The 57,671-nt window shown below is 36.9% G+C and carries 44 protein-coding genes (2 of these 44 cut by a window edge); 41 read left to right on the top strand and 3 right to left on the bottom strand.

Annotation, left to right across the window (positions count from 1 at the left end):
* The 9 genes from FD46_RS07380 to FD46_RS07340 form a co-directional block, all read left to right on the top strand.
* On the top strand, nt 1-1,376 hold the 3' portion of the coding sequence (locus tag FD46_RS07380) for an ABC transporter substrate-binding protein (RefSeq protein ID WP_057896865.1). It extends 241 nt beyond the left edge of the window; only the last 1,376 of its 1,617 coding nucleotides appear in the window; its start codon lies off the left edge, out of view; its stop codon occupies nt 1,374-1,376.
* A 52-nt stretch (nt 1,377-1,428) separates the two neighbouring features.
* Nucleotides 1,429-2,487 carry an ABC transporter ATP-binding protein gene (locus FD46_RS07375; protein ID WP_057896513.1) on the top strand — a complete coding sequence of 353 codons (1,059 nt, stop codon included), beginning with the start codon at nt 1,429-1,431 and terminating at the stop codon, nt 2,485-2,487.
* 33 nt (nt 2,488-2,520) lie between these two features.
* Complete coding sequence (locus FD46_RS07370) at nt 2,521-3,477, top strand: ABC transporter ATP-binding protein (RefSeq protein ID WP_057896512.1); 957 nt, start codon at nt 2,521-2,523, stop codon at nt 3,475-3,477.
* 224 nt (nt 3,478-3,701) lie between these two features.
* Nucleotides 3,702-4,958: a M20/M25/M40 family metallo-hydrolase gene (locus FD46_RS07365; RefSeq protein WP_057896511.1), complete on the top strand. Its 1,257-nt coding sequence runs from the start codon at nt 3,702-3,704 to the stop codon at nt 4,956-4,958.
* Nucleotides 4,959-4,997: 39 nt separating this feature from the next.
* A complete protein-coding gene (locus FD46_RS07360) occupies nt 4,998-6,158 on the top strand; it encodes an amidohydrolase (protein ID WP_057896510.1) in 1,161 nt (386 codons plus the stop codon).
* An 83-nt stretch (nt 6,159-6,241) separates the two neighbouring features.
* Complete coding sequence (locus tag FD46_RS07355; RefSeq protein ID WP_057896509.1) at nt 6,242-7,588, top strand: M20/M25/M40 family metallo-hydrolase; 1,347 nt, start codon at nt 6,242-6,244, stop codon at nt 7,586-7,588.
* 219 nt (nt 7,589-7,807) lie between these two features.
* Nucleotides 7,808-9,805 (top strand): S9 family peptidase, encoded by a 1,998-nt coding sequence (locus FD46_RS07350; protein ID WP_057896508.1) that lies wholly within the window; start codon nt 7,808-7,810, stop codon nt 9,803-9,805.
* 52 nt (nt 9,806-9,857) lie between these two features.
* Nucleotides 9,858-11,015: an ArgE/DapE family deacylase gene (locus FD46_RS07345; RefSeq protein WP_057896507.1), complete on the top strand. Its 1,158-nt coding sequence runs from the start codon at nt 9,858-9,860 to the stop codon at nt 11,013-11,015.
* A gap of 446 nt (nt 11,016-11,461) precedes the next feature.
* Entirely contained in the window at nt 11,462-12,376 is a 915-nt protein-coding gene (locus FD46_RS07340) for an NAD(P)-dependent oxidoreductase (protein ID WP_057896506.1), read from the top strand.
* Between the two features lie 138 nt (nt 12,377-12,514).
* Here FD46_RS07340 and FD46_RS07335 read toward each other — a convergent pair whose 3' ends face one another.
* On the bottom strand, nt 12,515-13,063 hold the full coding sequence (locus FD46_RS07335; protein WP_057896505.1) for a sigma-70 family RNA polymerase sigma factor: 549 nt from the start codon (nt 13,061-13,063) through the stop codon (nt 12,515-12,517).
* A 206-nt stretch (nt 13,064-13,269) separates the two neighbouring features.
* On the opposite strand from FD46_RS07335, the gene FD46_RS07330 reads away from it, so the two are divergent.
* The 20 genes from FD46_RS07330 (at nt 13,270) to FD46_RS07235 (ending at nt 37,737) form a co-directional block, all read left to right on the top strand.
* On the top strand, nt 13,270-14,040 hold the full coding sequence (locus FD46_RS07330; RefSeq protein ID WP_057896504.1) for a hypothetical protein: 771 nt from the start codon (nt 13,270-13,272) through the stop codon (nt 14,038-14,040).
* A gap of 739 nt (nt 14,041-14,779) precedes the next feature.
* Nucleotides 14,780-15,736: an LCP family glycopolymer transferase gene (locus FD46_RS07325; protein ID WP_057896503.1), complete on the top strand. Its 957-nt coding sequence runs from the start codon at nt 14,780-14,782 to the stop codon at nt 15,734-15,736.
* Nucleotides 15,737-16,044: 308 nt separating this feature from the next.
* Nucleotides 16,045-16,713, top strand: coding sequence for a sugar transferase (locus FD46_RS07320; protein ID WP_057896502.1), 669 nt, complete (start codon nt 16,045-16,047; stop codon nt 16,711-16,713).
* Between the two features lie 206 nt (nt 16,714-16,919).
* On the top strand, nt 16,920-17,684 hold the full coding sequence (locus FD46_RS07315) for a YveK family protein (RefSeq protein WP_057896501.1): 765 nt from the start codon (nt 16,920-16,922) through the stop codon (nt 17,682-17,684).
* 14 nt (nt 17,685-17,698) lie between these two features.
* Nucleotides 17,699-18,454, top strand: coding sequence for a CpsD/CapB family tyrosine-protein kinase (locus tag FD46_RS07310; protein WP_057896500.1), 756 nt, complete (start codon nt 17,699-17,701; stop codon nt 18,452-18,454).
* Nucleotides 18,455-18,928: 474 nt separating this feature from the next.
* On the top strand, nt 18,929-20,098 hold the full coding sequence (gene cps2T / locus FD46_RS07305) for a beta 1-4 rhamnosyltransferase Cps2T (protein ID WP_083479394.1): 1,170 nt from the start codon (nt 18,929-18,931) through the stop codon (nt 20,096-20,098).
* Complete coding sequence (locus FD46_RS07300) at nt 20,095-21,279, top strand: glycosyltransferase family 4 protein (protein ID WP_057896498.1); 1,185 nt, start codon at nt 20,095-20,097, stop codon at nt 21,277-21,279. Before cps2T ends, FD46_RS07300 begins: the two co-directional genes overlap by 4 nt.
* Complete coding sequence (locus tag FD46_RS07295; protein ID WP_057896497.1) at nt 21,272-21,916, top strand: acyltransferase; 645 nt, start codon at nt 21,272-21,274, stop codon at nt 21,914-21,916. Before FD46_RS07300 ends, FD46_RS07295 begins: the two co-directional genes overlap by 8 nt.
* Before the next feature lie 55 nt (nt 21,917-21,971).
* Nucleotides 21,972-22,853: a glycosyltransferase family 2 protein gene (locus FD46_RS07290; RefSeq protein WP_057896496.1), complete on the top strand. Its 882-nt coding sequence runs from the start codon at nt 21,972-21,974 to the stop codon at nt 22,851-22,853.
* Nucleotides 22,854-22,863: 10 nt separating this feature from the next.
* Entirely contained in the window at nt 22,864-23,817 is a 954-nt protein-coding gene (locus FD46_RS07285) for a glycosyltransferase family A protein (RefSeq protein ID WP_057896495.1), read from the top strand.
* Nucleotides 23,818-23,928: 111 nt separating this feature from the next.
* The gene (locus FD46_RS07280) at nt 23,929-25,158 is read left to right on the top strand and encodes a hypothetical protein (RefSeq protein ID WP_235805600.1); all 1,230 of its coding nucleotides are present in this window, start codon (nt 23,929-23,931) and stop codon (nt 25,156-25,158) included.
* A gap of 702 nt (nt 25,159-25,860) precedes the next feature.
* A complete protein-coding gene (locus FD46_RS07275; protein ID WP_057896493.1) occupies nt 25,861-27,288 on the top strand; it encodes a flippase in 1,428 nt (475 codons plus the stop codon).
* Between the two features lie 49 nt (nt 27,289-27,337).
* A complete protein-coding gene (locus FD46_RS07270) occupies nt 27,338-28,438 on the top strand; it encodes a glycosyltransferase family 4 protein (protein WP_057896492.1) in 1,101 nt (366 codons plus the stop codon).
* Between the two features lie 104 nt (nt 28,439-28,542).
* The gene (rfbA, locus tag FD46_RS07265; protein WP_057896491.1) at nt 28,543-29,412 is read left to right on the top strand and encodes a glucose-1-phosphate thymidylyltransferase RfbA; all 870 of its coding nucleotides are present in this window, start codon (nt 28,543-28,545) and stop codon (nt 29,410-29,412) included.
* A gap of 16 nt (nt 29,413-29,428) precedes the next feature.
* On the top strand, nt 29,429-29,998 hold the full coding sequence (gene rfbC / locus FD46_RS07260) for a dTDP-4-dehydrorhamnose 3,5-epimerase (RefSeq protein WP_057896490.1): 570 nt from the start codon (nt 29,429-29,431) through the stop codon (nt 29,996-29,998).
* Nucleotide 29,999: 1 nt separating this feature from the next.
* The gene (gene rfbB / locus FD46_RS07255; protein WP_057896489.1) at nt 30,000-30,983 is read left to right on the top strand and encodes a dTDP-glucose 4,6-dehydratase; all 984 of its coding nucleotides are present in this window, start codon (nt 30,000-30,002) and stop codon (nt 30,981-30,983) included.
* 25 nt (nt 30,984-31,008) lie between these two features.
* Nucleotides 31,009-31,851 (top strand): dTDP-4-dehydrorhamnose reductase, encoded by an 843-nt coding sequence (gene rfbD / locus FD46_RS07250; protein WP_057896488.1) that lies wholly within the window; start codon nt 31,009-31,011, stop codon nt 31,849-31,851.
* A gap of 403 nt (nt 31,852-32,254) precedes the next feature.
* Complete coding sequence (locus FD46_RS07245; protein ID WP_057896864.1) at nt 32,255-33,055, top strand: tyrosine-protein phosphatase; 801 nt, start codon at nt 32,255-32,257, stop codon at nt 33,053-33,055.
* Between the two features lie 411 nt (nt 33,056-33,466).
* On the top strand, nt 33,467-34,600 hold the full coding sequence (locus tag FD46_RS07240) for an exonuclease SbcCD subunit D (RefSeq protein WP_057896487.1): 1,134 nt from the start codon (nt 33,467-33,469) through the stop codon (nt 34,598-34,600).
* Nucleotides 34,600-37,737, top strand: coding sequence for an AAA family ATPase (locus FD46_RS07235; RefSeq protein WP_057896486.1), 3,138 nt, complete (start codon nt 34,600-34,602; stop codon nt 37,735-37,737). Before FD46_RS07240 ends, FD46_RS07235 begins: the two co-directional genes overlap by 1 nt.
* Before the next feature lie 636 nt (nt 37,738-38,373).
* On the opposite strand, the gene FD46_RS07230 is transcribed toward FD46_RS07235, so the two are convergent.
* Nucleotides 38,374-39,549 (bottom strand): hypothetical protein, encoded by a 1,176-nt coding sequence (locus FD46_RS07230; protein ID WP_057896485.1) that lies wholly within the window; start codon nt 39,547-39,549, stop codon nt 38,374-38,376.
* Nucleotides 39,550-39,752: 203 nt separating this feature from the next.
* Between FD46_RS07230 and FD46_RS07225 the strand changes: the two genes are divergently transcribed.
* From FD46_RS07225 to FD46_RS07210, 4 genes are all read left to right on the top strand, one after another.
* Complete coding sequence (locus FD46_RS07225) at nt 39,753-40,952, top strand: metal-dependent hydrolase family protein (protein WP_057896484.1); 1,200 nt, start codon at nt 39,753-39,755, stop codon at nt 40,950-40,952.
* 61 nt (nt 40,953-41,013) lie between these two features.
* Nucleotides 41,014-42,213 carry a metal-dependent hydrolase family protein gene (locus FD46_RS07220; protein WP_057896483.1) on the top strand — a complete coding sequence of 400 codons (1,200 nt, stop codon included), beginning with the start codon at nt 41,014-41,016 and terminating at the stop codon, nt 42,211-42,213.
* A gap of 404 nt (nt 42,214-42,617) precedes the next feature.
* Nucleotides 42,618-44,153 (top strand): multicopper oxidase family protein, encoded by a 1,536-nt coding sequence (locus FD46_RS07215; RefSeq protein WP_057896482.1) that lies wholly within the window; start codon nt 42,618-42,620, stop codon nt 44,151-44,153.
* A gap of 868 nt (nt 44,154-45,021) precedes the next feature.
* Complete coding sequence (locus FD46_RS07210) at nt 45,022-45,621, top strand: cadmium resistance transporter (RefSeq protein ID WP_057896481.1); 600 nt, start codon at nt 45,022-45,024, stop codon at nt 45,619-45,621.
* Nucleotides 45,622-46,010: 389 nt separating this feature from the next.
* On the opposite strand, the gene rarD is transcribed toward FD46_RS07210, so the two are convergent.
* Nucleotides 46,011-46,913 carry an EamA family transporter RarD gene (gene rarD, locus FD46_RS07205; protein ID WP_057896480.1) on the bottom strand — a complete coding sequence of 301 codons (903 nt, stop codon included), beginning with the start codon at nt 46,911-46,913 and terminating at the stop codon, nt 46,011-46,013.
* 336 nt (nt 46,914-47,249) lie between these two features.
* On the opposite strand from rarD, the gene yidA reads away from it, so the two are divergent.
* The 8 genes from yidA to pelG form a co-directional block, all read left to right on the top strand.
* Nucleotides 47,250-48,068: a sugar-phosphatase gene (yidA, locus tag FD46_RS07200; RefSeq protein WP_157047110.1), complete on the top strand. Its 819-nt coding sequence runs from the start codon at nt 47,250-47,252 to the stop codon at nt 48,066-48,068.
* A 206-nt stretch (nt 48,069-48,274) separates the two neighbouring features.
* A complete protein-coding gene (locus FD46_RS07195) occupies nt 48,275-49,234 on the top strand; it encodes a GH25 family lysozyme (protein ID WP_057896478.1) in 960 nt (319 codons plus the stop codon).
* A gap of 272 nt (nt 49,235-49,506) precedes the next feature.
* Nucleotides 49,507-50,340, top strand: coding sequence for an NAD-dependent epimerase/dehydratase family protein (locus FD46_RS07190; RefSeq protein ID WP_057896477.1), 834 nt, complete (start codon nt 49,507-49,509; stop codon nt 50,338-50,340).
* A 112-nt stretch (nt 50,341-50,452) separates the two neighbouring features.
* Nucleotides 50,453-52,552: a DUF4118 domain-containing protein gene (locus tag FD46_RS07185; RefSeq protein WP_057896476.1), complete on the top strand. Its 2,100-nt coding sequence runs from the start codon at nt 50,453-50,455 to the stop codon at nt 52,550-52,552.
* Nucleotides 52,540-53,454, top strand: coding sequence for a tetratricopeptide repeat protein (locus FD46_RS07180; protein WP_057896475.1), 915 nt, complete (start codon nt 52,540-52,542; stop codon nt 53,452-53,454). The genes FD46_RS07185 and FD46_RS07180 overlap by 13 nt, the downstream gene beginning before the upstream one ends.
* Nucleotides 53,447-55,282 carry a DUF2194 domain-containing protein gene (locus FD46_RS07175; protein ID WP_057896474.1) on the top strand — a complete coding sequence of 612 codons (1,836 nt, stop codon included), beginning with the start codon at nt 53,447-53,449 and terminating at the stop codon, nt 55,280-55,282. The genes FD46_RS07180 and FD46_RS07175 overlap by 8 nt, the downstream gene beginning before the upstream one ends.
* Before the next feature lie 4 nt (nt 55,283-55,286).
* The gene (gene pelF, locus FD46_RS07170; RefSeq protein WP_057896473.1) at nt 55,287-56,732 is read left to right on the top strand and encodes a GT4 family glycosyltransferase PelF; all 1,446 of its coding nucleotides are present in this window, start codon (nt 55,287-55,289) and stop codon (nt 56,730-56,732) included.
* On the top strand, nt 56,695-57,671 hold the 5' portion of the coding sequence (gene pelG / locus FD46_RS07165; protein WP_057896472.1) for an exopolysaccharide Pel transporter PelG. 469 nt of this gene lie beyond the right edge of the window; only the first 977 of its 1,446 coding nucleotides appear in the window; it begins with the start codon at nt 56,695-56,697; its stop codon lies off the right edge, out of view. The genes pelF and pelG overlap by 38 nt, the downstream gene beginning before the upstream one ends.

The raw sequence follows: 57,671 nt of genomic DNA, 5'->3' as shown, positions 1-57,671 counted from the left end.
TTCATTTTCAGGGGAATTTAGCAAAATCATTTACTACTACTGATAACCAGCATTATACGATTACGTTACGAAATGCCAAGTGGTCAGATGGTAAGGCAATCACTGCTGATGATGTTGCTTACACATTGAACCTGATCGGAAACCCGGACGTTGAAACTTCTTATGGTGCTAATATTGCACGGCTTGAAGGGGTCGATGACAGTGGTAAGACAAGCAGCAGTTCAACACCGATCAGCGGGGTTAAAGTCGTTAATAGTAAAACCTTGACTTTAACTACTAAAGCACCGATAGATCCGAACTATGTTAAGGAAATGATTGGTTTTGACCTTGTCATTGTACCAAAGCATGTAGCTGAACAATATAGTCCAAAGGATCTGGCAAATTCTAAATTTACCTCACATCCAACAGTTTCAGGCAGTGCTTACAAGTTTGTTAAATATAACCAGAACTCTTATGTAAGGTTAAAAGCAAATCCAACTTACTATAAAGGTAAAGCTAAAATTAACAATGTTTATATTAAAATCTTAACATCTAACACCTTAGTTACTCAATTAAAGTCAGGCAGCATTGATATGACAGCCGGTGGCGGTATTAGTACAATTCCAGTTGCAGATGTTGAAAGATCACTTAAGACAGATAAAAGTCTGACAGTAAAGGGTGCTCCATACTTACAAACCCAGTATATGTATATTAATAACGATAAGTTTACTAATAAAAATATGCGTTTGGCAATGACCTATGCGATTGACCGCCAGGCAATTGTTAAGAAGCTTTTCAGAGGTGAAGCTGATGTTTTGCCGACATCATATACAAAAGCAACAAAATACTACGACAGCAATTTAAAAGCTTTGCCTTACAATGTGGCAAAAGCTAAAGCATTATTGAAAAAATCAGGTTACGATGGTCACACAATTCAATTGATTGTTCCAACAGGAAATATTGCCCGTCAGCAATCTGCTAGTTTGATTCAGCAAAACTTGGAAAAAGCTGGCTTTAAGGTTAAACAAGTTTCATACGACTTCCCAACGGCTTTGGCTAAGATGAAGAGCGGCGACTACGAATTAGGTTTGTTAGGACTTTCCTTGAACTCCGATCCTGATCAAACATATTTGTATACCAAGGCTGGATCAATGAACTTTGGTAAGGTCAACGATGCAAAACTTACACAAATGTTCAGTGATGGTTTGTCAGAAACAAGTACAGCTAAGAGAAAACAGACGTATGACGATATTCAGAAGTATATGAGGGATCAAGCATTTACCGTTGGATTATATTCTGATTACCCATTTGTCATTCAAAACAAGAACTTGCAAGGCGGGAACAATTCTTTCTGGGTAGGCAGTTTGTATGACATGCAAGACTGGACCAAGAAATAAAAACAGTGTTTATTAAAATCTTCAATGTAGAAAATAATGGAGAGTGTTTATTATGGTTTCTAAAGTAGTTCTGTCGCTTAACAATCTTCATGTAAAATTTAAGACTTTATCTGGCACTGTCAATGCTGTTAGAGGAATCAGTTATGATCTTTATGAAGGCGAAACATTGGCGCTGGTGGGTGAATCCGGTTCTGGCAAGAGTGTTTCTACTAAAGCGATAACTAAAGTACTGCCCCCCAATGCCGCAATTAGCGGAGATAGTATTACGTATAAGGGGGAGAATCTGCTTAAAAAAAGCGATTCAAAAATGAACAAAATCCGGGGTAGTGAAATTGCGATGATTTTTCAAGACCCTATGACATCTTTGAATCCAATATTACCAGTTGGGTTTCAAATTGCAGAACCGATAATTGAACATCAGCATTTAAGCAAAGAAAAAGCAAAAGAAAAAGCAATTAAACTTATGGAAAGAGTGGGAATTGTTAAGGCTGAAGAGCGTTACAGCCAATATCCGCACCAGTTTTCCGGGGGGATGAGACAGCGGGTTATGATCGCTTTGGCTGTTGCCTGCCATCCGCATATTATGATTGCAGATGAACCGACAACAGCTCTGGATGTAACGATTCAAGCCCAGATTATAGAATTGCTTAAAGAACTCAACAAGGAATTCAACATGTCAACGATTTTTATTACTCATGATATGGGCGTGGTTGCAAATATTGCTGATAGGATAGCAGTTATGTATGCTGGAAAGATTGTCGAGTTTGGAACTGCAAATGAAATCTTTTTCAATCCTAAGCATCCGTATACGTGGGGGTTGTTAATGGCGGTTCCTGATGTAAATATCAAGGACCAGGACCTTTACACAATTCCTGGAATGCCGCCGAACCTGCTTCATGTTCCAAAGGGCGATCCGTTTGCCTTCAGAAATAAATATGCTTTAAATATTGATCTTGAAGAAGAGCCGCCAATGTTTAAAGTCTCGGATACACACTATGCTGCTACTTGGTTACTCGATGAAAAAGCTCCCAAAGTAGAACCTCCAAAAGAAATTCTTGACCGTTGGAAGTACTTTGAAGATCATATCGAGAATAAGCAAAAAGAAGGTTAAAAATTTAGAATTTGCTCATTAGTTGAAGGAGGCATGAGTGTGGGAACCCCGATTATTCAAGTTAAGAATTTACAAAAATTCTATAATGCCGGCAAACCCTCAGAAGTTAGAGCTGTTGATGATGTGTCATTTGATGTTTTTCAAGGTGAGACTTTTGGAATTGCTGGTGAATCAGGCAGCGGTAAAACAACCACTGGGAAGCTGATTATGAAATTGGAGGATATTACTGGAGGATCGATTGAATTTTTAGGTAAGAATATCCATGAAATTAAGGGCCGCAAAGAGACACTGCAATTTAGAAAAAACATTCAGATGATTTTTCAAGATCCTTTCGCTTCTTTAAATCCGCGCTTGACTATTAAGGAGATTATTGGTGGACCGCTTGAGCTTCACCACATGGTTTCCTCAAAAAAAGAACGTGATAAAAGAGTCGGAGAATTGCTGGAAGAAGTAGGATTAAGTGCCAACTTTGCAGAACGTTATCCAACAGAATTTTCTGGGGGGCAATGTCAGCGAATTGATATTGCTAGAGCAATTGCTCTTAAGCCCAAAATTATTATTGCTGATGAAGCAATTTCAGCTTTGGATGTTTCAATTCAAGCGCAAATTGTTAATTTGATGAGAAAGTTGAAAAGAGAAGTTGGCTTAACGTACATCTTTATCGCACATGATCTCTCAATGGTTAAATATATTAGTGATCGGATAGCTGTTATGAACCGGGGAAAGATTTTGGAATTAGGAGACTCCGAGACTTTGTATCGTCATCCGCTGCATCCTTATACTAAATCTCTGCTTTCAGCAGTGCCGGTAGCAAATCCGATTACTGAAAAAAATCGCAAAAGAATTATTTATAATCCTGACCAGCACCAATATAAAGATAGTGACGAATGCGGTTTGTTTGAAATAGGCGATAAACATTATGTTTACTGCAGCAAACAAGAGGTCGAGGGTTATAAACAGCAATTGAATAATGAATTAACAAAATCCTAGATAGCTTTAATTTTATTTTGTGGTTCAGGATTTGGGATTCTTAGTTGATTCTCAATATAGCAGCTGCATTTAGAATAAGAAGTAAAAGTGGATTACACAATCAGCCAATTAGACTAACTTTTACAGTCAATTGGCTGTAATTATTTATAGCAGACTGAGTAAATCCAGATAATGTTGTTGAAAGCAGATACTAGCATTATTCATTAGAAGGTAGGAAAGCTGACATGGTAGAAATTGATAGTGAAAAATTGTTATCAGATTTGATTAATATTAATACGGTCAACGGAAATGAAAAAGAAATTGCTGATTATTTAGAGAAAATATTTCAAGATAACAATATTAAAACTAAAAGATTGAAATACGCTGACAAGCGCGAGACTTTAGTAGCTGAAGTGGGCACGGGTGAAAAACCGGTACTAGCTTTTGATGGACACGAAGATACGGTTGCTTTTGGGAATCTTAAAGCTTGGGAACAATCTCCGCTGGAAGCAAAACGCGATGGTGATGTAATTTATGGGCGCGGTGCATCTGATATGAAATCTGGTTTGGCTGCAGAAGTACTGGCTTTATTAGCACTCAAGAAAAAAGAAAGTGAACTTAAAGGGACTGTTAGACTGTTTGCTACCGTCGGTGAAGAAGTTGGTGAATTAGGTGCTGAGCAGATCATGCAGCAGCAGCTGGCTGCCGACGTTGATGCATTGGTTGTGGGTGAACCTACTGGAACTCAGACAGAGTTGCTCAAAAAAAGTAATTTTTATATGAGCCGTAACCTGAGCCAACAGCAGATAGCTGATATGATCAGTGCAAATCAGCTTGGGGAACAGTATTTCGTTGTTATAGGGCATAAAGGGGTACTGCAGTACAAAGTTGTTGCACACGGTAAATCTGCCCATAGTTCAATGCCGGAGTTGGGACATAATGCGATAGAGGATCTCTTTAAGTTTGTTCAAGCTCAAACTGAGTATTTTTCGACGCTGACAGCTGAAAATGATTTGTTGGGAGCAGTGACCCCGGTAATGACCTTATTAGGTGGCGGTGAACAAGTCAATACTGTTCCTGATAAAGCTGAGATAGCGGTAAACATCAGAACCTTGCCTGAAAAAGACGGTGACAGCCTTGAAAAAGATATCAAGGGATTGATTAAAGAACTGAATGAACAAGGCGCTGACCTAGAGTTCAAAGTGTTAGAAAAAGTTGATCCTGTATACTCAAAAGAAGAGCTTACTTTAGCTAACCTGGCAAAGGAAATTGCAGCGTCCTTGCTTGAACAGCAGCTCACTTTTGCCGGCATGTCAGGTGGTACAGACGCCTCTTTCCTTACCAAGAATAATCCAGACATGGAAATGATTGTCTTCGGTCCGGGCAACATTTCAGAATCGCATAAAGAAAATGAATTTGTTAACGTAAAAGCTTATAAGCAATTCATTAAGATTTATACCGAAATAGCAGTGAAGTTTCTTGAACGCCATGCTAATGATTAAGCTGTAGGTTGTTGACTTTAAAAGTAGGAGGCGTTTGTAATGAATGATACAGTGGATGTCACGCACACTGATACTGAATTATCAAAAAAAATAATTAATATCTTTACGGAACTTCACCGCCATCCCGAGGTATCAAATAAAGAGGAATGGACAACTGCTTTTGTTAAGGATAAATTAAGTGCTGCCGGTATCAAAGTTTTGAATACTGGAATAAAAACGGGTGTGATTGCTGAAATAACCGGTGAGGTGCAAAGCAAACGAACAATTGCCTTAAGAGCCGATATTGATGCACTTCCAGTTCTTGAAAAGACCGGCTTAAAATATTGTTCGCTCAATGATGGAATCTCACATGCGTGCGGACATGATTTTCACACAGCTGCTTTATTGGTGGCGGCTGAAATTCTTAATAAAAAGAAAGATCAATTAGAAGGCAGCATTAGGCTGATTTTTGAACCAGGAGAAGAAAATCACACTGGTGCGAAATTGATGATCGCTGCCGGAGCACTTACAGGGGTCTCAGCTATCTTCGGCATGCATAATATGCCAACTATTCCGTGTGGGATGGTGGCCTTAAAAAGCGGGGCGCTGATGGCCTCTAATGATAATTTCCAAGTAGCTGTCCATGGAATTAGTGCTCATGCTGCTATGCCGCATACAGGAAAGGACCCTATTGTAACTGCCGCAACAATAATTACAACATTGCAGTCGATTATCAGCCGAAATACTTCTCCTTTTGATTCAGCGATTGTGACGATCGGCAGTATCAGCGGCGGAAAAGTAAATAATGTTATTCCTGATGAAGTGATTTTTAAAGGCACGATTAGAACCTTCTCTGAAGAAGAACGTAATTATATCAAAGAAAGATTTACTCAGATAGTTACCAACGTTGGGACAGCTTATGGACAGCAGACAGCAATTGACTGGGATAAGGGACCTTCTCCGGTTAATAATGACCTAGAGATAACAGCGACGGTAAACCGCGTGGCTGAAAAATTCATGAAAGTGGTGACGGCGCAGCCTTCGTGTGCTGACGACGATTTTGCCACTTATGAAGAACGGGTACCGGGCTGTTACGCTTTTATCGGGAGCCAGGGTTCTTCAAATCTGCATCATTCTGATTTAGTCGTTAATCCCAAAGCTTTGATCTATGCAGTTAAACTGCATGTCGATACAGCTCTTGCTTTGTTGAATATTAAGTAAGAAAGGACTTAACAACCGCCAAGTGTTTTTAGGAGTTAGTTTTTCAGATGAAAAAATAATTATGACGTAAGGAAAGTGATTTGATGAAAGATGATGAAAAGAAGATAGTTGAAGCTTTTGTTGAGGAAAAGCTGCCAAGTTTGTTTGATTATTTGAGAATTCCCAGTATTTCAGCTCAAAACAAGGGAATTGATAAAACTGTCGCTTGGATAGTAGACAAGTTTAAAACTCTCGGAGCAGCAAAAGTAGAGAAATGGAATGAGCATGGCGGCAACCCGGTTATTTTTGCTGAGTTCAACGGCAAGTCTGATCAAACAGTCCTTTTTTATAACCACTATGATGTTCAGCCTCCAGATCCATTAGACGAATGGCTGACAGAACCCTTTGAACCGACTATTAAAGATGGAAAAGTATTTGCACGCGGTGTTTGTGACGATAAGGGCGAACTGCTGTCACGGCTGTCATTGATCGACTATTTCAACCAAAATGGTGGATTACCGGTCAACGTCAAGTTCTTGATTGAAGGTGAAGAAGAAATCGGCAGTCCGCGGGTAGAAAAATATGTTCGCGGCCATGCAGAACAATTAAGTGCAGATTATTGTATTTGGGAAGGCGGCGGCAAAGACGAACACTGTAATTTCCAGATTACTTGCGGTTTAAAGGGTATAGTTTCCTTTGAAATGAAAGTTGTCACGGCTAAAAAAGACCTTCATTCATCTCTAGCAACCTTTGCGGATAATGCTGCCTGGCGTTTGGTTGAAGCTCTTAACTCTTTAAGAGATAAGAACGGCCAAGTCTTAGTTGACGGTTTTTATGATGATATCGTTCCGCTTGATGAGAACACTAAGCAAGCGATTTCTGAGCTTGATTTTGATAAGGATAAATTAGAAAAGAACTATGGTTTGCTGCGGCCAATTTCAGACAGGGGTTCAGCTGATTCATTAGTCAACGGAAATACAATCACAATCAATGGGTTGACTTCAGGATATGAGGGTGACGGCAGTAAAACCATCATTCCAAGCAGAGCAGCAGCAAAGCTTGACTGTCGCTTAGTTCCAAATCAGGATCCTCAAAAAATTGCTCAGCTGATCCAAAAACAACTGGTCGCAAATGGATTCAGTGATGTCAAAGTGGATTTAGGCCATGGGGAATATGCTTTCCGGACACCGCTTGATGATGATTTTGTTGAGTTATGCAAAAAAATCGGCGATGAGGTATACGGCGCAGATAACTGCTTGATTCTTCCTAATATGCCCGGCAGCGGCCCGGCACAGCAATTCAACAGTGAATTAAAGGTACCGATCGTTATGGTGGGTATTCACTATGCCGGCAGTGGACCACACTCACCTAATGAAAATATTCGGCTTGAAGATTATAAAGAAGGCAGTTTCTATCTTTATAAGGTTCTCCAAACTCTTGGTAATAAATAATACTTATGGGAAAGTGTGCTAATAGGCGGTAGACTTTGAACATTAACCACGAATTACTCATAGCAAATTACGCGCTATGTTCGTAATTTCTTGTTAGTATTCAAATTTTACCGACTTACGTCACACTCCCCTCGTTTTATTAAAGCAGCCTGCGATGTTTCAGAAAGAATTTCGTTTGTTGTTTGTGCTTAAAAATAATTTTTTAAAAGGGGCAAGTTTATGAATAAAACTGTTCAAATTAAAGACCTGTATCATTTTGATTCACTTGCAAGTCCGCAATATAATTCTAAGGGAAACAAAGTGTTATATGTTCAAACCAAAGTAACTAAGGCCAGCGATAACTATCTTTCTGAAATTCGTCTTTACGATCTTATTACTAATGAAGATCATGGTATTTTAAAAGCCGATTCTTTAAATATTGAACCGCTCTGGGCGACTGCAGACACTGGTTTTTATTTTATTTCGAATAAGGACGGAGCTCGTCAGATTTATTACTATGATTTCGATGCGAAGACAGTCAAACAACTGACAAGCGAAGCCGCAGGTATAAAAGATTTTATGCTCCACCCAGACGGTGCTCACATACTGTATCTGACGCAAGCAAAAAAAGTTGAGCCTGGTCCGGCCTTTACGACTACCAGAGCCTGTTATAAGTTCAACGGTCATGGTTTGCTTGAAGACGATGATCATTTAAGAAAGTTGTGGCTTCAAGGAATTGATAGCAGTAAAAAAGTTTATTTAGCGGCGGTGAACTTTGGGTTCAGCTCGCGCAAGGCGTTTACGATCTCACCTGATGGGCTCAAGATTGTCTTTGAAAAAAAGTTAGCTGAAGATGATGATTTTAATTTTGATGAAGGCTTGTGGCAGCTTACTTTAAATGAAGAATTGACTGAAGTAGTTAAGAATGAGAATATTTTGAAAAATTTTGCACAGCAGTCATCATTCAGCAACCCGTGTTTTTCACAAAACGGCCGTTACTTAGGCTTTTTGGGAAATGAGGGTACATACAACAATGCAAAGGAAAATAAATTTTTTGTTTACGACACGAAAGAAGAACAGCTGTTAACTTTTTCAACTGCAGAAGAACTGCATGCGGCTGATTCATGCGTAACTGATTTTCACCAGAATAATACTAATCCACTGCTGCAGTGGAATGAAGCCAAGCACTGTTTTGTTTTTATTGTCAGTCAAAAAGGTAAAGTTTGTCTTTATACAGCTGATCCGGCAAAAGGAATGGTTGCTAAACTGACTGATCGCAAAGAACATATTCAAGATTTTGCCGTTGATCCAGTTTCAGGGAACATAGCATTAGTGGTCAGCCGCCCGGAACTGCCAGCGGGATTATTTGTTGAAGAGTTCGGAAAAGCAGAAGCTGAAGAGTTGAAGACAAAGGTTTTGGAACAGCAGCGCGATTATACTTTTGCTGAGTATCAAACCTTTGAATTTACGCACAGTGATGGGGGAAAAATCCCATGTTTCTTTGCCTTGCCGCCTTTATTCTCCGGCAAAGAAAAAATTCCTTTAGTACTGGATATTCACGGGGGACCGCATGCTATGCACGGGTATACTTTTCATCATGAAGTACAAGTTCTTGCCGCAAAAGGGATGGCTGTCTTATTAGTCAATCCGCGCGGAAGCTTCGGCTATGGTCAAAAGCATGCTGACGGCGTTGTTGGAAACTATGGCAAGGGTGATTATGAAGACTTGATGATTGCTGTGGATCAGATCATCAAGAAGTTTCCAGAGATTGATCAGGATAGCTTGTTTGTTACTGGCGGCAGTTATGGCGGTTTTATGACGAACTGGGTGGTTGCACATACGGATAGGTTTAAACGTGCAGCGACACAGCGCTCGATCTCAAACTTTGTAAGTATGTCAGGAACGAGTGATATCGGTTACTGGTTCAATACTTCCGAAGCCGGCGGTGTTAATATTTTAAAGCCGCAAAAATTATGGGAAGAATCGCCGCTTGCCTATATTAATAATGTGAAGACGCCCACTCTGATTCTGCATAGCGATCAAGATCTCAGGTGCCCGCTGGAACAAGGCGAGCAATGGTTTGTTGCTTTGAAGACTCTAGGTGTTGAGACTAAATTTATCCGCTTTTTTGGAGAAAGCCATGAATTATCAAGATCGGGAAAACCAAGCAACCGGATCAAACGCTTGAGTGAAATAGTCGCTTGCTTTACTGATGAAGATTATTTCGCCAAGAAGTAATGAACTATGAGTCGGTGAAGCGGAAGTCATTAAATTATTGAGGATGGTCAGAATGGACGAACAAAAAAGAGACTCTTTCCTAGCAACTTTAATACATGCAAACACCGTTGGCGGCCATGAAAAATCTTTGGCCAAAATCTTAGAAAATAAATTTGAAGAACACCATATTAATTGTAAATTAGTTTCTGTAGAAGATGACCGCTGTGATTTTTATGCTGAAATGGGAAATAGCGCTGGACCTGTACTTGCTCTTTCAGGACACGAGGATGTGGTAAAACTGGGAAATCTTGCGGCATGGAAGTTTCCGCCTTTGAGCGCTCGGGTCAGCAAAGGGAAGATGTATGGGCGCGGAGCATCAGACATGAAGTCTGGACTTGCGGTTATGGCTTTAGCGATGATGGAATTAGCGGACGAAGGAATCAATATTAATGGAAAACTAAAGCTTTTATGTACTGTAGGCGAAGAAACCAGCATGGTCAACCATATGCAGGGTGCTAAAAGATTTGTGATAGATGGTTACCTTGATGATGTGAACCATTTGCTGGTTGCAGAACCAACGGGGTATCGGGTTGTGTTTGCTCACAAAGGCTCCATAACCTATGAAATTGCATCAAAGGGCAAGGCAGCACACAGCTCGACTCCTGAGCAGGGTTATAATGCAATCACTCCGCTAATACGATTCTATGAAAAACAAGAAGAGTATTTTTCGACGCTGAGAAGTGAAAATAAATATTTAGGCAAAGTAGTTCCGGTTGTTACTAAGATAAAAGGCGGGGATCAGCTGAATTCAGTTCCTTCCGCTGCTAGTCTGTTTGTTAAAATGAGAACTATTCCTGAAATACCAAATGACCAGATTATTTCAGAAGTCAAAAAATTAGTTGCAGATATCAATAATCACTTCGATTCTCAACTGGAATTCAAACTGCTGGGGAACAAAATTCCCGTTATTACAGATCCGGATGATGAATTTGTCTCCTTAATAAAAGAGACGGCAGAACGTAAACTGAATTTTGACTTTCCGCTGCACAGCTTCTCGGGTGGAACAGATGCTTCAGAACTGGTAAAGGCCAATCCGCAAATGAAAGTGGTTGTCTTCGGACCGGGTTCTGATACCTCTCATCAGGAAAATGAATATGTTGAGTTAAGCCAGTTTAATTATTTTGTTGATATATACAAGAATATAATAAAAAGATTTTTTAAGGTTCAGTAGTGTAAATGAAATCAAGAAGAACAAGCGGGAGCTGGGTCAAAAGTGAAATTTTAACCTAGCTCCTCTACTTATTCCGCATTAACGTGTTTCAATAGTCAGCTCTTTCCGCTTAACCTCGAATTACTCATAGTCAAGTTCGGACTGTGTTCGTAATTTGCAGTTAATGCTCAAGGTCTAGCGACTATTGGCACACTTTTTCTTTTTAACCTAATAGTATGCGCATTAACGTGTTTCAATAGTCAGCTCTTTCCGCTTAACCACAAATTACTCATAGTCAAGTCCAGACTATGTTCGTAATTCGCAGTTAATGCTCAAGGCCTAGCGACTATTGGCACACTTCCTTGGCTGAGCCGTAACAAACATTTGCTTTCCAGCACCTTTACTTGTATCATTTGAGTAATTTATTTAGGTGTTACTGTAATTCTGATGAGAAAGAAGGGCTGCTTTTGAAAACCATTTATGTAGTTGACAATGTTAATCGTGCTGGGCTGGATATCCTCGAAAAGAACGGCTTTCGGGTATACGAAAAGAACCCGTCACTTTCGTTCAGCGAAAGCCGGCAGGAGACAAATCTAGAAGATGTATTTGCGATAATCATTAGGGCCAACAGGTTAACGAAGAGCGATTTAAAGCTGTTTCCGAATTTAAAGTTAATTGTCCGGCACGGTGTCGGTGTGGATAACCTGCCGCTGCAGGCGTTGAAAGCAGCCGGGATCGGCTTAACTTATACACCCGGAATAAATTCTTCATCAGTTGCGGAGTTAACACTGGGTTTTATGCTGCTGCTATCCCGGCATCTGCAGCTACTCGGCACACCGAAAATAGAAGAAGATGGAACACTGATAAAACAAAAAACGGTTGGTTTGATCGGTTATGGAGAAATAGCTCGAAGAGTTGCTGCTCTTTTACAACCCTTTCAGGTGAAGCTGTTGGTCTATAATCATAGGCCAAAAAAGTTATTGTATGGAGAGCTGGTTTCTCTTGATACGTTGCTGAAGAAGTCTGATATCATCAGCCTGCATATTCCAGCGACTGCCGAAACAAAAAACATTATTGACGATAAAGCAATTAGAAAGATGAAAAAGAATGCATATCTAATAAACACCGCCCGAGGTTCATTAGTAAATACGACTGCCTTGTATAATGCACTGGCAAGTAAACAAATTGCCGGTGCAGCAGTAGATACTTTAGATGATTCTGATAGTTTTACTGTTGAGAAGCTTACTAAGCTGACCAACTTTGTTGCGACTCCCCATATCGGAGCAAATACCAGTGAAAATTTAATAAGTTCATCCAAAAGATGTGCTGAAGAGATATTGCGGTTTAAAAATGGGCAAGAACCGATCTGTTCTTACTTCTAAGCCTAAAGGAAAAAATCGTGATTAGGTTATAGAAAATTAACTATAGAAGCATGTACAGGGGGACTGAGTCAAAATATAACTTTTGACCCAGTCCCCCCTGTTTTAAGCTGTAATATGTGCATTAACGTGTTTCAATGATTATTCCAAAATCTTATTTGCCTTATCCATCACACTCTTACGCCACTTGTAGACCGTCTGACGTGAGACACCGTATTCGCGGGAAAAAGCCGCTAAGTTTTGACCATGCAGGCGGCTTTGAAGATAGCAGCGTTCTTTTGGCGTACACTGTTTCCAAAGTTCCTGGAAAAAAGAAACAGCAGCGATATCCTCGGCAAGGAAAAGTGTACTGGGATCAGCCGGGTCTAAGGTGTTAAAGTCTGAGCTGCTGTTTTCAAGCTGCAGGCAGGGCAGTTCATGGAGTTTTTGCTGCCGCAATAAGTCCAGCAGCCGCCACCGGATCCTGCGAAAGGCAAATTTGCCGAACTCAGCGCTAGAAGAATTAGGCTGCAGCTGGTAAAAGCGACGGTAAGCGTCTGCAAAAATAAGACAGCCTTCTTGCAGCAGATCTTCATAATCATTACGTGCAGGCGAAATATGCAGCGACTTGAGGACACCGTGTATTAAGCGCATATTGTCATCAGCAAGCATTAGGGCAAAGGCATCTTCGTTTATTCTATTGAGGTTCATTGAATCACTCCAGTTGGTTGAATTGATTCAAGGCCTTGAACACTCATAGCATAAGTTAGCTAATTTATTTGTAAAAGCTAGAGCGGAACTTTAATTAATATAGAACTAAAAAAATAGTATAATTAATAAAAGTAAAATGATACAATCAAATTGTGACACAGATAGTGTTGCAGAGGGCTGCCCTCTGGGGTAGAGGAGGAGTGTAAATGGAAACGGTTTTTAAAAACTTTTTTAAAATACATGGGAAGGAATATAAAAAATTAATGCAGGATGCAGTCTTTGACGAAGAAGCCAGAATTAATCCGCAAACAACTTTAATGCTGCTGCACTGCCAAAATTTTCCCGAACTGGGCTGCAAGACGCTTTTGCTGGATCAGTATCGAGGTATTATCAAGACAAACAAAGAAACGAGAAAGTTAATTAATATTTTTGTTGCTGAACACCCATTATCTTTTTGGGGAATGCGGATTTTTAATATTTGCAAGGACCGCCGCAAGGGAGCTCTACCTTACGTGTTCGGAAATACGATCTTGGTTCCATTGGGCGGGACAACCCAGCATTCCACACACTGGGTAATGTTTAACCGGGTGCTGAACAGTTCTTTTGATGAACAAAGCCGCTCGCTGCATCTTTGGTTTAAGATGATGGGTGATCAGCATGTGAAAATCGAGTTAAAAGTTAAAAGGGCAGTCGTAAGACAGCATATTGAACATGCTTTGTATGCGCACATTGTGGAGATGCACTTTTTGGAAGAATTGACCCGAGAGCTTAATTCATCTGAAGTAGAAGGACAGCTGCACCACTTAGTCAAGAAGAAGGCTGCGCAGGTAGAATACATACCATTGAAGAAATATTCTGTAGCTTTGAAGCAGGAAGTTGTGGCCGCAACACTTAAAGAGGTCTATGACGAGGAACCTTCACCTGAGCTGCTTAAAGAACACCTTAAAGTGCTGCATAAGAAGTGGGAGAAGTTGTGATTCATGGGTTTAAAGAAGGCTTGGCAGCTAGAACACGATTGCACAAGTATTGAAAATATATAGAAGTAGTTTGAGAAATAACACTATATTATGAAATTGAAAAAGTTTGTAATCAAATGATTTAAAAAGGTTATGAAAAAATAAGCTGTCTGTTAAAAATAGTTTGCTTCAGACAGTTTATTAACCAAATAAAAGAATAGATGCTGTTTGAATAAATCTTAAATGCTTCGAGATGACTGGCTGCAGTTGCCCATAATCTTGAAGCATTTTGTATGTTTTAAAATATTTATAGATATGAATAAACGCAAAATATCATTTTAACAATTTTAACTTTGAAAAAATTATTAAACTATCCATTTTTATAAAAGCTAAGTAAAAAGACATCTAAAATTACAAGTTTAAATTTGTAATTTTTTATTTATTTAAACGTAATGCTGTGTATAATAGATGTGACTGGATTTTAAAATTTTTTTAAGTAAGCTTAGGCAAATACGGTAAAAGTTTTTTAAATTATAGGGGGATATAATAAAATTTTTTGTGAGGGATAGTTGACAAATTAAAAACAGAGAAGTGCTTTATTTTCTTGTCAAAGTGGCGCAGCATAATTTGCTTTCTGGTTTGTCATTTCAGATTAGTAACTGTATTTTAATTCAGCTTGAAATAAATTTATTTTAATTAAGAATAGTCAAGTCTATAGATATGAATATTTTATAATTTAACTAGATTTGGAGTGACATTTTTGGCAAAAGATGAAATTAGAAGACATCATCAGCATCATGGAAAGAAAAAACGTAAGGTTTGGAAATACATCATAGCTTTTCTACTTATCTTCTTTGCGATTGACGCAGTGGTTCTATTTAAGATGTACGATGATGCAAAACAAGCAGTTAATACTACTTATAAAAGTGTAAAGCATGATAGTGGACGTGACAATGCTAAAAATATTAAAGAAGGCAAGCCGTTTTCAATTTTGCTTTTAGGAACTGATACTGGGGAATATGGTCGTACATATAAGGGCCGTTCGGATACTATTATGGTAGCAGTTGTTAACCCTAGGACTGAAACAACAACACTTGCAAGTATTCCGCGAGATACTAAAGTCGCAATTCCAGGCCATGGCTTTAATAACAAGTTAAATGCTGCTTATGCGTATGATGGTGTTAGCGGTGCAATGAATACAATTCAGAGTTATTTGAATGTCCCAATTGATCATTATATTGAAATGAACATGGGCGGTTTGGTGCAGCTTTCATCTGCATTGGGAGATATTAAAGTTAATAATGATTTGGACTTCACCAATTTAGGTGTACATTTTCCTAAGGGAGAAGTTACAATCGACAAAGATAATATTCTCGCCTTTACTCGAATGCGCTATGAAGATCCCCGTGGAGATTATGGACGACAGAAAAGACAACGTGAGGTCCTTGCTGGTCTTGTGAAGAAAATTACTACCGTTAATGGAGTTATGAAGTATCAGGATATACTTTCAGCACTTTCAAGTAATATGAAGACTGATATTACATTTGATCAAATGAAAACAATTGCGGAGAAATATCGTCAAGCTGATAAAGTTAAGCAACTTCAATTGCAAGGTGATGGTCAGATGATTGACGGTGTCTCTTATGAAGTCGTGCCGCAAGCTAACCTCGATAAAGTTTCGCAGCAATTGCGATCGGCATTAGACTTAACGAATTAAGAGCAGTAGTTAATTTTGACTAAAGCAGAATAAATTTTTTGAAAAAAGTGTTGCTTTAATAGTAACATTTTTTATATATAAGTATTAATAACATTTATGAATGGCTATTATTTACTGGGGTAAATTATATGGTCTAATATATTAATTTTCTTAAAATAAAAAAGTTGCTCAATATAAAAATTAACTTTTTGGTAATAAGCGTATAAATTTTTATTAAGAGAGCTATTTAAATAGAAAGATTGAGCGTGTATAATTAATATTGTATTGTTGTTTAATGTATAATAATTAAACTTTGGGGGACAACGCTTATGCAGAGAGGTCAAGTTAGTGAGGTTCAGACTATTTATTTAGACCGCAATCGAATTAATCACAGATATGTGTATAGGTTGCTAAAACGTATAGGGGATTTTTTTTTCAGTTTTAGCGGTTTGGTTCTACTTTTACCCTTTTTTTTGGTAGTAGCATTGCTGATTACACTTGAAGATGGTGGCACCATTTTTTATAAGCAAAAAAGATTAGGACGTGGTGGTAAAATTTTTTATATGTACAAATTCCGTTCAATGTGTATGGATGCCGAAGAAAAACAAGCTGAGCTGAAAAAATATAATGAGATTGAAGGGGCAATGTTCAAGATGAAACATGATCCTAGAGTCACGAAGGTAGGGCATTTTATTAGAAAAACCAGTATTGATGAATTACCTCAACTTTTTAATGTCTTACTGGGACATATGAGTCTAGTAGGCCCTCGTCCACCATTACCGAATGAAGTGGCACAATATAGTGAGTACGACAAGCAACGTCTTTATGTTATTCCGGGTTGTACGGGTCTGTGGCAGGTCAACGGACGCAGTGAAGTAGGATTCAGCGAGATGGTTATGTTGGATCTTAAGTATATTCAGAAAAGTTCTATCTTGTTTGATTTAGCAATCATTTTAAGAACCATTAAGATTATGGTTCGACCAAATGGTGCATATTAGGTTGAAAGTTAGTTACTTAAGTCTTGTGATAGCTTACCATAAAGGATCCGTGGGTATAGTGTAATAAATGGAGATTTGTTAGATTATTAATGTCGCTGTTCATTATATATATTCTTAATATTTTCTGTTGTACGAAGAGTCTTAGCCAGTAAATAACATTAAGAAAATATGATTTTAATATTTTAAATAATTGAAGGAGTAAACTGATGATTGAGAAAGCAAATGACGAAAAGAATATTGACATTCGACAACTATGGGGTTTACTACGCAAAAATATTGTTAGCTTAGTATTGTGGATGTTATGTGGAGGAGTTTTGGCTTTTCTAATATCTTTTATTTTTTTGACACCTAAATATAGTGCAACAACAGATATCTTGGTCAATCAAAAAGTTGATAATGCGCAGATACAGTACAATATTCAACAAGCTGATTTGCAGGCAATTAATACATATAAAGATGTTTTAAAAAAAGATGTGATCTTATCGCCTGTATTAAAACAGATTAGGCAACAAGATAATTACAAGGGCAATTTAGATAGGTTACAGGATGCAATTTCAATTGAAAATCAGACCAACTCACAGGTATTAAGTGTCACAGTTACTGACAAAAATGCTTATACTGCTGCAGATATTGCCAATACGATAAGTGAGGTTTTTAGTAAAAAAATAAAAAAAATGATGAAGGTGAATAATGTTACGGTTGTGACTAAAGCTAGCGCTAATACGAATCCCGTATTTCCTAATAAGAAGCTCAATCTTTTAATTGGGTTAGTATTAGGTTTGCTTATTGGTGGTACTATCGTTGTTATACACAGTTTACTCGATACAACAGTTAAGGATGAAAAATTCTTAACTGATGAGTTGGAATTGATTAGTTTAGGCGCTGTTAGCCACATGAGTAAGAAAACAAATAGACACGCTGTCAGTGTTTTGACGAATAATCAGAGTGTTGCCTTGCGGCGACGTGTCTAGAAGGAGAATGTCTGATGATATTTTTTAACAAAAAAAAGAAGAATATGTTGTCGAATGACTCCATGGAGAATGGAGTTCATATGATTACTGCAGCTGCACCTAATTCCGTTATCTCGGAGCAATTTAAAACAATTCGTACGAATATTCAATTTTCTAATGCCGACACAGTTTACAAATCTTTGATGCTGACTTCTGCATTGGTTTCGGAGGGAAAATCAACCGTGGCTGCAAATTTGGCGGTGACCTTTGCTAAACAAGGATTAAAAACACTCTTGGTCGATGCTGATATGCGCCGACCAACCATCAATGCAACCTTTGATATCGTTAATCCTAAAGGGTTGACTAACTATTTGACAGATCGTGATTTTGATGTAAATAAAGCGATTTATGAGACTTCTATGGATAACTTATATGTGATGCCAAGCGGTCCGATTCCTCCAAACCCAGCAGAATTACTGAATTCTAAAAGGATGAATGCACTGGTTGATTCATTAGAGAAACAGTTAGATCTGGTAATTTATGATGCTCCACCCGTTCTTTCAGTAACGGATGCTCAGATCCTGTCCACTAAGGTTGATGGCACGATTTTGGTAGTACGGCAAAACGTGGCTGAAAAAGAGGCTGTGCGGCATTCTGTTGAGTTACTTAAACACGTTAAGGCTAATATTATAGGAACGTTATTAAATGACATAGAAGCAACCGATGGTGGTTATTATGGTTACTATGGGTATGGATACTATGGAAAAACAGGCAAAAGTAATAAGGGTTAGCAGATGTTTATAAGGTTTAAGAAATTAGTGTATATATTTTTAATTAAGAATGTTAAAAGAAGTTGAAAATCCTTGAACTTACGTTTGTTAAAGCTGGTTATTGTGATTTTAGTATTATGTTATTAGAGTTACAACAGTTAGTGTTACTACTCCAGAAAAGTTTTAAATAACTAGTGGATACAGATCATATATTGTTGAGTATGATCTGAAGCTTCTACTGAATGAGGTTCATTTGCTAACAGCAATTACGGAAGTGAAGAAGGGTTACAATGAGAATATTATCCTTGTAAAGGAGTTAGTTTGGCTAGCCATAGGGGGTACATTATTTGATGGTTAATTACAAGAAGGCACAAAGAAAAGTTGATAATCTATTACAAAGGTTACTGAAGTATAACCAAGTTACCTACTAATGGCCTAATGGCTATTTGGCACTTCTTTTTGAATAATTGGGTGAAATGAATGGGGAGTTTTATTGTGAAAAATGTATTTATAATTGGTTCAAAAGGAATACCAGCAAATTATGGTGGCTTTGAAACCTTTGTTGATAATTTAGTGACACGTCGAATTAATAAAAACATTAAATACCATATTGCTTGTATGACATTTGATAAAGAGGTTAAACACTATGACTATAATGGTGCTAATTGTCAAGAAATTTCTATTCCTAATATTGGTGGAGCTAAGGCAATCCTTTACGATTTAAAGTCTCTAAAATGGGCTTTGAAAACTATTAAGAAAAATAAATTGAGTAACGGTATTATTTATATTTTAGCTTGTCGCGTAGGCCCCTTTTTACATCAATATATAACTAGGTTTCATAGGTACGGTTTCAAAGTGTGGGTTAATCCAGATGGTCATGAGTGGAAAAGAGCAAAATGGTCAAAGCCGGTAAGAAAATATTGGAAATTTTCGGAAAGACTAATGGTTAAAAATGCGGACTTTTTAATATGTGATAGTAAAACAATTGAAAAATACATAGCAAAAGAGTACAGAAAATACAAGCCTGAAACAACTTTTATTGCATACGGGGCGGATATTACTGCTTCAGGTTTATTGAAGAATGATGACAAAGTTAGAAATTGGTATGAAAATTTTAATATTACACTAGATGAGTATTTTTTGATTGTTGGTCGTTTTGTACCCGAAAACAACTTCGAAACTATGATACGAGAGTTTATGAGCAGTAATGTTAGAAACGACCTTGTAATCGTGACAAACATAGAAAAAAATAAATTTTATGAGGAGTTAAGACAAAAAACTCGCTTTGACACGGATCCAAGAATAAAATTTGTTGGAACTGTCTATGATCAACAATTACTTAAGTTTATACGAGAACATGCTTTAGCATATATTCATGGACATTCTGTTGGTGGGACAAATCCATCGCTATTAGAAGCTCTGGCTAGTACAAAGATAAATTTACTATATAATATTGGCTTTAATCGTGAAGTGGCTCAAAATTCATCTTTTTATTGGGATAAGGCCAAGGGTTCACTATCAAAGACTATTACTAGAACTACATCACTAGCTAAAAATGATAAAAAAAGATATGACCAATTATCTGAAAATCAAGTTATGAAGTATTATTCATGGGAGAAAATTGTTGGTGATTATGAAATGATTATAACAGGTGAAAATATATGAAAAACATACTTTATTTGCACGCTGGGGCAGAGATGTACGGAGCAGATAAAATCTTACTAGATATAGTTTCCGGTTTAGATAAAAAAGAATTTAGACCAATAGTGATTCTTCCAAATGATGGAGTGTTGATAGATAAATTGAGGAGGGTTGGAATTGAAACATATGTAGTAGGATATCCTATTTTACGTAGAAAATACTTTAATTTATTTGGTATTATAAGATATTTAATATATTACTTTAAATATTCAAAAAAAATATCACGTCTTCTTAGTAAAAAAAATATTAAAATTGACCTTATCCATGTAAACACAGCAGCAGTTCTTGAAGGAATTTACCTTAAGAAAAAATTGCATACTAAATTGATTTGGCACATTCATGAGATAATTTTAAAGCCTAAAATAATTTTTAAGTTTATTTCTTATTTAATTGGACATTACTCAGACAAGTGTGTCGCTGTATCTCAAGCTGTAAAAAAACACCTTATGGATTCAGGGTTTTTAACTCAAAATCAAGTAGAGGTCATTTATAATGGCATTGATTCAAGAAAATTCAATCCCAGTATTAATTATGATTACTTGTTTAAAGAATTTAAAATTCCTCGTGAATCCATAAGAGTAGGGATGATAGGTCGTGTTAATTCTTGGAAGGGGCAAAATGATTTTCTTGATGCAATTGAGCCGTTACTAGAAAAACGAGATAATTTGTATGCTTTTATTATAGGTAGTGCATTTTCAGGCGAAGAATGGAGAGTAGAGAAGTTAAAAAAAAGAATTTTAAAACAAAAAAGAAATGCTCAGATAATTTACTTTCCTTTTAGAACTGATAATGCTGCTGTCCATAATTTTTTTGACATTTTGGTTCTTCCTAGTACTAATCCAGACCCACTTCCAACAGTTGTTTTGGAAGCTATGGCTAGTGGCAAGCCAATAGTTGGATATAATCATGGGGGCATTGTTGAAATGGTTGTCAATGGATACAATGGAGTATTGTGCGAACCATGTGATACAAAACAATTAGAAAAATCTATAGCTATATTAGCCACTAACGATTCATTAAGAATAAAAATGGGTAATAATTCGCTTAAAAGAGAGGCAGATAGATTTTCTCTAGCTAAATTGATAAATAATTTTTCAAAGCTTTATTTAGAAATAATAATGGCAGGTGGAAAGTTAAATGAATAATTCATTATTTTTTCGAACTAAGATTCAAATAACAATTAAAACTTTAATAAAAATTATTAGAGGGTTTTGGCTGAAGATTTTTTTGAAAACTTCCTCTGGATTACTATTTGTTGGAAAAAGTGTAAATGTGGAAAATAGTGATTTTATCGAGGTAGGTAAGAATGTGAAATTTGAAGAAAATTCGGAAATTCAAGGATTAAGCCAGAATGGAATTAAATTTGGTAATTCAGTGACAATCGGACGTGGAACAATGATTAGACCTTCAAGTTATTATGGTGTTGGTAACATAGGCAAGGGGCTTGAAATACATGATAACTCTTCAATAGGTCCTATGAGTTATGTTGGATGTGCTGGTAAAATAATAATTGGAGAGAATGTAATGATTGGTCCTCGAGTAGGTTTTTTTGCGGAAAATCATATTTTTGATTCAAAAAAAAAAGCAATAAAGGCTCAAGGTGTTAAAAATGAAGGTATTATAATTGAAGACAACTGTTGGATTGGTAGTGGCGTTATAATATTGGATGGTGTGAAATTAGGAAACGGCACAGTTGTTGGAGCGGGAGCTGTTGTAACAAAATCCTTTAGCAGTAATTCTGTTATAGTTGGATCACCTGCAAGGCTTATAAAAAAGAGATAGTGTCAAAATTTTAAATAACTTATGTAGATTAACTATTAATTTGATGGAGATCTTAATGAAAATCGCGATAATATTATTAAATTATAATAATTCAGGTGATACTGTTACCTGCATTCATCAATTAGAAAAGTTTGTGCCCTTTGCAGACATATTTTTAGTTGATAATAATTCTACTGATGGATCAAAAGAATTATTCACAAAAAAATATGCTGATGTGGAAAGAATTCACTTAATCATTAATAAATTTAACTCTGGTTATGCTGGTGGAAACAATGTTGGAATAAGAGCAGCAATGAAGAGTGGAAGTGACTATATTTGTATATTAAATAATGATGTTGTGATTAAAAATGACTTTTTGTCTTGCCTAATTGATATTTTGATGAATAATACCAAAGTTGGTTTGATTGGACCCTGTATATCTGATACGGATGGAATAATAACGACTTCAGGTAATAATTTTAACTTTTACAGTACATCTTTTGGTCAACCAATAAATAAAGGTAAGGCTGTTGATAAAATTAAGAAGGAGCTGCTTTACTGTGATTATCTTTTGGGAGCGTGTTTGGTGTTTAGAGGAAAAGATATTAAAAAGGTTGGATTCATACCAGAGATGTATTTTTTGAATTTTGAAGAAACTGAATGGTGTTTTAATTTTATTAGAAATGATTATTTAGTGGCATGTAATACAGACAGTGTTTTGTACCATAAGGGTTCAAAAAGTATAAAAAAAATTAGTGGAATGCAATTGTATTTTTTAAGAAGAAACAGAGTCATTTTTGAGTCAAGAAATGCTTCACTAATTCAAAAAATTATATTCTACAGTAAACTGTTACCGTTAGCAGTTATACAAACTTTTCGTCACTCAAATTTTGAAGCTGTTAAAGCTTATTGTGATGGAATAACTGGGCGTAATAAATTTGATTTTTTAAAAAAATGAGGTTTTAAATATGGAGACTAACAATTTAGTTACTATTATTATTCCAGTGTATAATTGTGAAAAATATTTGAAAAGGTGTCTTGATTCTGTTGAAAAACAAACTTATAAGAATTTGCAAATTATTATCATTGATGATGGATCAACAGATAATTCAATGCAGATTTGTAGAAAATGGAAGAGTGAAAGTAATAGAAATATATCTATAATAAAGCAATTTAATTCTGGGGTTTCTATTGCTAGAAATACTGGATTACAAGCTGCAACAGGCACATTTGTTACGTTTATTGATGGGGATGATTATATTGAATCAAATTACATTAAATTTCTGGTAAAACAGTTCAATGCGCAGGAGCACTGTGATTTATCTATTTGTGGATTAACATATGAAGATGAAAGGGGAGATGTAATATTAGAAAGTAATAACGAAAGAATTATTTATGATGACTCTCAGGATATAATTAGAGACTCTTTTAAGATAAATTTATTTCAAGGCTTTGTTATAGCAAAAATGTTTCGCTTAGATATAATTAAAAGAAATGATGTTTTTTTTAATAAGAATATATCAGTGTATGAAGATCATCTATTTTGCTATCAATATATGAAGAACATAAGTTTTGCAACTTATGACGGAACGTCTTTGTATCATTATGTAAATCATAAAAATTCAAGTATTAAAAAAAAGCCAAGTTTGAGCGATGCTGCGGCCTATGAAATCATGTTGGATTTTGAAAGAAACCAAGCGCTTGAGTTCCCTATAATTTGTGCGATTACGCGTATTTTTATAAGATCTTATCCATCAATAAAAAAAATTTACTTTAAGAAAAATGTACAAAAAAAATTGAAACAAAACACATTGATTTTTTTAAAAAATAAAGTTTATGGTAACAAACTAAAGTTAGCACTTTTATTGGAGATTTTTATTCCGGTGAAAATTTTCAATTTTTTATTTAAAGTAGTATCTTAATTAGGAGTTATTATGATAAGGAAAAAATTCACTACTGCATTAATTTTTTTTATTTTGCTTTTGCAAACTAATTTTTTTTCACTCGTTAGATTGTCAGACTTTGCATTGTTAATGAATTCATATTCTTCTAAATATTTTATTTTTTCAATTTCTATTGTGATGTTTGTGTTCTCTTTTTTCTTAGGAAAAGAGAGAAATGAGGTAGGGATAAAAAATAATGCTAGTCTGAACTTTAAAGCTCCAATAGTACTTACGGTAATAGTTACTACAGTCATGATGATATGGAGTTCTTATACATATGAACAATCATTGTTTTCGTCTTTCACAGCTAGTTACTATTATTTTATTTTACTATTTTATTTCTTTATAGATAAAGCAAGTGATTCAAGAATAATAAATAAAATTATTGTTTTTAGTCGCTCTATGGGATTCATATATTCAGTACTTTTGATTGCTCAATCTTTACTTTATACTAAAGGAATTAAATTCATGGTATTACAAGATGCTGGTACTAATAATATTATGGCTTCTAATACTATTCATGGCGGATTAAATGTTGATAGCGCAGCTATTATTTTCAACATGGTACGTATCAAGGAACCTGCAGATTTTATCTCATTTACTCTACTAATTATTTTGATTGATGTAATTGCGCAAAACAAGTTAGTATTTAATAATTTTTTACCAATTTGCGTTGAATTTTTTTATTTAATTTTTGTGTCCCAAACAAGAGTTTACATTATAGTTGATACAATTTTATTTGCTGTTACACTACTGATTCTACTTTATAAGTATAGTAAGGTAGAATTCATTATACTATTAACATTTATGATTATAATTTTTATAGTAGGTACATTTGCATTAATAATATGGTTTACAGAGGGTAGTAGGCAAGTCAGTTATTCAGTTAGAATGGATGCGATACGTTACTATCTGGGTGAGGTTCCCAAGGGTAGTATTTTTGGAATTGGTTTTCCTAACACTCAGTGGTCTACAGACGTGTTACACGGAAATTTATTAAACTTTTTGGGATATGAATATTATCTTGATGACGTAGGGATAATTGGTTTTTATACAGTTTTTGGTATCTCCGGAATATTAATAATTATATTGTTCATTGCTAAGTTTATCACGGTCGTATATAAAGGATATAACAAGGACGTAACTGTTATTCTGTTGTTATTTGTTTGCCTTACCTCTATATCGCTTTTTATGTTTAACGTTCAGAGAATAGTATATCTACCTTTCATTTTTGTACTGGTTAATTATTTTGCAAGTAATAATAGTGATAACTTGAGAAATTGTGAAGTAAATTTTAGTACTAAAGGGAGTTTATTGTAAAAATAATATTGATTGGATAGTCGAGTATAATAATATATCTCACTGCTAAGGTAATTTCTAAAGAGGCGATCCTAGTTTATGAAATATTTAATGATCTATTATTACTATGTCAATAAATTAAACTTTTTCTATGCAGTTTTAGATAAACTAATTTGCCAATTATTGTAGTAGTAGGCATACTAATTAATATTTACGGTTGCTTGTTCTATGCGTCCAAATTTTATTTTAAAGATAGTTTACGTTGTAAAGTTGAAATAATGTTATTAATCTAAATATTATCATAAGTGTTATCTTTCAATTAGTTATTAATTGATTACTTGTATATCGTTATTTATATTCCTGTTTGAAAAGATTGGCTTTGTATTATCTCCATCAGTAGTAATAGACACTTTTTGATATTTTAGATGCTTTCAAAATAGTAATTAATAAATGTGTTTTTCGTACGAAATGCTCTTACCAACTACAGCAATAATTCTATTCATTGTTGTTGGTGTTGGTTAAGACGTCGTATGTTTTATTTGTAGACTTCATTGTGTGATTTTGCTCCAATGTCTCGGTAATTAATTATATAAATTTATTTAAGCATGTTTTTGGTATAAAAGAATCTTTTAACACTATTATGTCTGAATATATACCATAAAAAGGGTCTATGTTATTACAGGAGCTCAGAATAATGATAAAGTAGATAGGTAGATTTATTAAATGAAAAATTCAATTAGAATTAACTATGTATATAATGTAATGTATCAATTTTTAGCTGTAGCAGTACCGGTGATAACTACTCCTTATATCTCAAGAGTTCTCGGTCCTTCAGGAGTGGGATATTATAACTATGTTTTAGGTATAGTATCATACTTTGGAATTTTTGCTATTACTGGAACTAGTGCATTTGGACAAAGAGAGATTGCAAAAAGACAAGGATCTATAGAAGCTAGAAGTGTGGTATTCTGGAGAGTTTTTCTTTTTAGAATAATTTGCACCTTGATTGTTAGTTTTTTTTACCTTGTTTTTATCGTTATGGTGTTACCACAATACAAAATTTTATTTTTAGTTAATTTATTTACTTTGCTATCTTGGGTAGTTGACATGAGCTGGTATTTTCAAGGAATGGAAAATTTTAAGGTTACATCTTTGAGAAATAGTTTAATTAAAATTTCAGCTACAATTTTAATTTTTATACTTGTAAAGAAGCCGAGTGATCTTTGGTTGTATGTCTTAATATATGCGTTATCAAATTTGTTTGGTAACTTAAGTGCTTTACCATATTTATATAAAGAAGTTATATTTGTAAAACTAGATTTAAAAGATATTTTTTTGAGCTTTAGACCTATTATGGCTTTATTTATTCCAGTTATAGCCATCCAGTTGTATACAGTATTAAATAAAATAATGTTAGGTACTTTTAGTACTAGTGAACAAGTAGGATATTTTTCTCAAGCAAATCAGATAGTTAGTTTATTAGTAACAGTTATTAGTGCGTATTCAGGAGTACTTGCTCCTAGAATAGCTGCGCTTTATAGTAAAAAACTATTTAATTCTATGAAATTATTGGTAGACAAAGCACTAGCAAATTTATTTTTTCTTAGTTTCCCAATGATTTGTGGTTTAATTCTACTTGCTAAATCTGGAGTTCCATTTTTTTTTGGTACAGGATTTAAACCGGTAGTTAATATTCTTTATATACTTAGTTTTTTATTTGTTATTTTGGGGATGGGACAAATGCTAGGCGCTTTTCTAATTGCAATAGATCGTCAAAGGCCTTATACGGTTGCTGTTTCTATAGCTGCTGTCGTTAATCTTATTTTAAATGGAATAGCTTTATATTTACATTTAGGGGCTCGAGGAGTCGCTGTGGCATCTGTCATTTCGGAAATATTTGCAACGGTTATTCAAATTTATAACTTTAAGGACTTTCTTAGCTTCAAAAGGATAAAAAATAAATTTATTAGTTATCTAATTGCTAGTAGTATTATGACATTTTATATTTTGTTATTATCAATAATTGTTATTTCTAGATTTTATTTTATATGTCTAGCGATGCTTACGGGACCTATAATTTATATTGTAGTGTTGGTATTACTAAAAGATGAAGTTTGTTGTACAGTTTTAAAAAGAATTATGCGTTTTTAATTGCACTGTTTAATTAATGCTAGTAACGTCACTAATTTGGGAGTGGAGTATGAAAATAGGTTTTATAACTAGAAAAGACATAACACGTGAAAATGCCTGGAGCGGTACTACTAATTTTTTATACAAAGTGTTAAAGGAAAAGTATGATGTAGAACAAATTATAATAAAAAAGACTGTAACTCACAAAGTTATGGCTTCTATAATTAGGATATTAACTTGGAACAGAATTAAAAAAAGTTACGTTGATGTTTTTTTTAATAATTTAGAAATAAAGAAGTATTTACAAAAAAAAGATTATGATTTGTTTTTTTTCCCTGCTGCAAGTGAGCTACTAGGCTCAACACAGTTTAATACGAAAAAAAAGGTGGTATATTTAAGTGATGCGACATATAAGTTACTGACAAATTACTACTTATTTAATGTTCCAAAGATTGAGAAGAAAATTGAAGACATATATGAAGAAAAGTCTTTAAAAAAAGCCTCTACAATCATACATGCTAGCACTTGGGCGAAGAAAAGTGCTATTGAAGATTACGGTATTTCAGAGAAAAAAATTATGGTTTTACCTTTTGGCGCAAATTTATCAGATAAATTTGCGAAGAAAAGCAAAGCCTTGATAAGGCATAAAGTTAGATTATTGTTGGTGGGCGTTGATTGGAAACGAAAGGGAGTAGATATAGCTATAAAATGTACAGAATTACTAAATAGTAAAAATCTGCCCTGGAAATTTGAACTTACTATAGTCGGAATTGATAAGCCTTTAAAAAAATATGATAAAAATATTAAATTTATAGGAAAACTAAGAAAAGATGTAAAAAGTGAAGAGAAAGAGTTAATAAATTATTATCAAAATAGTGATTTGTTTATTCTTCCTACCCAAGCTGAGTGTGCGGGAATTGTTTTTTGTGAAGCAAGTATGTATGGTCTACCTACAATAGCATATAACACTGGTGGAGTATCAAGCTATGTTCAAAATAATGTGACCGGTTATTTATTAAAAAAAGATTCAAGTGCTAAAGATTTTGCAGACAAAATACAATTTCTTTTACAAAAGAACTTATTACAAAGTTTTTCAATGAATGCACGTCAAAAGTATGAAAATGAATTAAATTGGGATACTTGGTTAAAGAACTTTAATACAATTATATGATTATATTTAGCTATTTTTTTACTATAGATGTAATTTAAGAAAATGGTGTTAAAATATTAATGTATTTAAATAATGTCTTTAAATTTTAGGAGGATAGATTCATAATGAAAGGAATTATTCTGGCTGGCGGTAGTGGTACCCGTCTATATCCAATTACACGCGGTATCTCAAAACAACTGATTCCGGTTTATGATAAACCGATGATTTATTATCCATTATCCACTTTGATGTTGGCTGGAATCCGTGATATTTTGCTGATTGCAACGCCGCGTGATCTATCGTGTTTTCAAAATATTCTAGGTAACGGTTCAGATTTCGGAATAAACCTAAGTTATGCTGTGCAAACACAGCCTAATGGTTTAGCAGAAGCCTTTATCGTTGGACGAGAGTTTATTGGAAATGATTCAGTGTGCCTAATTTTAGGTGATAATATTTATTACGGCAGTGGCATGTCTCAGCTCCTGCAAGATTCTGTACAGCAGATTAAAGGGGCGACGGTTTTCGGGTACCATGTTAATGATCCAGAACGTTTTGGTGTGGTGGAATTTGATAAAAACATGCATGCTGTTTCTCTTGAAGAAAAACCAGCTAAGCCCAAAAGTAATTATGCGGTTACCGGCTTATACTTCTACGATAATCGGGTTGTTGATTATGCTGCTGATCTCAAACCATCAGCACGTGGTGAATTGGAGATTACCGACATCAACAAGATCTATTTGGCAAACAATGAGCTTAATGTTAAGTTGATGGGCCGTGGCTATGCATGGCTCGACACAGGAACCCATGATTCAATGTTAGAAGCTTCAAGTTTTATTGCAACAATTCAAAAACGGCAAAACTTAAAAGTTGCTTGTTTGGAAGAAATTGCTTACCGAATGGGGTATATTGGTAAAGAAAGATTGCTTGAACTGGCACAGCCAATGAAGAAAAATGATTACGGGCAGTACCTGATTCGGTTAGTGGAACAAAATTAAGTTAGAGGTGGAAGTCTTGAAAGTTATTACTACAAAGCTGCAGGATGTTAAAATTGTTGAAACAGATGTCTTTGGGGATCATCGCGGTTTCTTTACAGAGACTTATACGCAAAGCAAGTTTCAAAAAGCCGGTATTGATATTGACTTCGTGCAAGACAATCAGTCGTTATCTGTGGAACCGGGAGTTTTACGCGGCATGCATTACCAGCTAGCTCCGTATGCTCAAACAAAATTACTGCGAGCGGTAACCGGTGTAATCTATGATGTCTTGGTCGATATTAGAAAAGGTTCTCCTACTTATGGAAAATGGGAAGGGTACATTTTAAGCGAATATAATCACCGTCAGTTGCTAGTGCCGAAGGGGTTTGCCCACGGATTTGTGACTTTGACACCAAATGTTAACGTTGCTTATAAAGTTGATGGTTATTACGCACCTGAAGCTGATGGCGGGATTGCTTTTGATGACCCGGATATTGGAATTGAATGGCCGATGCCGCTTGATCATCTGATCTTGTCTGATAAGGATAAGAAGCATCCGCAGCTTAAAGATGCGAATTTGAATTTTGTTTATGAGGAGGATAAGTAGAATGAACTTATTAGTGACAGGCGGAGCCGGCTTTATCGGCAGTAATTTCATTCATTACATACTTAAAAAATATCCAGATTACAAAATTGTAAATTTGGATCTGCTGACTTATGCGGGGAACATTCATAACTTGGATGACATCAAAGATAATTCAAATTATACTTTTGTTCACGGGAATATTACTAATCGTGAACTGGTGGAACACTTGGTAAAGGAATACCAATTAGATACAATCGTCAACTTTGCAGCCGAAAGCCATGTTGATCGTTCGATTTTGCATCCTGAGATTTTTGTGGAGACAAACGTGCAGGGAACATTGGCTCTTTTAGACGTTGCTAAAAAGCTTAACTTGAAGAAATATTTACAAGTTTCAACGGATGAAGTATATGGTACTCTTGGCGCAGAAGGGTATTTTAAAGAAACCACACCTTTAGCACCAAACTCGCCATACTCAGCCAGCAAGGCTTCGGCAGACTTGTTAGTTAGAGCATATTATGAGACATACGGTCTGAATGTGAATATCACGCGCTGTTCGAATAATTACGGTCCATATCAATTTCCAGAAAAGCTGATTCCATTAATGACATCTAATGGAATGGATGGTAAAAAGTTACCGATTTATGGTGACGGCAAGAATATTCGTGACTGGCTGCATGTTTCGGATCATTGTAGAGCAATTGATTTGGTGCTGCATAAAGGACAAAAGGGTGAAGTATATAATGTTGGCGGGCATAACGAACGCTCGAACAACGAAATTGTACACTTGATTGTTAAAAAACTCGGCTTGACTGAGGATGCGATAGAGTATGTTAAAGATCGTTTAGGTCATGATCGTCGCTATGCAATTGATCCGACTAAGATTGAAACCAAATTAGGCTGGAAGCCGCAGTATACTTTTGATGTTGGCATTAAAGAAACCGTTGAGTGGTACTTGAGTAATGAAGATTGGTGGCGTCCTTTGAAAAAGAGAGCTGCTTTAAATTAACTGTTCACTTTTTGGAGGAATACACGTGAAAATTTTAATTACCGGAGCTAACGGACAACTAGGACAAGAGTTGCAGCATTTGTTGACTGAACGTCAGGTAGAATATACTGCGACTGGTTCAAAAGAGTTGGACATTACTGATGCAGTACAAGTTGAAAAGTATTTTGCGCACAACAAGCCGCAAGTTGTCTATCACTGTGCTGCATACACAGCAGTGGATAAGGCCGAAGATGAGGGCAAAGAAGCTAATTTAAAAGTTAATGCCCTGGGTACAGAAATCATTGCCAAAGCTTGTGAAAAATACGGTGCAGCATTGGTTTATATCAGTACAGATTATGTCTTTGACGGCACACGTAAAGCAGGTGAATATCTGCCTGATGATCCTAAGGGTCCTCGTAATGAATATGGGCGTGCTAAGTTATTAGGGGAAGAAACAGTTCAAAAATACTGCAGTAAGTATTATCTGGTAAGGACAGCTTGGGTCTATGGTAAGTGGGGGCATAACTTTGTTTACACAATGCTGAACCTGGCCAAGACACATGATAAGCTGACCGTAGTTTCAGATCAGGTTGGACGTCCGACCTGGACACGTACACTTGCCGAATTTGTTACTTATTTGGTTGACGGAAAAAAGCCTTATGGAGTGTATCAGTGTAGCAATGATGGCCAGTGTTCCTGGTATGAATTTGCCAAGGAGATCTTGCGTGATGAGGATGTTATGGTTTTGCCGGTCACTTCAGAACAGTATCCGACAGCAGCCTTTCGTCCGCATTATTCTGTGATGCAGCTGTCTAAGAAGACCGGCTTTGTATTTCCAAAGTGGCAAGACGCTTTGCACCAGTTCATGGATTCAATTGAAGATAAATAACGGATTTTACCGCATAATTAAATAAACTTAAAAAGAGTAGTATAGTGAAGTTGAGTTTTTGAAATACTGCTCTTTTTGTTTGTCTGAATTTCAGCAATTTTTAAATGCTTTAGGCGGGATCAAGCAAGATCTTTGAACTTATTTGGAGCGCATAATTTTCCATATAAAGGTTCTGAAAATGTGTGTTAAACTATTTAAGGTATTATAACTGTTTAGCTTTATAGCAGTATCTTTTCTTTTAGTTTAACCGGTGTATTTATCTAGGATTCATCTTTTAGAAAACATCATGGATAACACAAGCTTAGATGGTGGATTTAAAGTTTAATTTGAAAAATAGAGGAGCTTTAAATAACCTAATATTATAATTACGAGTAGTTGTTTTGAGGAGGTTACTATGAATATTATGAGTACGGAAGTTCTGACAAAAAGCCAAAAAATAGTTGACCTGCACTGTCACTTATTACCAGGCATTGATGATGGGTCACCGGATCTGGAACATTCATTAGAATTGGCACATGCTGCTGTGGCAGAAGGGATCACACACATCTTAGCAACCCCGCATCATCTGGACGGCGATTACGTTAATCACCGCCCAGATGTACTTCATCATGTGGCTGATTTTCAAAGAGAATTGGATACCCGGCAGATTCCACTGATAATCTTTCCGGGACAAGAAGTTCATATTAATGGTGATTTGATTGAGCGCTATGACGATCTGTTGGGAATTGATGAAGGCAAGAACTATATGTTGATTGAATTTCCGCATGGCAGTGTACCTGCGTATGCTAAGCGGCTTTTCTTTGAATTGCGTAAAAAGGGAACAACGCCGGTAATTGTGCATCCTGAACGTAACCATGAAATACAGGGCAACTTAAATCTGCTCTATGATTTCATTGCAGATGGTGCTTTAGCACAGTTAACCGCGACAAGCTATATTGGCGGTTTCGGGCCTAAAGTACAGGAGATTTCTGAAAAATTAGTTGAGCATGGCCTGGTACAATTGTTTGCTTCTGATGCTCATGCCCTTAAGGGACGCAAGTTTGCTTTACGTGAAGCCTTTCTAGCATTGCGCGAAAAGATGGGACAAGAGAAAGTCGATCAATTTGAAAAGACTGCTGAAGATTTGCTGAATGGCTTGCCGGTAATGGCTAAAGATTATTCACGAATAGACGAGAAAAAGAAGAAGAGGTTCTTTTTCTTTTAGCGAAGTGACGACGGCTTGAATATGTTAAGGATCGCTTAGAACGTGACCGTCATTATGTGATGATCCAACTAAGATCGAAACAGAACTCGGCTGGAAGTCAGCAGGTACCTTTTTACTTGGTATCGCAGCATGAAGACTGTGGCGGTCGCTGAAACAGCCTACGGCTTTGAAGCAACTGGTTATATGATAGTGAGTAGAGATTTTTACAATTAAAGCATTTTGAATAAAAAGCAGGAGCTGTGATAAATATTTATTTTGTCACAGCTTTTTTAGCTAATGACGGGATGTTATGAGTATAGATCAATAAAAATGGTTAAAATGAACATAGGTTTGCTATATAATTAACATACCGCTAAAGTACCATATGTTTATATAATTGAATCAATAAAAATTGAAGGGGGAGTAGTAGCTATGCGTTTTTTACATACCGCTGACTGGCATATTGGGCGTCGGTTGCATGGTTTTGATTTAACCGCTGAACAAGACCATGCATTTGAACAAATTAAGCAGCTTGCTTTGGATGAACACGTAGATGGAGTAATTATTGCCGGTGATTTATACGATCGCAGTATGCCGGCAGAAGCATCGGTGGCTCAGTTAAATCACATGTTGCAGCAGCTTAATCTGGTCGCTAAATTACCGATCTATGCTATTTCCGGCAACCATGACAGTGCTATTCGGCTTTCAACCGGGACACCTTGGTTTAAAAGCACCCAGTTTTATATGCATACTCAGTTGGAACAAGCATTTACCCCCGTAGAGTTGCCAGACACGCAGCTATTCTTACTGCCGTATTTTGAACCGTTTGCGGCGCAGCAATATTTTAATGACGATAGCTTACAGCATTTGGACCAGGCGTTTGTTCCAATTATCAATAAAATGAAATCCTTGTTTGATCCCGCTAAGAAGCATCTGTTAGTCTCACATTTCTTTGTGGACGGCAGTGCCACTACTGAGTCGGAAACGCAGTTGAAAGTGGGCGGACTGGCAGCTGTTTCTGCTGGATTATTAAAGGATTTTGATTATGTTGCTCTGGGACATTTGCACGGTAAAGATGCTTTGCATGCAAAAAATGCGCGCTATAGTGGCTCGCCTGTGAAGTTTTCGCTGTCTGAAGCTAATCAGAAAAAAGGAGTATTTATTGTCGATACTGAACCCTTTAAGCTGACTTTTAAACCATTGACGCCGCTCAAAGATGTTCAGCAGTTAATTGAACATTTTGAGACGTTGGCAGATAAAAGCTTCTATGAGAATTTAAAGCTGGACAATTATTTTGGGATAACGTTAAAGGACCGCAAACCGATTCCAAATGTCATGGCTAGGCTTCGTGAGATTTACCCAAACATTATCTCGCTTGATCGAGCGGATGGTTATGAGACCGGCATTGAAGATTCTGGTGAAAGTGGCGCACAGATTCGCCAAAAAGACCCGATGGACTTATTAGGCGACTTTTACAAGCAGATTGCAAAAGACGACTTGTCGCCGCAACAAATCAAATGGGCGCAAGAAGCGCTGAAAATTGCTGACAATGGGGGTCTCAAATAGTGAAGCCGTTAAAATTAACACTTAAGAATTTTGGACCATATGAAAATGAAACGATCGACTTCACTAAATTTGATGAAGCCTCAATTTTCTTGATCTCGGGGAAAACTGGTAGTGGGAAAACAACTATTTTTGACGCGATGACTTTTGCTTTGTACGGCGATAGTGCCAGTGGTGACCGGACGCCGCAAAGCATGCGCTCAGATTTTGCGGACACTAAAACACCGACAGAAGTGACCTTGCTATTCGAGCATCAGGGACAAACTTATCAGATTAACCGGTTTCCAAAACAAGAATTGGATAAAAAACGGGGGACCGGTACCAAGATATTTGAAAGTAGCGGGAAACTCGAGATTTTTAAAGAAAGAAAAAAAGTCAATGAAATCACCAAGATGCGGGACATTAACCTTAAGTTACTGGATGTTCTGCAAATTAGCCGTGAACAGTTTGTGCAAATTGTTTTATTGCCGCAAGGAGAGTTTCGACGTTTTTTGATCGCCTCCAGTTCTGACAAGGAAGATGTTTTGCGAAAAATTTTTCGTACCCAGCTTTATCAAAGGTGGAGTGACACGCTAAGGGATATGCTCAAGAAGCAAAGTACCAGAACCAAAGATGCTAAACACGCAATTGATGCTGATTTGGCAAAAGTGGTCTGGTTGGATGATGCACCTGCTGACGTTAAAGAACATAATGTCAGCGATCAAATAGCGATTTTATCTCAGCAGCAGAGCCAAGCCAAGGCAGCTTTAAAAGACTTAAAAAAACGGCAGCAGTCTGCTCAGAAACATTATGAAGAAGCCCAGCAGCAGTTTCATGCAGATGGTGAGATGAACCAGCAGATTAATCATTTAGCGGAGCAACGGCAGCAACAGCTTAGTTTAAGGGCTCAACAGCCTCAATATGATAAATTACGCGAGCAAGTGGCGCAATTAAAATGGGCAAAAGATTGGAAGCCCAAATATGATCAATTTCAGGAATTAAAAAGTGAATCCTCAAAGGATCAGCTCAAATTAAAAGAAGTTAACGACAAAATTCAAAGCCAAATGAAAGCACGTGAGAAACAGGCCAAGCAGCAGACACAATTACAGACGCAAAAGCCTCAGCAAGAGCAACGACTCAGCCAAAGAACGGTGTTTGAAAATCAAAGATCAATATTTAAACAGGCAAGTGATTTACGAGATCAACTAAAACAAGCGAAAACAACTGTTGCTGAGCTTGACCGGCAGCTTAAAACCAAACAAAAAAGTGCAATCGATCTAACAGTACAAGATGATCAAATTACGCAAAAGCTGACCCAAGTTGTTGGAATAACTGAACGGTTAAACGGGTTAATTCAAACGCTCAAAACCTTGAAAACAGCTTCAAAGCAGCTGACTAAACTAGACCAGGACCAACAGGTTAATTATGAGTTGAAAGTAAGGATTAAAAGAAATAAAAGTGAGTTGCTCGAGTTAATGACTCGGGTAGATCAGACCCAGAGCAAATACACGGCTTTACGCAATAACTGGTTAAGTAACCAGATTGTGAATTTGGTTAAACAATTGGAACCGGGGACACCCTGCCCGGTTTGTGGAAGCTTAAATCATCCAAAGCCCGCCCATGTTGCCGACTTGCCCAGTGTCAGTGACAATGATATTAAAACCGCTGAAGCTCAGCTGCAGCAGTTGCAAAATCAGCAAGCAGCCGATAGAACCAAAATTGACGAACAGGTCAAGCAGTCTGTTAAGCAGGAACAACAAGCAAAAAGTGCTTTCAGGGAGCTTGTTGCTGAATTAATATCAGAGCACATTTTGCAAGCGACTCCGGATAGTCTGGAAGCCGTTAGTCAACAAGTTGCCGATGACACTGCTAAGAATTCACGTGAACGAGACGTCCTTCAGGAACAGCAAAATGACTTAAAAGCTGAACAGGAAAAGCAAGTTCACATTAAACGGGACTTGGAGCAATTGAATCCGGAAGTCGAACAGTTAAAGGCCGCTTATCAAAAAGCACAGTCTATCCAGCAAAAATATGAAGTTCAATTGGATGACGTGGGTCATCGGTTGCCAAGCGAGTTTAGTGATTTGGCCTCTTTGGATCAGCATTTGAGTAAGCTGCAACAGTCAATTGATGCCTATGATCAAGAAGTTGAGACCAATCGTAATCAATTGGAAGATACTAAGCGCACATTGGCAGCTTCTCAGGCAACTGAAACCAGTTTGAAGAATCAGCTTGAACGTTCCAAAGAAAAAATGGAAGTTCTTCAGGATGACATAACAACGGCTGTCTCAAAGCAGTTTGGGACGCAGAGCTGGGAAATACTTGAGAATACAGTGCAAAAAGTAGTGCAATTGGCTGATCTTCAGCAACAAATTGATGATTATCAGGATCAACTAAAAGATGTTGCGGCTGTAATTTCAACGTATGAACAAATTGTGGTTGATCACAAACTGGTTGATTTAAAAGAAGAAGAAGCCGGTCTTGACCAGCTTATTAAAACCCGAGATCAATTAGAGGCTCAATATGATAAAAAGTACCGGCAGACCTTGCTTAATGATGAATTATTAAAACGGGTTGAGAAAAATAAGCGCGCGATTCATGACCAGCAGGAAACAATTAACCAGCTTCAACTGTTGGTTGAAACGGTCAATGGCAGCGGGGATGCAAAGTTGGGCTTGGAGCGATATGTCCTGCAGGCTCAACTAAAAGAAATTCTTCAAGTTGCTAATCAACATTTAAAGCAGTTAAGCTCAGGACGTTATGCCATGCATTTACACAAAGAAGCTGGGGCTTATCAGAAAAACACCGGTCTTGAAATTGATGTTTATGACGATAATGTCGGTCAGATGCGAAGTGTTCATACACTTTCAGGCGGTGAAAGTTTTATTGCCGCATTGAGCTTGGCACTTGCACTAGGTGAAGTGATTCAAAATGGGTCCGGTGGAATTAATATTGACACTCTATTTGTCGATGAAGGTTTTGGCTCACTTGATCAAGAGTCGCTTTCAATGGCGATGGCCGCGCTGGAGAATATTGAAAGTCACAACCGGATGATCGGTATTATCAGCCACGTCACAATTCTACAGGAGCGGATTCCTTATCAGATTCAGGTGCAGACTCAAGGGCAAGGAAAAAGTCGCGTAAGGATTATTACCCCATAGTTAAATTAAGTTAGAATTATTTTGGGACATCATAATTACCTCGTTTTGATTTTTTGTTTGAGCGCTTAAATCTTAGTATATGGGACAGTGATGTCCTGTTTAAAAAAAATCTAGCGCTGATAATTTCTAGCAGTACCAGAAAATTTAGACCCGAGTTTTGGATAAGAGGCAGAAACTGTGATAAAAATTTATTTTGTCGCAGCTTTTTTTAGTACCTACGCAATAGCCACAAGTTTTACTTATGGGGTTGAGGAAAATTTAGTGTAAAAAAATATTCTTTCACTATATTTGTTTCCGATTGCTAACAAATGGTATCAGTAGCTTAACTTTAAAAAAGCTCCCACTGCTTTAGAAATTGTCATCTAGTTTTTATCACTAATTTTTGAATACAATTTTAAGGACAAATTTATGCAGCTTTTTAGTGAAATTATAAAAGAGTATAGTATATGTTGTACTTTTAACTAAAAATATTTTTGGAGAATTATTTTGTATCAGTCATAAAATATGCGGTTTTTAACTGATTTTAGAAAACGAAAAAGGGTCGGGTCAAAACATATGTTTTGACCCGACCCTTTCACTAATTTGTTGTATAGTTATCTCTTCAAACAGATTAATAGCTAGAGGCAAAAGTATCTGCTACAAGAGTTTAAGGAATACCGAAGCGATAATAACCGAAGCAACCGAAACGGTCGCAAATCCACCGACAAGCATCTTAGGAAGAATATTTTCCAAAAGATAAGCTTCCTCTTTTTTATTTTCAGCTACACTGTGGCATATTTCAGTAGTTAAAATGTAATCGGCCGGAAAGCCGAATAAAGCAGTTAGCGAACAAGAGAATGCCATTGGGCCGCTCATTCCAAACGGTTTAGCAAGGATCCAAGATGCGATGAACATACCAAGGAGCCCTAAAATTATTAAAACAACGATTTGCAAGATGATATTACCCATAACTGCAGGTGTTGTTAAGTTCAACTGCTCGAATACATAAGCTAAAAGACCATACATTAACCAGTTAAAAACACCGGCCTGTTTCAAAGCATTGCTTTCCAGAAAACCAAGCTGATGTGCTATGACACCAAAAATCAGGCAGATTACATTAGGGTTAATGGCGTTATGTATGAGTGCAGCAAAACCATTGCTTATAAGTGCTACTATTGCAACACGTACAAGGATAAAAGCAGGAGTCTGAAATTCTTTAGGAAGATTAAAAACCTGAGTGGTGCTGTTAGAAAGAGTTGTTAATGGAGAATTTTCGTCAATTTGAATGTCCTCTTTTCTAAATTTTGCAACTAATCTTCTACCTTCTTTTTTAAGCATATATGAAGTCAAAGGATACCCGATAACTGAATGCAAAACAAACATTGAAACCGGAAGTGCTACAAGAGCAGTGATTCCCTCTGCTTTAAGTCCATTTGTCATTAAAAGTGCAGCTACAAGTCCACCGGTTAAAGGCGGCACTGCTGCCACCACTGTATGCCAATTAAAGATTAAAGTTCCGACAGCCAAGGTCAGTATAAGAGTTCCGATAACTCCCAATAATGCGATGCAGACTGCTTTCCATTGCGCGATCAGCTCGCGTAAATTCATAAGTGTTCCAAGGTGCACCAACAGTAAGGAGATACAGATAGTAACAAAGTTTGTTCCGAATGAGGCTTGTGAAACTATGTCCTTAGGTAATATAGTCCAGAAGCCAATAACAAAAAGAATAGCAGTTACAAATATAGAAGGAATATATGCCTTAGTTGCGGCAGAGACCCACTCGCCAATCAGCATAAAAAGCATGACAATTGTAAAAAAGATAATGAAACTCATAGAAACACCCCTTTATTTTAATTAAAATAAGATGATAAAAACTAATTTAATTATCATGTTAACACAAAAAATCTTTCTTTCAATAGTGACTTTTACGTGGATTTGTGTTAGGTTTATGGCAATGTGAGAAATACAATTATATTTTAGTGTATTTTTTGTTTGTTTTTATCATCAAAAATTAATCGATCAAGGAGATGCATTTTATGACAAAATTATTCACTAATTTCAATTTGTTTGATGGTTCTAAGGCTAAAATTACACCTGGTTCTTGGATGGAAGTAGACGAAAAAAGCGGGAAAATACTGCATATTGGAAGCGGAGAAAAACAAGCAGACGTTGAAAACGTGGATCTAAAGGGCAAATATGTCATGCCGGGCTTAATAAATGTACATACACATATCATGATGAACCCTATTACTAATAAGTTAGAATATCTTTCTGAAGCAGAAGTGACTTATCAAGCTCTGAAAAACTTAAAAGAGTTATTAAAATCAGGAGTTACATATATAAGAGACTGCGGCTGTGCCTTTGACGTGGATGTTAAATTGGCAAAATTGCAAAAAGAAGGAGTTTTTGCTGGTACTGAAATTATGCCTTCGGGCCGTCCAATGTCAATGACTGGTGGACATGGAGACTTTATTGAAGGTTGGGATGGCGAAACAACTTGGGGGCATTTAACCGATTCACCCGATGAGATGCGTAAAGCAGTACGCCAGGCTTTTAAAATTGGTGCTAAAAATATAAAAGTGATGGCCACCGGTGGAGTTATGTCTGCGACTGATCAGATTGACGACACAGAGCTTAGCTTGGAAGAATTGAAAACTGCCGTTGAAGAAGCACATTCCAAACATATGACGGTAGCAGCTCATGCTGAAGGAGAAAGGGGAATCCATAATGCTGTTTTAGCTGGTGTTGATTCGATTGAACATGGGTCCTATGTTTCAGATGAAGATATCGAGTTGATGCTCAAACAAGGAACCTTTTTAACACCGACTTTAATTGCAGCTTATACGATCCCAAAATATGGTAAAGGAAAGCTTCCGCAGTATATGCTGGATAAGGCAAGTTCCTTTATGGACAAATATTTTGAAAGAATTGGTGCAGCAATCAAAGCTGGGGTAAAAATCTCATTTGGAACAGATGCGGGTACACCTTTTAACGGCTTTAAAGACACTTCTTTTGAACTTGAACTTTTAACCGGTGTGGGTGCATCTAACGAACAAGCACTATTTGCAGCAACTAAAAATGCTTCTGAGTTGTTACATATTGATAGTGAATATGGAACTTTAGAGACAGGAAAATATGCTGATTTTATTGTTTTGGACACAAATCCTTTAGCAGATATCAAAGCAGTTCAGCAAGATGACAAGGGTGTTTATAAAAAGGGTGTAAAGAAATTCTGATTCTAATGTTATGTATGGCTTTACAGAGAAATACAGATAGCATTTTAGAAGGGAGAAATAAATGAACACTATTTTTAAAAACGTAAATTTATTCGATGGTAAAAATGCTGAACTTCAAAAGAATGTGTGGCTTAATATTGATGATGTTTCTGGTAAAGTGGAAAGCCTTGGGACTGGTAAACCACCAAGTGCAAACCACAGTATTGATTTAAAGGGGAAATATATTACTCCAGGGTTAATTAATGCCCATACACACATTATGATGAATCCTGTTACAAATAAATTAGAGTATCTTTCAGAAACTGAAGCTACAGTAACTGCTTTAAATAATTTGAAGAGTTTGCTGAAAGCGGGTGTTACCTATATCAGGGACTGTGGGTGTGCTTTTGACGTGGATGTTAAGTTAGCCAAGTTGCAAAAAGAAGGGGCCTTAGGGGGAACAGAGATTGTTCCTTCAGGACGCCCGATGACTATGACAGGCGGACATGGTGATTTTGTTGAAGGAATATATGGTGAGGCAGTCTGGGGACATTTAACAGATTCTGAAGATGCAATGCGTAAAGCCGTGCGTCAAGAATTCAAAAGAGGAGCTAAAAATATAAAGGTAATGGCTACCGGAGGCGTAATGTCAGCAACTGATGAAGTCGACGATATTGAATTAAGCCTTCCGGAATTAAATGTTGCTGTGCAAGAAGCACATTCCAAGCACATGACGGTTGCATCGCATGCTCAAGGAAACAAAGGAATACAAAATTCCTTGGATGCAGGTGTGGATTCTATTGAACATGGGATTTATGTTGATGAAAAACAGGCGGATTTTATGCGGGAAAACAATATTTTCCTTGTGCCGACCTTAAACGCTCCAGCATCCATTTCTCAATATGGGCGTGGAAAACTGCCGGATTATATGCTTCGTAAAAATGATCTGGTCAAAGCGGATTTTTTTAAAAACGTAGCTATGGCTATTAAAAAAGGTGTTAAAGTGGTCGTTGGGACAGATGCGGGCACGCCGTTCAACTATTTTAGCGATGGTACTTGGAATGAATTAGAGTTGATAGTGACGTTAGGAGCTACGCCTGTCCAGGCTTTATTTGGAGCCACTAAGTTTGCTGCGGAATTGCTTAAAATAGATGATTTGTATGGAACCTTGGAAAAAGGAAAATATGCTGACTTTTTAATTTTAGAGGATAACCCATTAGAAGATATCAAGGCCATAAAGGGAAATAAGGAAGTTTACAAAAAGGGCAAAAAAATAGACTGAGGGCTCGAATTTTCAATCGAAAGTTAAAAATTTGCTGAGGCTGAGGCTTAAATCAGCTTACAGATTGGCTAAGAATTTCGAGTGTTTCTGCCTCTAAAGAAACTAAATAATCGAGGTTTCCTGAAAAAAAGAATGGTGTTTACGGTTTTAAAAACAAGCTAAGCTAAAACTAGCCCAAAGAATTAATTAGATTTAATTCTTTGGGCTAGTTTTTAGCTATGTTAGAATAGTAAGTTCATACAGAAGCTATGAAAATTTGTATTCGTTTTTGATGATTAAAGACCAGATGGATATTTTTAGTTTAGAAAAGATATAAAACATGAAATATAATGCCACTGCAGAGCTGAAAATGCTATAGTTGAATTGTAATTAATAAGCTTAGAGTAAAAAGGGAAGATGATATAATGGCTCGAAAAGTTTATACGGATTATTTTTTTGATGAACCGGCATACAATGTACACGATGGCGGTTATGTTCCGCTCAAAAAAGCAGCTGCTGCTCCTTCTCAGCTTAGAATTCCACCGCTCCTGAAACCTGATAAGGAAACCAGAAGTGATACTTATTATACTGTTACGGCACAAGCAGGCGAAACACAGTTTTTACCAGGTGAAAAAACGAAGACATGGGGATTTGGGCTGCCTTTTCTCGGGAAGACGATCATTTTTGAAAAGGGTAAAAGCGTTCATATTAATCTGCAAAATAAGCTTTCTGAATTAACAACTTTTCACTGGCATGGTCTGAATGTTTCCGGGCCGATTGTTGATGGCGGCTGCCATGCACCGGTATATCCTGCCGAAACAAATAAAATTGCTTTTAAAGTAGACCAGCCTGCAGCAACACTCTGGCTGCATGCTCATCCGTGTCCATCAACTGCTGAACAGGTTTGGAAAGGTTTAGCGGCAATGGTGATTGTTAAGGATAAAGCGGAAAGTAAATTACCGTTTCCAAGAAAATATGGGGTTGATGATATCCCGTTAATTTTACAGGACCGCAAGTTTCATGCTCATAATCAGTTGGATTATAATGCTGATTATGACCCCGATGGAGTTCAAGGACCTACGGCAGTGATAAATGGAACCGTGAATCCCTACTTTGATGTTACTACTCAAAGAGTACGTTTCCGCATTTTGAATGGCGCAAACCGCAGAGAATGGCGGCTGCATTTCTCTGATGATTTACAGTTTACGCAGATTGGATCAGATGGCGGTATCCTGCCCGAGCCGGTTGCTTTTACTCATTTGATGCTTACTTGTGCAGAACGCGCGGAAATTATCGTTGATTTTGGTAAATATCATCCAGGCGATGAAGTAACTTTATATACGGATGATGTTCCCCTCGTCACTTTTAAAATTCATGAATTTGAACCTGCTGAAGTAAAGCTGCCGGAACATTTAGCTGAAATTCCCAATCCTGAAGTTACTCCAGATACGCCAATTCATAGAGTTGTAATGTCAGGGATGGATGAAGAAGTTATGCTGGACGGCAAAAAATTTGATATGCAGCGGATAGATGCCAAGCAGAAGATCGGCAGTGTGGAACTCTGGGATATTGTCAATACAAATCAAAAAGAAGGTGGCATGGTACACCCGTATCATATGCATGGAATCCAATTTTTAGTGGTTTCGCGTAACGGACATGCACCATATCCAAACGAACATGGCTTCAAAGATACAGTTGGTGTTAATCCGCGAGAAACAGTTCGGTTGAAGGTTTGGTATGACAAACCAGGAGTCTTTATGTATCACTGTCACATTATTGAACATGAAGATGGCGGAATGATGGCACAGATTGAGGCGTATGATCCCAAGCACCCGCAGACTTATAAACTGATGGATATGGAAACACTGATGAACGCGTTTGCGAAAGAACGGGGTGTAAAGGTGGAAGAGCTGCAACTAGGCGGAATGTCATCTTATAAAAAAATGGGTATGAAGATGTGAACAGCTCCTTTTGAAAAAAGCTGTTCATAAAAATAATAGTACGGGCTGCAGTCGGAGTGTGCCAATAGTTGTTAGGCTTTGAGCATTAACTGCTAATTACGAACATAGTCCGAATTTGACTATGGGTAATTTGTGGTTAAGCGGAAAAGACTGACTATTGAAACACGTTGATATGAAATTGCAAAAGAGTTCAAAAAAACTGAGCCAAAACATAAGTTTATAAGTTTTGACCAAGTCTCATTATTTTAAACCTGCGACTGCTGCACATCACTTCCCTTTGCTGAAATAATAGTGCACTTGTCCATCTTTATGAGTAATCCGTAAGCGGGTGGAAAAGTTTGAATTTTGGGGTACACTGGGATGTATGCAATAAATACATTGGGACTGGGGTAAAATATGACTTTTACCTCAGCCTCAATTTTGGAAAAAACATTATCCTTTGTACGGAATTAGTTTTTGGAAAGTTCAAGTTACAGCATTGATGCAAGAGAAGAATTATAAATTGTGGGTAACTTATATTTAATGCTTAAATGCTTTGACAAGGCAAATGGCCGATTCTAAAAACATACCGACAGCCATCATTTGCATTGCAAGCATATTATGCATACTGTAAACTGCCCACACTAAGATCAGATAAAAAAAGAAGAAAAACAGAGCAATTAATTTGTTCAAACAAAACAGATCCTTCCTAGTTATTTTATAACCGGGTCAATTCTAATATAATAGCCATAATTTATAAAGTTTATTATTAATTAGGCGTCTTATCTGCTCTTGGCATAGGCAAAATTGAACATGAAGATCACGTAATTCGGGTTAAGACCCATAAGGCATAGCTTGTAGCTAAAGGTTAAATTGAGAGGGGGGTGCCATGAATTATTGGATTCTGACGTTGACATTTTTGAGCGTCAACTTGGATTTTTTCTTCGTGCTGCTTTTCTTGCTGAAAAAATATTCTGTAAGTAAAGTACTGACAGGGTATCTATTAGGTATATTAATGCTTTTTACTGCAAGTTATATTATTGGTGCAGCATTGACTGCTTTTTTACCTGAATGGATACTGGGAGGACTGGGTGTACTGCCGCTTTACATGGCTTTTCATGCTGATGGAGATGAAGAAAAAAATATTTCGAGTAAATCGCAGATCTTAAGTGTTTTGATTACATATTTATCAGTTTGTGCAGGATGTAATCTGGCTATTTTTTTACCGGTTTTAATCGGCAAAACATTGGCAAGCTTTCTCAGTACATTATTGTTTATTGGGGTACTCAGTGTCCTAGCAGTTTTCTTAATCAAAGCAGCAGCTGGTATTTCAATAGTTTCAAAGTTAATGGCAAGATACGGCGAAATACTCATGAAGATCTGCTATGTATTAATTGGCCTTTATGTATTTTACGATAGTGGTTTAATAAGCCACTTGTTAGCCTTATTCTACGTTAAGATTCTTATATATATTTTAGTACTTACTTGATGCAAAAAATCTTACTGTAATTTTCTAAGCAGCTTGCCGCAAGTATTGCAAGATAAACTAAAAGGGCAGTGTGCAATATGTTAATTCACATATTGCAGATTAAAGTAAAGGGAGTGTGCCAATAGTCGCTAGGCTTTGAGCATTAACTGCTAATTACAAACATAGACCGAATTTGACTATGAGTAATTTGTGGCTAAACGGAAAAGACTGACTATTGAAACACGTTGATATGAAATTGCAAAAGAGTCCAAAAAAACCAAGCCAAAACATAAGTTTTGACCTAGCCCCTTTTGTGTTGCTTTATAGGATCCATATTGATATTTCTGTACCTTTAGTGCACAAGCTTTTGGAATCCAGTCCCGCTTGATGGTTGATTTGAGCACGTTAAATTATTTTTTTACCGTGTTTTTTATCTGCCGTAATCTGCGGTAATTATACAAACTGCTGACAATGAATACTAAAATACCGCTCCAGATAAACAAGAAGACAATTGCCTTATTCCAGTTGAATGCTTCATGCAGAACAAAGATTGCCATTAATAACTGGATAGTCGGGTTTAGGTACTGAATAAAACCGAGCGTGATAAAATCGGTATTTTTGGTTGCTACCGCAAACAGCAGTAAAGGAATAATAGTGATGATTCCACTTAGTATCAGCAAGATAGTAACCTGAAGTCCATTTTGTGTCATCACGTGAGGAGTTGCCAGTAAATAAATAACTGCAATCGGCGCAACGCATAAGGTTTCTAGGGTTAATGAAATAGTTGCAGGCAGTTGGACCTGTTTTTTTATCAATCCGTAAAAGCAAAACGAACCGGCCATTAATAAGGTGTTCAAAGGCAACGAGCCGGTTTGAATGGTTAAAATTACGACACCGATCACAACCAGTATGAGTGCAATTATTTTTGCCCGCGATAAACTTTCATGCAAGAAAATCAGCGCTACAGCCACGTTCATCAATGGCATTATGTAATAGCCTAAGCTTGCCTCTGTTGCTTGATGATGAGTAACCATGTAAATATAAATAAACCAGTTGATTGAAATTAAAAAAGAACTTAGGATGATCCAGCCTATTTTACGGTTTTTTGTCAAACTGACTATGGTTTCCCATACATTATGCCAGTCTTTTTGAACAGTTAATACAATGCTGATTGTTGCCAGCGACCAGACGATCCTGTATGCAAGGGTGTCCATTGCCGGAACTGCACTGAGCAGCTCCCAAAAAACACCCAGCATTCCCCATAATATATAGGCTGCCAGTGCACTACTGAGGCCCAAATGCTTATTTTTCATATATCCAACTCCTGACAGTTTTGGCAATTAATGTACTGCTTGTAACTATATCAGTAACGCAGTAAAAATTACAATGGATTGTTTAGCAGCTTTGAAATTTAATTATAACGAGGAATGTTTTATTTTCCAACAAAAAGAAAACAAAAAACTATCGTGTATCATTTTAGTAAAAGGAAAAATGTAAAACTAAAGAGAGATTTGAACGCAAAGTTTTGTTTTTAAAAGCTGTTAGATGTACTGTATGTTTCGTTTGTTCAAAGCAATAATAAAATACAAGTTATGCTATAGTTATTTTGAAACAGATTATTCATTTAATCATGAAAGGGTGTGGCTGTTATTAAAATAAAGATAGTTGCTATTGATATCGATGATACATTGTTAAATTCACAAAAAAAGCTGACTGAACCAGTGAAACTTGCCATTAATAAAGCCAAAGCATCAGGCATTAAGGTTGTTCTTTGTACTGGCCGTCCGTTGTCAGGAGTAATGTCGTTATTAAGCGAGTTGGGCTTGGATCATCAAGACGATCAGTATGTTGTCAGCTTTGGCGGTTCTTTAGTTCAAACGACTAACGGAAAGATTATTTCTTCTGATCCGCTTACTTATATTGATTATGTGGACCTGGAATATTTGTCCCGCAAAAAGGGGCTTCATTTTCATGCAATCAGTAATGACAGAATTTACACTGCCAATAGAGATATCGGCGAATTTACGATTCACGAGTCAAATTTAGTCTCATTGAACGTTTCATACCGGACTCCTGAGGAGATGCGCGGAATAAAAATTATCAAGGCAATGTTTATCGATCAGCCTGAGGTCTTGAATCAGGCATTGAAAGACTACCAGGACTTTGCCAGTCTAGAAGATCGGATTAATTTCACCAGAAGCACTCCTTATTTTTATGAAGCCAACGCTGTGGGAATCAATAAGGCCAGCGCTTTAAAAAGACTGTGCAAATTACTGACGTTAACTTCCGAAAATGTAATGGCAATCGGAGATGAAGGTAATGACTTAAGCATGATCAAGTTCGCCGAAATGGGAGTTGCTATGGGCAATGGAATTCAGGCGGTGAAGGACTGTGCTCAGGAAATCACTGCGGATAACAACCATGATGGAGTCGCACTTGCAATTGAAAGGTACGCGCTTGGTGAATAAGTGTATTTTTGAGCAGTAATTGCATTAATCTTCCAAACTAATATTTTTAAGTGACACTTTTCATATTTTTAACGTTAATAAAAGCAGGAGGGGCTGGGTCAAATAACTTTTGATTCAGTCCCTCTGTCTTAACCTGAAAGGTATGAGTTAACGTGTTCCAATAGTCAGTCTTTTCTGTGTTTAAAAAATAAAGGAGGGGAATTTTAATGAGCAAGTACTGTGAATTAGTAGCGGATGTTGCAAGTTATCAGCCGGATTCAGCAGATTTTTTCAAAGCTCTGGCCGCTAAAAAAGTACGTGCGGTAATTGTTAAACTGACAGAAGGCAGTGAAGACGGCAGTGCATATTTTAACCCTAAGGCTGCTGTTCAACTTAGAAATGCACGTGCAGCTGGACTTTCAGTGCATGTTTATCACTATGCCAAGTTTAATGGAAAGCAAGATGCAAAAAACGAAGCAGCCTGGTTTATAAAGAACGCCCGTAAGTTAGGGATAAGCCCTGCTTCGGTTATGGCACTTGATCTGGAAGATAATTGCAATGCAGCAATGGCAACAGAAGATGTAAATACTTTTTTACAGCAAGTCAAAGTTGCCGGCTATCAGCAATTAGCCTTTTATTCGATGGCAAGCTGGTTTTGGCAAGGACGCATTAATACTAAGAAGTTGCTGACTCAAAACCTATGGGTGGCTAACTACGGAGTTTCTGAACCCGGGGTTGCTCATACAGGATTATGGCAGTATACAAATGCTTTTGAAGTTGCAGGTTATAAGGTTGATATGTCCTATGATTTTTGCGGTCTTTATACTACGCAGCGGCCTGAACCTAAAACTGTTCCAAATACTGTTCCAAATACTGTTCCAAATACTGTTCCAAATACTCAAGGTAGTACTTTTAAAGATATTTTGGGTGACCAATGGATCCTGCAAAAAGGCAAGTTTACCACACGAACTCCGCTTAACCTACGCTGGGGTGCAAAGACAACCAGCGCACAGATTTCTGTACTGCCTGTCAATTCTGTTGTTGCGTATGATGCGTATTCTCTCCATGATGGTTTTGTGTGGCTGCGCCAGCCACGCTCTGGCGGAACATTCGGTTATTTGGCAAGCGGCACCGAGCAAAATGGCCGCAGAACTAGCTGCTGGGGGGAGTTTGACAGTCAAAGATAATTAGTGTGAACGTTAATCTTATTAATGGCAATTAAATTATTTCAGAGTAAAGTTTATCTAGAGGCATCTGCTTCTCGAATTTGTTTAGCAAAATTCGATGGAGAGGCGCCTTTTTTTAAGTATAAAAAATTGTAATAATATTTGAATTCGAAAAAAGTAATTTCTTATTAATTAATATAAAATAAGTTGTTTAAAAAATATAACATATAGTATATAATCATTTTGTACTATGTAAAATTTAATAGGTAGTATGTAGAAATGGGGGAATATTTTTGGCAAGTTATTTGGTAACTGGCGGAGCAGGTTTTATCGGTTCCAACTTGACAAAAGAGCTGATAAAACAAGGAAATCAGGTTTGTGTCGTTGATGATCTTTCTATGGGTAAGCTTGAGAATCTGGCACAGATTGACCGTAATGCTTTGCAGTTCTATGAACATACGATCACCGATAAAAAATTCATGAAAGAATTATTGTTAGATAAGAAATTTGATTACATTGTTTTGTTAGCAGCTGTTGCAAGTGTTGCTGATTCAATTGCACGTCCATACGAAACACATCAGGTTAATCAAGAGGCAGATATTAATATTCTCGAGATTATCAGAAAATACGAGTTGCCGGTGAAGAAAGTTATTTTTTCATCTTCAGCAGCAGTTTACGGTAAGCTTTACGCAATTCCAACGGTCGCTACCCGTTTTTTCAATGTATATGGTCCTAAACAAAATCCCCAGTCTCCTTATTCAGGTGTACTTTCAATTATCACTGAGTGTTTCAAGAATAACAGTGAATTTACGCTATTCGGAGATGGCGGACAGGCTAGAGACTTTATCTATGTGGAAGATGTTGTTTCTGCACTGAATTTATTACTGCGGTCTGACGCTCAGCATGATGTTTATAATGTCGCAACCGGTCGAACAGCAACTCTTCTTGATGTCATTAATGAAATGGAAAAGATTGTCGGCAAACCATTGAAAATCAAAAAAGCTCCCGAACGTAAGGGAGATATTCGTCGTTCGCAAGCAGATGTTGCCAAGCTGCATAGTCTCGGCTTTTCTGCGAAAAATGACTTAGCAGCCGGTTTAAAAAAGTACTTGTCTGTTATTGAATAACGCAACAGTACAAAAAATAAAAGAGCATCTTTTTTCATAGAAGTATCTGAAGAAGCAGGGGTACTGGCTGCTGGAAGAATTTTATTCAAAAAAATACAGGAGGAACAATTAGTTGAAGGTTTTAGTAGCTGGCAATACCGGTTATTTAACAAGAGAGTTTATTTTAAAAACTTTTCCGCAATATGAGGTGGTCATTACTGGTGATCCGCTTATAAAGTCAAGCGTTTCTAAAAAAATAACCGTTATTCAAAAAAATTATCAGCAGGTGCAGGATATACTGAATATTCAGCACTTTGACAAAATTATCTATTTTTCTGCGTACTTAACTTTTAATGGTAAAGCACAACATGAAATGGAAGAGTTAAATGCATTGTTAGAGTATTGCGAAAAAAACAACAGCACAAAATTTTTATATGTTACAAGACAAAGCAGACTTCAGCAGGATAGAAGTAAAGATGAAGTAATCCTAAAGCAAGGTAAAGAAGTCTGCTACTATTATGCTTCCGTAAAGGGGTTGGACATCAAGGTTATTGAAAGTCCATACCTGTATTCAATTAGTTATTCAAGAGACTTTTTGTATCAATTATTTAAAAGTGCTGCAGAAAAAAAGGAATTTGAACTGCGAGCTGCTGCACAAGAAGGTGTTTTTTTCATTTCTCTTGCAGATTTGAGCAAACTCATACATAAAATATTTGATAGTTGGAAAAAAGGATATGAGGTTGTTGAGATTCCACTGCAAGATCCGCTTTTGCTGGGTTCACTGTCTGCTAAGATTCCAGACTTAGAAATTAATTTTTTGTCACAAGCACCTGTGAGCACTTCTAATGAGATTTCAGAAACTGCAACAGTGGTTTCAAAATACAGTTGGCAGCAAAATGATTCTCTGAATGCCGTTATTGCTGATCTTTATGCCGGCTTCAGCAGCAACTGGGTCAAAACTGGTTTTTTTGAAAAGTTTAATAATGCTTTTTTAAAAAAGCATAGAAAATTGATTGCCTTATTAGAAGTGATCGCAGCTTTTTTTCTTTGCATTTTCTTGAATAATTTTGCAGTCAGCAATGCACAGTTCAAATTAATAGACATTAAACTGCTTTATGTGGTTATGGCAGGGACAATCTACGGAATTGATCTGGGCTTGGTAGCTGCCAGTTTAGCTTCGGGCTTATTAATATATACTTTTGTAGCAAGCGGAACAGATTGGCTGACACTTTTCTACGATCCTACAAATTGGCTTCCTTTTATTGGATATTACATTGTGGCCGCGGTTTGCGGTTATTTACAGATCAAGAGCAAAGACAGTATTAATTTCTGGGAGAAAGAAAGTACAGTTAGCGAGGATAAATGCCAGTTTATCCGAGAATTGTATGAAGGTGAAGTAAAGGAAGGAAAAAAACTGCAGAAACAGATTTTAGGCAACAAAAATAGTTTCGGCAAGATTTTTGAAGTTACACAAAGACTTGACTCTGTAGAACCCGCGAAGATTTTTAATGAATCTATTCGAGTACTGGAAGAGTTATTGGAGAACAAGTCAATTTCTATTTACAGGATTGAAAAGAACAGTTCTTTTGCAAGACTCCAAGTTGCTTCCAGCGATGTCTTGAATGAACAGCCGTTTTCACTTGATCTTAAAGATTATAAAGAAATATTAACTGTTATAAAAAGCGGCGAGGTATGGGTTAATCATAATCTGGATGCCCGTTTTCCAATGTATGTGACCGATATCTCACAGAATTCTCAGCCCTTGCTGATGATTACCATTGCGCATACGGATTATACTCAGATGTCTTTATATTATGAGAATCTGTTCAAAGTTCTTTGCGGCTTAGTTCAAAATGCTGTACTTAAAGCATTGTTTTACAAAGAAACTGTATACGGCAAGCTTCACTATAATGAGACTACTGTTTTGAAGGAAGAAGCCTTTGTTAATGAATTGAAGATTGCTAGACAGTCAAAAGAAGGACAAAATTCTTTATATGAATTATTAAAAATTAAGGTTAAAAATACAGATGAAATTAAAGCTGTTTATTTGAAGGTTAAAGACCTGATCAGGGCCAGTGATATTCTGGGAGCTACCGAAAAAGGAGATTTCTATCTGTTGCTGACGCAAATTTCATCTGAGAATCTTCCTCTTGTTTTGGAACGCTTTTCTAAGGCTGGTGTAAAAAGCCAGGTTGTTTTGGCGGATGAGGAGGAAGAAATTTGCGCATCATAATTTTATTACTGCTTATTCATCTACTCGGTTGTGCAGCAGTTTACTTGGGATATAAGCTGAATATATTGCATATTTCTAAAATCATGCTGTTGTTTGTTTTGTTGGTTCCAATTTTTGGAAGTATTTGTGCATTCATCATCGGAGTGTTCTTTTCCACAGAAAATAATCAGCAAAAGGGAAATTTACTGGAAATGTCGATTGAAAGGAATAACCCGGAAGATGAATTCTTTATAGAGCAAAGGCGTGATACACAAGGTATTGTTCCAGTGGAAGAAGCGCTATTGATCAACAATTCTAGTACTAAGCGCAGTCTGATGATGGCTGTCTTAAATGATGAACCTAAGCAATATGCTGCAATGCTTTCAAAAGCCAGAATGAATAACGACGTTGAGGTTGTACATTATGCAACTACTGCTTTAGCAGCAATTTCAAGTGAGTATGACCTGCAGCTTCAGAACTTTGAAAGAGAATATAAAAAAAATCCTCAAAATGTGAAAATGCTTCAGGCCTATAGCAATTTCTTAAAAAAATATCTTAAATCAGATTTTATTGAAAAAAACATCTATGAGATCCAACAGCAGCAGTATATCAACTTGCTGCAGAGTTTAGTAGAAGTTAAAAAAGATGACTTTAAGCTTTACTTGGATTTAATAGATACTTTTTTGGAACTGAAAGATTATAATCAGGCATTGCATTATCTGAATAGCATTGAAGAAAAGTGGGGAACGACTCAAGAATTCTGGATGGAGAAACTCAAGTATTATTTCTTTCAACACAATTATCAGCAGATCTTGGAAACTGTCGCAGAGATAAAGAAGAAAAATATTTATCTCTCTGGAGCCAATAAGGAATTGGTAAAGTATTGGATGTCAAAGAAAAATGAGGAAAATAAAGATGAATAGATGGAAAAATTTTAGGTATAAAGCACTATTTCTGACCATGCTTACTTTTTTCATAATAGCTGTCATCCTCTTTTTTGAAAGAAGCGGCATTCACTATACTCAGCCAGCCAAACAGATTAATTATTTACCCACTGCTAAGGTGATGCGAGCAGAAGATGCAATCAAAAAAGTACCGACTAACTGTTTGATCCTTACAGATACTTCCGATCCTAACACTAAGCCGGCTCGACAACAGATAAAAAAAGTGCTGTTAGATATGAAGGTCGGTTACAAAACAACTGATTTGGCTAAGGAATCACTGCCAAATCTTGATCAGTACCAAACGGTTGTTGTGTTGATAGAAAATATTAGTATTTTTAAATCACAAGAAGTTCAATTTGCAAACTGGATAAAAGATGGTGGGCAGGCTTTATTTGTTCTGCCCCTTCAAAAAGAAATCGGTGTCGACAGTTTCTTCAGTGAATTAGGAGTTAAAAGTGCTTCTGCAGATAATGAGGTCGTACCGGGCTTTTATTCTGATAAGGGCTTTATGATTGGCAGCGGAAAGCAGTATAAATTAAGCGATCCATTTAAGTCGGCACGACGAATGGAGCTGTCGCCGGGAGTAAAAACGTATGCATGGACGGATAAAAGCAAAACCTTTCCATTAGTATGGAAGAATAATTATGGTAAGGGACAAGTAGTAGTTGACAATCTCGGAGTTGTCGAAAAAGTTAACAGAGGAATTTATGCCGCTTCCTATAGTCTTTTGGGGCCTGTAGGAGTTTATCCTGTGATAAACGGTTCGGCTTTTTACCTGGATGACTTTCCTTCCCCTGTTCCAAACGGTGATGGAAAGTATGTGAAAAGAGACTACCATATGAGCATTGCGGACTTCTACTCAAATGTCTGGTGGCCGGACCTGTTAAAACTTTCTTCTGAGCATGGTGTTAGATTTACCGGCGTTATTATTGAAAATTATGGGAATCAGACTGATGGAAAAATTACACCAACAATTGACACCAGCCGTTTCAGATACTTAGGTAACATGTTACTGCATGCAGATGGTGAACTCGGTTTTCATGGATACAACCATCAGCCTCTTAATACTGGTGAAGTTAGCTATAAAGGACAACATTTGCCGTATAAACTCTGGACAAGTTCAGCAGCAATGAAGAAAGCAGTTGCCCAATTAGAAACTTTTTCTAATAAGGTTTTCCCGGCAACCAGAAAATCTGTGTATGTGCCGCCTTCTAACATTATTTCTCCAAAAGGAATAAAAGTTATTAGACAAAGCAAGGATATCAAAACTATTGCCAGTGTCTACTTTCCTGGGGATGCAGGCTATGCACAGGAATTTGGAATTGCCAAAAACGGTCTCGTAAATGAGCCGCGCGTTATTTCAGGCGCATTATTTGATAATTTCACTAACTTGGGAGCTTTTTCAGAGCTGAATATGCACTATGTCAATACACACTTTATGCATCCCGATGATCTGCTGGATGTTGACCGGGGTGCAAAGTTAGGCTGGCGCAGACTAAAAAGCAATTTGGCCCATTATATGAACTGGCTTTTTTCTTCTGCACCGGGGATCAGGAACTTGACAGGCTCAGAATTATCAGGAGCTATTGAAAGATACAGTGCCGTTGTTGTCACTAATCAGCAGGTCACTTCTTCAGCAATAAAAATGCACCTTGGGAATCTTTATGATGAGAGTTACCTAATGATGCGTTTTAATGAAAATAAAAAGCCTGGTAAGGTCGTTGGCGGTTCTTTACAGCATATAACAGGAGACCTTTATCTATTAAGAGCAACAAGTAGTGATATAACCATTACTTTACGGAGGTGAAAAGATGCGGATTTGTTTAGTTATAGAAGGAGCATATCCCTATGTTCATGGGGGAGTCTCAACATGGATGCATCATTATCTGCAGGATATGCAGGAACACGAATTTATTTTGTGGGTAATCGGTGCACATTCTAAAGATAAGGGAAAATTTGTTTATGACTTGCCTAAAAATGTAGTAGAAGTGCATGAAGTCTTTCTTGACGATGCAGTAAAAATGAAGAGTAAAGGGACCTTAAAGTATCGGTTTACTGCAGAAGAAGAAACTGCGTTTAAACAATTGATGGAGTGTGCACGTCCTGATTGGAACCTGTTGTTTGAATTGTTTCAGATTAAGAAGATTTCACCAATGTCTCTTTTAAAAAGCGACGTTTTCCTAGAGCTTCTTACTCAGCTGTGTACTGAAAAGTATCCTTACTCAGCATTTGCTGAATCATTTCACACGATGCGCTCTATGCTGCTGCCGCTTTTATATCTGTTGAGCCAAAATGTTCCAGTTGCTGATGTTTACCACTCTATCTCAACTGGATATGGCGGACTGCTTGCGTCTCTTGGGAGCTGGCGTTATGATAAGCCGTTATTGCTGACAGAACATGGAATTTATACAAGAGAAAGAGAAGAGGAGATCATTCGTGCCAAATGGGTAGCACCAACGTTTAAAAGGCAATGGATTCAACTCTTTTATATGCTTTCCGATGTTATTTATGCACGAGCTTTCAGAGTTACCAGTCTCTTTGAGAATGCCAGAAAAACGCAGATAGAAATCGGCTGTGCTGCTGAAAAATGTCTTGTAATTGAAAATGGAATTGACTATGAGAAGATGCATCTGATCCCTGATAAGGTGCCTGATGAACGGATAGATATCGGTGCAGTTGTCCGCCTAGCACCTATCAAGGATATAAAGACAATGATTTATTCATTTTTTGAGCTGCTTTCCTTGAGAAAAGATGTCAGATTGCACATTATGGGAGGAACTGATGACAAGCAGTATGGGAAAGAATGTCACGAACTTGTTGAAGATTTAGGAATTTCCAAGCAGGTAATCTTTACAGGACGTGTTGATATTGCACAGTATATGAAAAAGATAGACTTTACAATTCTTACAAGTATCTCAGAGGGCCAGCCGTTATCTATTCTAGAATCATTGGCCGCAAGAAGGCCATGTGTTGCGACTGATGTGGGCTGCTGTAAAGAGCTGCTGGAAGGCAAGAAAGCAGACAATTTAGGAGCTGCCGGCTACTGCACCCCGCCGATGTATAGAGAAGGATTAGCTAAAGCAATGAATAAAATGTGCCAGTCGCGTACTCTCAGGTTAAAGATGGGAAATATTGGGGCAAAAAGGGTTTCCTTAACTTATCGGCAAGAGAGAATGATGAACAAGTACCGTAAACTATATGAAGAGGTTGAAGAAAAATATGGCTGGGATCGGATTCGAATTAAAAAAACTGTTTAAAAAAAGAGGTTTGTTTGCGAGTGTACGTGCCTATGGCTATGCTGGTATAGTCTGTACTGGACCAATGATTTTGGGAATCGTTTTGTTATTAAATTTGCTTTTTTTAGGCAAAGCATACAATATGTCTTTTAATGACCAAGAGATTTTTGTAAGTACGATCACCTATACCTTATTGTTTTCTTTGACAATTTCTGGCTTCTTTTCGATGGTCGTAACAAGATTTATTGCCGATATGATTTATGAAAAAAGAGAAAAAAACATCTTGCCTTCTTTCTGGGGATCAAATATATTGATGCTCATTGTGGGAGGAAGTTTATATAGTATCTTCTTGTTCTTTTCGAATTCAGGTTTTCCTTTGGCAATAGTATGTTTAGCGTTATTTTCAGAAATTGTAGTTGTTTGGAATGCTATGTGTTATCTGACAGCGATTAAGGAATACAGCGGCATCTTATTCTCTTTTATTTCTGCTGTTGTAGCTGCTTTCTTATTGGCTGTTTTGATTATAAATGTTGCTGGTGTTTCAGTTTTGGGAATGCTGCTTGCTGTTTTTGGCGGATATGGAGTAATGACAGTATGGGATGTCGTATTGCTGTGTCACTTTTTCCCGCGCAGCATGCATCAGCCATTCCTGTTTTTGCAGTGGTTTGACAGTTTTTTAAGTTTAGCATTTGTAGGACTGTTCACTAATATTGGACTGTTTGGTCATATTGTTGTTATCTGGAACAGTCCTCTTGGAGAAAAAATCAGCGGCTTTTTCAGAGCAGCCCCGTATTACGATATTCCGGCTTTATTAGCCTTTTTAACTACATTAATTACCACTATGAATTTTATTGTTTCTGTAGAAGTCAATTTTTATCCTAAGTATAAAAAGTATTATTCGCTGTTCAATAATCATGGGTCGATAAAAGATATTCAGCAAGCAGAAGAGGAAATGCTGAG

It is taken from the genome of Liquorilactobacillus oeni DSM 19972 (assembly GCF_001436275.1).
GTDB lineage: Bacteria > Bacillota > Bacilli > Lactobacillales > Lactobacillaceae > Liquorilactobacillus > Liquorilactobacillus oeni.
This window is presented reverse-complemented; position numbering and strand designations above follow the sequence as displayed.

Excerpts from the sequence above, each read along its gene's own strand:
- FD46_RS07375 (WP_057896513.1), top strand. The coding sequence starts at position 1,429 with ATGGTTTCTAAAGTAGTTCTGTCGCTTAACAATCTTCATGTAAAATTT.
- FD46_RS07370 (WP_057896512.1), top strand. The coding sequence starts at position 2,521 with ATGAGTGTGGGAACCCCGATTATTCAAGTTAAGAATTTACAAAAATTC.
- FD46_RS07365 (WP_057896511.1), top strand. The coding sequence starts at position 3,702 with ATGGTAGAAATTGATAGTGAAAAATTGTTATCAGATTTGATTAATATT.
- FD46_RS07360 (WP_057896510.1), top strand. The coding sequence starts at position 4,998 with ATGAATGATACAGTGGATGTCACGCACACTGATACTGAATTATCAAAA.
- FD46_RS07355 (WP_057896509.1), top strand. The coding sequence starts at position 6,242 with ATGAAAGATGATGAAAAGAAGATAGTTGAAGCTTTTGTTGAGGAAAAG.
- FD46_RS07350 (WP_057896508.1), top strand. The coding sequence starts at position 7,808 with ATGAATAAAACTGTTCAAATTAAAGACCTGTATCATTTTGATTCACTT.
- FD46_RS07345 (WP_057896507.1), top strand. The coding sequence starts at position 9,858 with ATGGACGAACAAAAAAGAGACTCTTTCCTAGCAACTTTAATACATGCA.
- FD46_RS07335 (WP_057896505.1), bottom strand. The coding sequence starts at position 13,063 with ATGAACCTCAATAGAATAAACGAAGATGCCTTTGCCCTAATGCTTGCT.
- FD46_RS07330 (WP_057896504.1), top strand. The coding sequence starts at position 13,270 with ATGGAAACGGTTTTTAAAAACTTTTTTAAAATACATGGGAAGGAATAT.
- FD46_RS07320 (WP_057896502.1), top strand. The coding sequence starts at position 16,045 with ATGCAGAGAGGTCAAGTTAGTGAGGTTCAGACTATTTATTTAGACCGC.
- FD46_RS07315 (WP_057896501.1), top strand. The coding sequence starts at position 16,920 with ATGATTGAGAAAGCAAATGACGAAAAGAATATTGACATTCGACAACTA.
- FD46_RS07310 (WP_057896500.1), top strand. The coding sequence starts at position 17,699 with ATGATATTTTTTAACAAAAAAAAGAAGAATATGTTGTCGAATGACTCC.
- FD46_RS07300 (WP_057896498.1), top strand. The coding sequence starts at position 20,095 with ATGAAAAACATACTTTATTTGCACGCTGGGGCAGAGATGTACGGAGCA.
- FD46_RS07295 (WP_057896497.1), top strand. The coding sequence starts at position 21,272 with ATGAATAATTCATTATTTTTTCGAACTAAGATTCAAATAACAATTAAA.
- FD46_RS07290 (WP_057896496.1), top strand. The coding sequence starts at position 21,972 with ATGAAAATCGCGATAATATTATTAAATTATAATAATTCAGGTGATACT.
- FD46_RS07285 (WP_057896495.1), top strand. The coding sequence starts at position 22,864 with ATGGAGACTAACAATTTAGTTACTATTATTATTCCAGTGTATAATTGT.
- FD46_RS07280 (WP_235805600.1), top strand. The coding sequence starts at position 23,929 with ATGAATTCATATTCTTCTAAATATTTTATTTTTTCAATTTCTATTGTG.
- FD46_RS07275 (WP_057896493.1), top strand. The coding sequence starts at position 25,861 with ATGAAAAATTCAATTAGAATTAACTATGTATATAATGTAATGTATCAA.
- FD46_RS07270 (WP_057896492.1), top strand. The coding sequence starts at position 27,338 with ATGAAAATAGGTTTTATAACTAGAAAAGACATAACACGTGAAAATGCC.
- rfbA (WP_057896491.1), top strand. The coding sequence starts at position 28,543 with ATGAAAGGAATTATTCTGGCTGGCGGTAGTGGTACCCGTCTATATCCA.
- rfbB (WP_057896489.1), top strand. The coding sequence starts at position 30,000 with ATGAACTTATTAGTGACAGGCGGAGCCGGCTTTATCGGCAGTAATTTC.
- FD46_RS07245 (WP_057896864.1), top strand. The coding sequence starts at position 32,255 with ATGAGTACGGAAGTTCTGACAAAAAGCCAAAAAATAGTTGACCTGCAC.
- FD46_RS07240 (WP_057896487.1), top strand. The coding sequence starts at position 33,467 with ATGCGTTTTTTACATACCGCTGACTGGCATATTGGGCGTCGGTTGCAT.
- FD46_RS07230 (WP_057896485.1), bottom strand. The coding sequence starts at position 39,549 with ATGAGTTTCATTATCTTTTTTACAATTGTCATGCTTTTTATGCTGATT.
- FD46_RS07225 (WP_057896484.1), top strand. The coding sequence starts at position 39,753 with ATGACAAAATTATTCACTAATTTCAATTTGTTTGATGGTTCTAAGGCT.
- FD46_RS07220 (WP_057896483.1), top strand. The coding sequence starts at position 41,014 with ATGAACACTATTTTTAAAAACGTAAATTTATTCGATGGTAAAAATGCT.
- FD46_RS07215 (WP_057896482.1), top strand. The coding sequence starts at position 42,618 with ATGGCTCGAAAAGTTTATACGGATTATTTTTTTGATGAACCGGCATAC.
- FD46_RS07210 (WP_057896481.1), top strand. The coding sequence starts at position 45,022 with ATGAATTATTGGATTCTGACGTTGACATTTTTGAGCGTCAACTTGGAT.
- rarD (WP_057896480.1), bottom strand. The coding sequence starts at position 46,913 with ATGAAAAATAAGCATTTGGGCCTCAGTAGTGCACTGGCAGCCTATATA.
- FD46_RS07195 (WP_057896478.1), top strand. The coding sequence starts at position 48,275 with ATGAGCAAGTACTGTGAATTAGTAGCGGATGTTGCAAGTTATCAGCCG.
- FD46_RS07175 (WP_057896474.1), top strand. The coding sequence starts at position 53,447 with ATGAATAGATGGAAAAATTTTAGGTATAAAGCACTATTTCTGACCATG.
- pelF (WP_057896473.1), top strand. The coding sequence starts at position 55,287 with ATGCGGATTTGTTTAGTTATAGAAGGAGCATATCCCTATGTTCATGGG.